This window comes from Polaromonas sp. P1_F4, from assembly GCF_056405675.1.
Genome location: NZ_JBFUBP010000008.1, coordinates 1 through 53263, shown reverse-complemented (window position 1 = coordinate 53263; position 53263 = coordinate 1). Strand labels below are relative to the sequence as shown.

Here is a 53263-nt window from a genome sequence, read left to right as displayed (position 1 = left end):
ACACCGCGCAGGCCGTTGTTGTTATTTCGTACCGGCGGCCTGTGCCATGCGTTCGCTCTTCCAGTACACGTCGTCACCGCCGTTCATGCGGTTGAGTACGCGCGACAAAACGAAGAGCAGATCGCTCAGGCGGTTAAGGTAGTGGCGCGGCGATTCCTTGACCGGTTCGGCCGCACCCAGCGCGACCACCGATCGTTCGGCACGGCGCGCCACCGTGCGGCACACATGCGCAAGCGACGCGGCACGCGAGCCCGCCGGCAAGATAAATTCCGCCAGGCGCGGCAGCTTTGCATTGTGTTCGGCCAGCGCTTCATCAAGCAGCGCTACGGCTTCGGGCTTGAGCAGCTCAAAGCCGGGAATGGAGAGTTCACCGCCCAGGTTGAAGAGCTGGTGCTGCACCTCCACCAGCAATTCGCGCACGCCCGGGGGCAGCTCTTCGCACAACAACACACCAATGTGCGAGTTCAATTCATCGACATCGCCCATGGCATGCACACGCAGGCTGTCCTTGGACACACGCGTGTTGTCGCCCAGGCCGGTGGTGCCGTTATCGCCGGTGCGCGTTGCGATCTGTGAGAGTCTATTGGCCATGGTGTGAAGGCGCGATGAAGCGCGGTGAAAGTGCATGAAGCCCGGCGTTACGCCGGGCAAGAAAATGTGTCGTCGTACACCATCATGTGAGTGAGGAAACACCCTGCAAAACTGCTGGCCGCAACGGGCAGGCTGGGTTGCAATGGCTGCTTGTCCACTCTTTGAAAGACTCTTCGCATGACCATGCACACGACAGCAACACAGCATCCAAAACATTCTATTCCCGGCTTCGAGTTGCGCAGCGTGCTTTTGGTGGCGGCACTTGCTATGGGCACTGCTGGCGCCGTGCGGGCCCAAACCGCTCCACCCTCACCTGCAAGCCCCACCAGCCCGCCTTCCCAGATGGCGCCTTCCGGCACACCGGGCGCCGTACCGCAAAACCGCACCACCGGCAAGGACGTCGAGGCGGCTTTCGGCCGTGCGGATACCAACAAGGACGGCAAGCTTGATCGCCAGGAAGCCGAGCACCTGCCGGCCGTGGCACAGCGTTTCGAGCAGATCGATACCAACCACGACACCTTTATCTCGCTGGCCGAGCTCACCAAGGCGGCCACCGGCTCCTGACAGTCCCTGATGGCCCCTTGAGGGGGCGGCCTGCTTTGTCTCCCCCGCTTCATGCGGGCGCTCCAGCGGTGATGGCTGGGCCTCCGGCCTCGTTGGCGCAAACGGCGCGCACGTCGTAAACTGTGCCACCGACCCGGAGACACCATGAACGCCCCCCTGCCCACGCACCTGCTTCCCGAAATCTGCCAGCGCGAAACCCCTGCCGCACTGATCGACGCGCTGAAAGCCCGCTTTGCCGAGCGTTGCTCCACCGCCCTGGTAGTGCGCGAGCAGCACGGCCGCGACGAATCCTCCTTCGCGGCGCCGCCGCCGTCGGCCGTGGTGTTTGCCGAAAGCACGCAGGACGTGGCAGATGCGGTGAAGCTGGCCGCCCGGCACAACGTACCGGTGATTCCTTTCGGCGTGGGCACATCGCTTGAAGGCCACCTGCTGGCCGTGCAGGGCGGCATCAGCATCGACGTGAGCCGCATGAACAAGGTGCTGTCCATCAATGCCGAAGATCTCACGGTCACGGTACAGGCCGGCGTCACGCGCAAGCAGCTCAATGAAGAGGTCAAGAGCACCGGCCTCTTCTTCCCCATCGACCCGGGCGCCGATGCGACCCTGGGCGGCATGAGCGCCACGCGCGCCAGCGGCACGAATGCGGTGCGCTACGGCACCATGCGCGAGAACGTGCTGGCACTGGAAGTCGTCACCGCAGACGGCAGCGTCATCCGCACCGGCACGCGCGCCAAGAAATCATCGGCGGGCTACGACCTCACGCGCCTGATGGTGGGCAGCGAAGGCACGCTGGGCGTGATCACCGAAGTCACCGTCAGGCTGTACCCCCTGCCTGAAGCCATCTCCGCTGCGGTGTGCTCCTTTCCGAGCATCGAAGCTGCCGTGCGCACCACCATCGAGATCATCCAGCTGGGGGTTCCGATTGCGCGCGTCGAGCTGATCGACCACAACACGGTGCGCATGGTCAATGCGCACTCCAAGCTCACGCTGCGCGAAGAGCCCATGCTGCTGATGGAGTTTCACGGCTCACCTGCCAGCGTGAAAGAGCAGGCCGAGCTGGTGCAGGAGCTCGCCAGCGGCCACGGCGGCAACGCGTTTGAATGGGCCAGCACGCCGGAAGAGCGCACGCGCCTCTGGACCGCCCGTCACAACGCCTACTTCGCGGCCATCCAGTCGCGGCCCGGCTGCCGCGCGATTTCCACCGATACCTGCGTGCCGATTTCCCGCCTGGCCGACTGCCTGCTGGAGTCCGTGGCCGAAGTCGATGCCAGCGGCATTCCCTACTTCCTCGTCGGCCATGTCGGCGACGGCAACTTCCACTTCGGCTATTTGATCGACCCGACGATTCCGAAGGAGCGCGAAGTGGCCGAAGCGCTGAACCACAAGCTGGTGACCCGCGCGCTGGCGCTCGAAGGCACCTGCACCGGCGAGCACGGCGTGGGCCTGCACAAGATGGACTTTCTGGTAACCGAAGCCGGTGACGGCGCAGTCAACATGATGCGCACCATCAAGCGCGCGCTCGACCCGAAGAACATCATGAACCCGGGCAAGATTTTCTCGATGTGAAGCGAACTCTACCGCGCGTTTGCAGTGCGATCTATAACCACCCCCGTCCGGGCTCACTTCGTGTAGCCCGTTCCCCCCTCGAGGGGGCGGTGCCTTGGGCCGGCGAAGCCGGTCCCTCGGCCCCCACTGGTGAATACCCCCACTGAATACGCCCTGAATCTTCGAGCCAGCATGAGCCGCGGAACCGGCTTTGCCGGGCCGCAGGCACCGTCCCCTGCAAGGGGAAAAGGGCTACACGCAGTGAGCCCGATAGGGGTGTGTCAGTTTTCGGCTTTGCCGGGCCGCAGGCGGGCGGCCCCCGAGGGGCTGGAGCCCGCGGCTCCAAGCCTGCCTGCGCAGGCTTGGACGGGCGACAGAGGCGAAGCGTCTCGCGAGCCGCGGCCTGCAAGGCCTCGGAAGCTACACGAAGTGAGCGACCGTGGGGGCTCAATTATTTCTGGATGTCGCTCATCTTGCAGCCCTTGGCGAGGAACATGCCGGTGAGATGTTCCTTGCGGCCCTGCGCCTGCTGGCTCTGCAGGGCAATGGCCTGTTGCTGCGCGGTTGCGGCCTGCTGCTGGGCGACGCCGTTATTGGCAGCCTGTTGGGCCGAATTGCCCGCCAGCTGCTGCACGATGCCGCCAAACATCCCGCCCAGGCCGCCGCCGAATCCGCCAAAGCCGCCGGCATTTTGCGCTGCCGCATTGGCCGCTGCGGTGGCCAGCGCAGTTTGCACCACCGCTCCGGCGACCTGACCACCTGCATCTGCGGGGGCCGCGGTGGCCGGCGCCGCGGTGTACTGGGCGGCGCGCGTGACCACGCTGTCCATCTGTCCGATCTCACCGTAAATCTGCTGGCACGTAAGGTCGTTGTCCGTCATCTTTACGCGCTCGATGGTTTGCGCAGATGCGGCGGCAGCCACCAGGGAAAGCGCCAGCGCGGCGGCAAGGGAGTGTTGTTTCATGACCGGTCCTGCAATGGGTAAGGTTGATGGAGGTTAGGGAAAAACGCGGGTTAAAAAAATTTCGAGGCTACTTCTGCATTTCCGAGAGCTTGCAGCCTCTGGACAGGAACAAACCAGTCAAGTGGTCTTTGCGCGCCCTGGCCTGGGCCCCCAGACCAGCACCAGCCGCCTGAACTGGCGCCGGTACGGTGGCGGGTGCGGCAGCTGCGGCACCGGTGCGCGCCAGCAAGGAGCCCAACATCCCTGTGCCCAGCGCACCGGCCAGGCCGCTGGGCTGCGCGGGCGATGGTGCAGCGGAATTGCGCCCGTTTTGCTGGGCCGCCGCCATGTTGTTGGCGATTTGTTGCTGGTACTGGGCCGAAAGCCCCTGCTGCGTGGCCAGCGCGGCGGTCGGCGCATGCATTTGCGCCAGCGTGAGCGCGCCACCGGGCACGACGGCAACGGGCGTGGCAGTGGCCGCGGGCGCTGCGCTGACAACCGGCAGGCCCGGGCCCGCCAGGGCCATGGTGGTGTCCATCTGCTGCGCCTCGGCGTACATCTGCTGGCAGCTGAGGTCGTTGTCCGTGAGCTTGACGCGCTCAATGGTTTGCTGCGCCTTTGCGGCCTGAGACGCCAGGGCCATCACCACGGCAAGGGTGGCACAGGCGCCAAGGCCGGCAAACCCTTCTCGCCAGCCTGGCTTGATCCAGTCCGTTGTGGCGGGGAAGGTGGAGACGCCGACCCCGGCAAGGTGAGCGCTGCGGAAAGAACGATTCGCCAAGTAATTCATACGCAAACACACAAATAATTACATGTAGTAACAATAAGCATGTGAGCGCCAGCCGTCACCCGCTTTCTGGAGAAAGCCGTGTAAGAGTCACAAAAGGCGTGAATTAGTTCACATTCCGACCGACATCCTCCGGTTCCCCGAAGAAAAATAACCTGAACGGACTACTTGTTGCCGCGCAAGCGCTCGATCAATCCGTTGAGCTCGTCCATCGAAGCGAACTGGATGGCCACCTCGCCCATGTCTTCGCGCCGGCCGTTGCGCTTGACCTGCTTTTTGATGCGCACTTCCACATTGGCCATCAGCAGGTCGGCGAGTTCTTCCTCCACACGGCGGGTGTCGCGGGACTTTTCCTTGGTGGCCTTTTGCGGCTTCAGTGAAAACTCGGCGCTGAGTTTTTTGACCAGGCTTTCGGCCTCGCGCACCGACATTTTTTTGGCCGAGATCTGGTTGGCCGCGGTGATCTGCGCGGCGCGGTCCAGGCCCAGCAAGGCACGCGCGTGGCCCATGTCCAGGTCGCCCGCCATCAGCATCGTTTGCACCGGATCGGCCAGGTTCAAAAGGCGCAACAGGTTGGACGCAGCGCTGCGCGAGCGGCCGACGGCCTGCGCGGCGAGCTCGTGCGTGAGGCCGAATTCCTTGACCAGGCGCTGCAGGCCGTGGGCCTCTTCGAGCGGGTTCAGGTCTTCGCGCTGAATGTTTTCGATCAGCGACATCGCGGCGGCCGACTCGTCGGGCACGTCGCGCACCAGCACCGGCACCTCGTCCAGTCCGGCCAGCCTGGCCGCGCGAAAGCGCCGCTCGCCGGCGATGATTTCGTACTTGCCGTCGTTGGCGCCGCTGGTCAGCCGGCGGACCAGGATGGGCTGCATGATGCCCTGCACCTTGATGGACTCGGCCAGCTCGTAGAGCGCGCCTTCGTCCATGCGGGTGCGCGGCTGGTACTGGCCGGCGACCATGTCACTGAGGCGCAGCGACGCGGGCAGGCCCGGGCTGTTGGCCGTGCTGCTGGCGTTCTCCGCATCGGTGGCGGTCTCGCTGACCTTGGGGCCGAGCAGTGCTTCGAGCCCGCGGCCGAGGCCCTTGGGTTTTTTGGTAACCATGGGTTTTATCTTTCTTTCAATTCGTCATTGCGAGCCGGGCGTGAGGTCCCCGCCCAGAGATTGCAGCACGCCGCGCCAGAGGGCGTCGCGCTCTTCGTAAGGTTGTGCATCCTGCTTGCCGCTGGCCTGTTCCCACACCGAGGTGAGCACCATCACAATGCCGGTGGACGGCTGCACATACACCGTCTGGCCATGGATGCCCTGCATGGCAAAAGTGCGTGCCCGCAGCGGCATGAGCCAGAACTGGTAGCCATAACCAAAGTAAGGCGTGGCCTTGCGCGGCTTGAACGCGGGCGGCTGGCGCGCCGGATCCGTGGCGTCCAGCAGGTAGTCCAGCGGCAAGACCTGCGATGCGCCGGGTTTGCCGGTGGCCTTGTCGATGGCGCGGCCGTCATTGGCCAGCAACTGGCCCAGCCGCGCCCAGTCGCGCAGGGTGGCGTTGAAGGCGCCGTAGGATTGCTCCTGCCCGTCGGCGGAGATGCGCCAGAAGGCATCATGTTCGGCGCCCATGGGCTTCCACAGCCACTCGGTGGTGAGCTCGGACATGTTCTTGCCGGTGGCGGCCACCACCACGCGGCCCAGCACGTCGGTCTCGGAGCCGGCATAAACGAATTTTTCACCTGCCGGCGAATGCCGGTCAGTGATGGACTTCAGCACATCCAGCGGCATGCCTGCGCCCGGCGCGCCGGCGGCGGCGCGCGACAGGCGCGCGATGTCGTCCTTGCCGTCATAGCGTTCGGTAAACGTCAAGCCCGAACTCATGCGCAACAACTGGCGGAGCGTGGTGGCGCCGTAAGGGGTGCCTGCAAGCGCTTTGACGTACTTGTCGGCAGGGTCGTCGAGCGAAGCGATCAGCCCCAGCGAGAGCGCCTTGCCGACCAGCAGCGAAGTCACGCTCTTGGCCATGGAGAAGGACAAAAAGCGCGCGTCGTCCTTGCGGCCGTAGCGGTAGTGCTCGGCGATGATCTCGCCGTTTTTCAGAATCAGCAGGCCGGTGGCGCGCTGGCGGTCCAGGTAGTCGGCCAGCGTGTAGCCCAGGTTCTTGTAGCGGTAGGCGACGGCCGCCGGGTTCGCCGCGCGCGGCAGCGGGCTGGCTTCGGCCGGGTGCGCCACCACACGGACCCGTACACCAGGCACCTTGTCCATGGCCGACCAGGAACCGACGCGATAAGGATTGCTGTACCAGGTGCTGGCGTTGCCCAGCGGGTAGGCCTGCGCCTTGCCGAGCAGCTCTTCATCGGGCTCGGCATGCAGAGAGGCACTCGCCCATGTCGCCAGCACTATCAGGGCGAGTTGCACGTAGCGCGCGCGCGGGCGTTGGTAAAAAAATAAGGTCATGGGCCAGGGATGATGCCGGGTGAAGGTTCAATGGCCGGTGAAGTCAGCTCCTTGAGCTGCAGCAGCCGCAGGTACGCTTCGGGCCAGCCGCCCAGGCCGCTCTCGGCATTCAGGTGCCCGCAAGATCCGGCGTCCACAAAGGTGGAGCCCCACGCGGCTGCGAATTGCCGCGCCCGCTGGATCGCGCAGAAAGGATCGTCACTGCTGGCAAACAGCGCGCTCTCAAACGGCAGTTTGTTCAGCGGCACTGGCGACCAGCTGGGCAGCAGCTCGCGCACGTCCTCGCGGTCGACGTCGGGCGGGGCCACCAGCAGTGCGGCTTTGACGCGGTGAATGTTCCTGGAGTGGCTGGCCCAGGCCGCCACCAGCATGCAGCCCAGGCTGTGCGCCACCAGCACCGCAGGTTCGTCGCAGGACAGCAGCACCTCTTCCAGGCGCGCCGTCCAGTCGCCGCGCAGTGGGTGCATCCAGCTGTGCTGCTCCACGCGGGTGTAGCCTTCGGCCTCCTCCCACAGCGTTTGCCAATGACCGGGGCCGCTGTTTTTCCAGCCGGGAAGAATGAGGACGTTGTCGGATTTCATGAAAAAGAAGAATCGGCTTGCTATAACTTTAATAGCGGCTTGCGCCCGTTCTTATTGGTTCGCAGGCATTTTTTGCTTATAGAACAGCACTTGCGCCGTTCACATCGCCTTGATGCGGTCCACCATTTCTTCGGCAAAGGTGACGAAAGCCTGCGCCCCCCTGGAGGCCGGGTCAAACACCACGCCCGGCAAGCCGTAGCTGGGCGCTTCGGCCAGGCGCACGTTGCGCGGGATCACGGTGTTGAACACCTTGTCGGCAAAGTGTTCCTTGAGCTGATCGCTCACCTGCTGCTGCAGCGTGATGCGCGGATCGAACATCACGCGCAAGAGGCCGATGATCTGCAGGTCTTTGTTAAGGTTGGCGTGCACCTGCTTGATGGTGTTGACCAGATCCGTCAGGCCCTCGAGCGCAAAGTACTCGCACTGCATCGGCACGATCACGCCGTGTGCGCAACACAGGCCGTTGAGCGTCAGCATGCTGAGCGACGGCGGGCAGTCGATCAGCACGAAGTCGTACTGGCTGTCGACCTCGGCCAGCGCCAGCTTGAGGCGCTTTTCGCGGCGTTCGACATCGACCAGCTCGACCTCTGCGCCCGCCAGCTCGCGATTCGCGCCCAGCACGTCGTAGCCGCACTTTTCACTGTGCACGCGTGCCTCGGCCACCGAAGCCGATTCCAGCAGCACGTCGTACACCGTCATTTCCAGCTTGCGTTTGTCGACGCCTGAACCCATGGTGGCATTGCCCTGTGGATCCAGGTCGATCATCAGCACACGCTGGCCGACTTTGGCCAGGCCTGCAGCCAGGTTCACCGTCGTTGTCGTCTTCCCTACCCCACCCTTTTGGTTGGCTACGCAGAATATTTTGGCCATGTGTACTTTTAGTTTTTGTTCGAGAGAGGATGCGAAATGCGACGGCGGCTTATTTGGAGACAGCGAGCTTGAGGCCGAAGCCGATCAGGAAAACGCCGGCCAGCTTGTTGAGGGCCGCCGTGATTTTCGGGTTGGCGCGTATGCGCTCAGCCAGGTGATAGGTGATCATCACCGAGGTCAGGCCATACAGGAAAGTCAGGCCCGCAATCGTGGCCGCCATCACGGCGAAAGTCTTCAGCCCCTGGTGCAGGGCCGGGTCGACAAACAGCGGGAAGAAAGCCATATAAAACACGATGGCCTTGGGGTTCAGCAAGGTGATCAGCGTGGCCTGCTGAAAGTAGTGGCGCGGCTTGATATTGAGCAAGGGCGCGTCACCGGGCTTCGCCATCAACATCTTGATCCCCAGCCAGGCCAGGTAAATGGCACCCGCCCACTGGACGATATGAAAAGCCGTCGGGTAGGCCGCCATGATGGCCGACACCCCGGCCACCGCCGCCCAGAGCAAAACCTGGTCGCCGGCGATCACGCCGAAAGTCGCACCCAGGCCGCCCGCGATACCGCCTTTGCTGGTCGAGGTGATCAGCGCCAGGTTGCCAGGACCGGGAATCAGCAAAAACACAATGATGGCAACGACAAAAGCGCCGTAGTCGGCCACACCAGTAGTAGCGACGAATGAGCCCAACATGGAGGTTCTCCAGAAAGTAGAGAGAAGTGAGGCTGTGAGTTTACGACAGGGGTGTGCCGCAGAAACGCCAAACCAGCCAGATCAAGGCTGATTTGGTGTCCGCAGAGGTTTCTTTTTGTGCCCGAACAACGGGCTCAGCGGGAATCAGACGGGAGCAGCGCCGGCTTTCGCCCGCATCCAGACAATACAGCGCTCGGCATCCAGTCCCGGAACCTGCAGTTGTTCCACGTGAAACACTTCAGCGCCGGCTGGCAGGGCGGCAATTTCGTCGGCCGGGTGTTTGCCCTTCATGGCCATCCAGGCACCTTGCGGCGCTAGCGCACCCACCGACCAATTGGTGAAATCGACCAGCGAAGCAAAGGCCCGGGAGCAAATCACGTCAAAAGAGGTGGTGATGGTTTCGACCCGGGCGTGCAGGCCGGAGAGGTTGGGTAGCTTCAGAGCCAGCGCCGCCTGCTTGATAAACGCGGCTTTTTTGGCCACCGTATCCACGCAGGTCACCGCCACATTGGGGCAACAGATCGCGATGACTACGCCGGGAAGACCGGCGCCTGAACCCACATCCAGCAATTTGGCGCCCTGCCCCAGCCCGGCTTTTTCCAGATGCTGCCGCAGCGGAAGGATGGCTGCCAGACTGTCCAGCAGATGGTGCGTCATCATTTCTGCCGGATCGCGCACGGCGGTCAGGTTGTACACCTTGGTCCATTTGCCGATCAGGTCCTGGTAATCCAGCAACTGGTCGATCTGTGCGTCGCCCAAATCCAGCTGCAGCGCCTTGAGGCCGGCGCGTAATTCCTGTTCACCGCCCCGCATCAGGCTTGGGCTTTTTCGGTGGAAGCCCCGGCCGCCTGGAGTGGCGTCGTGTTTTTCCAGAGGTTTTTCTTCAGGTGCACCAACAGCAAGGAGATGGTGGCAGGCGTGATGCCGGAGATCCGGGAGGCCAAGCCTAACGTTTCGGGGCGATGTTTGGCCAGAGTCTGGCGCGCCTCAAAGCTCAGCGCCGACACCTGCAGGTAATCCAGGTCGGCGGGCAGCTTGAGGTTTTCGTAGTGTGATGCCCGCTCGACTTCAGTCTTTTGCAGGTCGATATACCCGGCGTACTTGGCCGTGATCTCGATCTGTTCGATCACGCTTTTGGCCATGTCGTCGCTGGCTGCCGCTTCGGCTGCCAGTTCGGGGTTGGCGTACTTGCCCTCCTCCAGCGACATCAGTCCGGCATAGTTCACATCCGGGCGGCGCAGCAAGTCGAGCAGGTTGTACTCCCGCTCAATGGACTTGCCCAGAACCCGCTCGGCTTCGGCCACCGGCAAGTTGTTGGGATTGACCCAGATTGCCCGAAGCCGGGCTGTTTCACGTGAAACAGTGTCGCGCTTGCGGTTGAAGGCATCCCACCGAGCGTCGTCTACCAGACCCAGTTCGCGGCCCTTTTCGGTCAGGCGCATGTCGGCGTTGTCCTCGCGCAGCATCAGGCGGAACTCGGCCCGGCTGGTGAACATGCGGTAAGGCTCGGTCACGCCTTTGGTGATCAGGTCGTCAACCAGCACACCCAGGTAGGCTTCGTCGCGCCGCGGCAACCAGGCTTCTTTCTCCTGGCATTGCAGCGCAGCGTTGATACCAGCGAACATGCCCTGGGCCGCCGCCTCTTCGTAGCCGGTGGTGCCGTTGATCTGGCCGGCAAAGAACAGGCCGCCAATCGCCCGGGTTTCAAAGCTGGATTTCAGCGCCCGCGGATCAAAGTAGTCGTACTCGATGGCGTAGCCAGGCCGCAGGATATGGGCGTTTTCCATCCCCGCCATGGAGCGGACCAAGTCGTACTGGATGTCAAAAGGCAGGCTGGTCGAGATGCCGTTGGGGTATATCTCGTGGGTGGTCAGGCCTTCCGGCTCCAGGAAAATCTGGTGACTGTCTTTGTCGGCGAAGCGGTTGATCTTGTCTTCCACGCTCGGGCAATAGCGCGGACCGACGCCATCGATCTTGCCGGTGAACATGGGGCTGCGGTCAAAACCGGAGCGGATGATCTCGTGGGTGCGCTCGTTGGTGTGGGTGATCCAGCACGGCATCTGCCGCGGATGGGCAATCGCGCCGCCCATAAAACTGAACACCGGCACAGGGCCTTCCGTGCCGCCCGGCATGCCGTCGCCGGGTTGTTCGGTGCATTTGCTGAAGTCGATGGTGCGGCCGTCGATGCGCGGGGGCGTGCCGGTTTTGAGCCGGCCCTGCGGCAGCTTGAGTTCCTTGAGCCGGGCCGAAAGGGACACGGCCGGCGGGTCGCCCGCCCGCCCTGCCGAATAGTTATTGAGCCCAACATGGATCTTGCCGTCCAGGAAAGTGCCGGCCGTCAGCACCACGGTGCGCGAACGAAAGCGAATGCCGACCTGCGTCACCGCCCCGACAACCCGGTCGCCCTCGACCATCAGGTCGTCGACCGCCTGCTGGAACAGCCACAGGTTGGGCTGGTTTTCAAGCTTGCGGCGGATCGCCGCCTTGTACAGAATGCGGTCGGCTTGCGCGCGGGTGGCGCGCACGGCCGGGCCCTTGGAGCTGTTCAGGATGCGGAACTGGATACCGCCTTCGTCGGTGGCCAACGCCATCGCGCCGCCCATGGCGTCGACTTCCTTGACCAGGTGGCCCTTGCCGATCCCGCCGATCGACGGGTTGCAGCTCATCTGGCCCAGGGTCTCGATGTTGTGGGTCAGCAGCAAAGTCTTGCAGCCCATGCGTGCGGAAGCCAGCGCGGCCTCGGTGCCGGCATGGCCGCCACCGACCACGATCACGTCAAATTCTTGCGGGTAAACATAAGGCGAGTGCATCACGCCTCCTTCGGGTAAAGCGGCTTTCAGGCTGGGGCGCCTGCATGCCATGGAGCGGTCCGGTGTCGATGGTGGCCAGGCTTGCCGCAGCCGCACGGCGGCGCGGCAACACACACATGCGCCGTGCAGGTGCCCTGGCCCATCGGTCCCCACAGGACGAAGGCACGATTTTATCAGGCGAGGCCTTATTTGTGCGGCCTGTCCGGGGGCATGGCCTTGCGTGGCCCCGGGGATTTGCTATCAATTCAATAGCTGCTGGTGCCCGTCCTTATTAGGCTGGAGCTTCAAAGTCCGTGCAAGACGGCTGTTGTGCGCGGGAGTCACGCCAAAAGCCGGCCGCCAGCGGCCACAATAGCGGGCATGAAACTACTCGTCTTTGCTGGCAGCATTCGCCAAAACTCCTTCAACCGCAAACTCGCCCAGGTGAGCGCCACACTGGCGCGCGCCAGCGGCGCCGAAGTCACCCACATCGAGCTGGCCGACTTCGACATCCCCATGTACAACGCCGACCTCGAAGCCAAGGGCACGCCGCCCGACGTGATGAAACTCAAGCAGCTCATGTTTGAACACCCGGCGTGGATCATCTGCTCACCCGAGTACAACGGCAGCTACACCGCGCTGCTCAAGAACACCATCGACTGGGTCTCCAGCCCCGTCAAGAGCGACCCGGCCTGGCACGAAGGCTTCAAGTCTTTCACCGGCAAAGTCGTGGGCATTCTCAGCGCCTCGCCCGGCGCGCTGGGCGGCCTGCGTTCGCAAAGCCATCTGGTGCCGCTGCTGCTCAACGCGCAGTGCTGGGTCGCGCCCAAGGCTTTTGCCCTGGGCCGCGCCGGCAGCGCCTTCGACACCGAGGGCAACCTGCTCGATGAATCGCACCTCAAAAATGTGCAGGCGGTGATCGACCAGGTGCTGTTTGCCAGCGCCCGGCTGGCAACATAACTTAACGGGTTGAGGCCAAGGTGCGGGCGCGTTCCATCGCACCGGCCTTGGTCGCCGCCAGTTCTTCGGGCGGCACCAGCGTCGGCGCCGCTCTGATTTCCGCTGTCACCTCAATGTCCAGGAAACGCAGCCAGCGCCGCATATACGGTTTCTGGAAATCGGATTCATCTTCCTCGGGCCGCAGCAGATACGCGCCTGCGCTTGAATACACCAGCGTCGCACTCTTGCCTGGCAGCAGCGCCTTATAACCGGCCTCTCGCGACCAGCTCCAGTTCTGCCCCGGCAGGGTCACCACATCGATGAAATGCTTGAGCCGATAAGGAATGCCGAAATTCCACATCGGCAGGCTGAAGAGAAATTGATCCGCCGCATTGAAGCGCTGCGACACCGCGACCGCACGCGCCCACAACGCCTGCTGCTGCGCCGTCGCATTCTGCGCGCGCAGCACGGCAAACTTTGCGGCGATCATGTCGGCGTCAAAAGGCGGCAGGTCGATGTCCCAGACATTGATCGTGTCCACGGTGCTCTCTGGATGCGCCCGGCGATAGGCGTCCAGCCAGGCGGTGGCGACGGAAGTTGAAGTGGATGCCGCCTGCATCGGCGAGGCTTCGATATAAACCAGATGGGTCATGCGTTTTTCCTTGGGATGGGTTGATCAAACAGCGCCGTCCAGCAAGCGCAGGCCCACCATGCCGGCCACGACCAGCGCCACGCAGGTCAGGCGCAGTGCCGAGGCGCTTTCGCCCATCCAGAGAATGCCGATCAGCGTCACGCCGACCGAACCTATGCCCGTCCAGATCGCGTAGGCCGTGCCCACCGGCAAGGTCTTGACGGCATGCGTCAAAAAGAAAATGCTGGCGCCGGCCGCGGCCACCCCCAGCACGCTGGGCCACAGGCGCGTCCAGCCTTCGGAAGATTTCAGGAACAAGGCCATTGCGATTTCGACAATGCTTGCGGCGAGTAAATAGAGCCAGGCCATCGGGAGTCTTTCTTTGGAATAACAGGGTTAAAGGGTAAGAACCTATTCATGGTCTAAACGGGGCCGCGTTGGGGTGCAATCGGGATGAGTGGGCCGCCCGGGCACGCCGCATGGGCTCATGCCCATGCAAGTGACCGGGTGGCTCAATCGCCCGATTTCACCCCAACCCGGAGGGCAAGTGCCTTCTCGGGCGGTCTGCGGCGTTGCGATGCTTGCCCATAGCCGGGCTATGGGCGGCGCACCGCGCCTTGCATCCCATCCCGAGAAGGCGCTTGCGCGGCCCCGTTTAGACCATGAATAGGTTCTAGGATTGATGAGCCACCAGCTTAGGTTTACGATTACCCATAGGCAAGTACGCACCTTCTGGTAACCATGACAATTCCCGGCGACCCACCCACCGACGCTTCAAATGTGTTTAGCCAGGCCTGCCCCTCGCGGCAGGCGCTGGAGCTGGTGGCCAGCAAGTGGGCCTTGCTGGTCATCCCGGCGCTGGCCGATGGCCCGGTGCGCAACAACGAGCTGATGCGCAAGATCGAAGGCATCTCGCAAAAGATGCTGACGCAAACGCTCAAGGAGCTGGTGCGCAATGGTCTGGTGCTGCGCCTTGACCACCAGACCGTGCCGCCGCATGTGGAATACCAGCTCAGCGCGCTGGGCCAGTCCCTCAGCGAAACCTTGATCCCGCTGGACAACTGGGCCGAGCGCAACCACCAGAACCTGAAGGCCGCGCGCGAACGTTTCGACGCATCCTTCATCTAGCGCATGGGGGTTAGCCTCATTAGCGGAATCACGTAGCGCCGCACCTCACGTACGGTCCTATATTGGACCGACACGCTGGCGATGAAAACGACGGCGGCAACAACATGGAGACACATCAGATGAAACACCTCAACACGCGCCGCGGCGCATTGCAGTTCGGCCTCAAGGCCGGCGGCGCCGCAGCCGCTGTATCCGCCTTCCCCGGCCTTCTTCTTGGCAGCGCGCATGCACAAAGCACCTGGCCCAACAAGCCGATACGCCTGCTGGTGCCCTTCGCGCCCGGCGGCAGCTCGGAAATCGTCGCACGCTCGGCCGCCAACGAACTCACCAAGAGCCTGGGCCAAACCGTGTTTGTGGAAAACAAGCCCGGCGCCAGCGGCAACATCGCGATGCAGGAATGCGCAGCCTCCACCGACGGCCACACCATCATCCTGGGCCACATCGGCACCATGGCGGTCAACCCCTTTATCTTTGACAAGCTGCCCTTCGACACCAACAAGGACTTCAAGCCGATCTCGCTGCTGGCCAAAGTGCCCAGCCTGTATGTGGTCAATTCCAGCGTGCCTGCCAACAACCTGAAGGAATTCATCGCACTGGCCAAGGCCAAGCCCGGCCAACTCAACTACGGCTCGGCCGGCAACGGCAGTGCCGGCCACCTGGCGTTTGAATACCTGAAGATGGCCACCGGCATTTTTGTGCTGCACGTGCCCTACCGCGGCACCGGCCCGCAGCTGACCGACCTGCTGGCCGGACGGCTCGAAGCAGCAAGCGTGGGCGCGCCGGCCATCCTGGCGCACATCAAGTCGGGCAAGCTGCGCTGCATTGCCACCGGCACCAAGGAGCGCCTGCCCCAGCTGCCCGACGTCCCCACTGTGGCGGAAAGCGGCTACCCCGGTTTTGAAATGACGCAGTGGTACGGCCTCAATGCGCCGGCCAACATGCCGCAGGCCAACATCGACCGCATCGCCGAGGCCTGCAACAAAGCCATGCGCAACCCGCAGGCCACCGAACGCCTGCGCGGCGACACCGCCCAGCCGATCGGCGACACCCCGGCCCAGTACGGCGCGTTCATCAAGACCGAGCAGGTGCGCTGGAAGGAAGTGGCGGCACGGGCAAAGATCAAACCCGACTGATTTTTGCCCCACAAACGGCCCCACAGGCCTTTTTTGAGCATCAAATACGGCTTCAGCCCAATAGGAATCTGCGCGAGCAGCTATATTTTTCATAGCAAATCACCAGCCATGAACTGCCGTCCCGGCTGCGGCGCCTGTTGCACCGCACCCTCCATCAGCTCCGCCATTCCCGGCATGCCCCAGGGCAAGCCGGCGGGTGTGCGCTGCGTGCAGCTGGACGATCAGCAGCGCTGCCTCATTTTTGGCCGGCCCGGCAGGCCGGCCGTGTGCGGGCAACTCATGCCTTCAGCCGATATGTGCGGCGCCAGCGCAGGCGCGGCCATGGTGTGGCTCACGCAGCTGGAAAACGCCACGCGGCCCGGCGCCTGAACACCGGCCATTCGCATCAAGGCGATACGTTGCCGAGCGCCTCCAGCCGCGCGGGCGAAACGATTTCAATGCAGCGGTAACCGAGCGCGATGGCGCCACGTTGCACCATCACCTTGAGTTCCACCGACAAGGTTTGCCGGCTGATGCCCAGCATCATGGCCAGCGCCTCCTGCGAAACCCGCACCACCGGCCGCGCCTTCAATGCCATCGTGGCATCGCCCCGCGCCAGCAACAGCAGGCGGCGCGCCACACGGGCGCGGGTCGAACGCAAGGCGGCATCTTCCACCATGCCGTAGAGCGAACGCACGCGCGCCGCCAGCAAGCCGGCAATGGCCCGCGCAAACGGCGCGCCCTGCATCAGCACCGCAAAGGCGGCCTGCGGCACCACCAGCACCTCCACGGCCGACAGGGCCGTGGCATCGTGCGTGCGCGGCTCGCCATCCATCAACGAAATCTCGCCGATCCAGTTGCCCGCTTCCAGCACCACCAGAATCGCCTCACGCCCGTCCTCACGCAGCGAGGAGATCTTCAGCAGGCCACCGAGCAAGCCATAAAAGCCGCCAGGCGCATCGCCCTGGCGAAACAGCATTTCGCCGGGCCGCAGGCGCAGCACCTCGGACGACGCCAGCAGCGCCTGGCGGTCCGCCGCCGGCAGAGCACCGAACCACGGGTTGGCCGACATGCGGGCAAGCAAGGATGGCGGTGAGAGCGGTGAAAGGGGCGAAGGTGTCTTCGGAACGACAGGCATACGACCAATTGTCAAATTTTTGACAGTTCCCCGTCAAGCACCCACGTATCGTGGGCAGTTCGTGCCGCAGAGCACCTTTATTCATACCAACCACGGAGACAAACCCCATGCATATCCCCTCCCTCAAGGAAGTCGTCAGCGCTGAAGAGTGGCAACTGCGCTGCGACCTCGCCGCCTGCTACCGCCTCGTCGCCCTCTACGGCTGGAGCGACCTCGTCTTCACCCACATCAGCGCCAAGCTGCCTGAGACCATTTCCGGCGCCGGCAACCACCATTTCCTGATCAACCCCTACGGCCTGATGTTCGACGAGATCACGGCGTCCAGCCTGGTCAAGGTCGACGGCCAGTGCAACAAGGTGATTGATACGCCCTTCCCGGTGAACCCGGCCGGCTTTGTGATTCACAGCGCCGTGCATGAAGCGCGCGCCGATGCCGGTTGCGTGCTGCACACCCACACGCGCGCCGGCGTGGCCGTGAGCGCGCAGAAGTGCGGCGTGCTGCCCATCAGCCAACAGTCCACCTTCGTGCTGGCGTCGCTGGCGTACCACGCGTACGAAGGCGTGGCCTTCCGCGACGATGAAAAGCCGCGTCTGCAGGCCGACCTGGGCAACGCCAACTTCCTGATGCTGCGCAACCACGGCCTGCTTGTAGTGGGCAAGACGATTGCCGACGCTTTCCTCAGCATGTACACCTTCGAGAACACCTGCCGCATCCAGCTCGACGCGCAGGCCGGTGGCGAACTCACCGAAGTCAACCCGTTGATCGTCAAGGGTGTGGCCGAGGCCATGCGCGTGCAGACCGGTGGCCTGGGTGGTGCTTTTGTCTGGCCCTCGCTGATTCGCAAGCTCGACAAACTTGACGAAAGCTACAAGTCATGAGCGGCGGCTCACCTGTCGTCGCGCAGCTGCTGATCGCGGCACTCGCGCTGGTCATGCTCGGCCTGGGCATGACCCTGAAGGTCGAGGACTTCATCCGCCTGCTCAAATACCCCAAGGCCGTGGCGGTGGCACTGGTGCTGCAGGTCATTGTGCTGCCCGTTGCCTGCTACGCCATCATCGTGCTGCTGAATGTGCCGCCGCTCTTTGCGGTGGGGCTGATGCTGCTGGCCGCCTCGCCCGGCGGTATTTCGGCCAACCTGTTCAGCCACCTCTTCGGCGGCAACGTGGCCATGAACATCTCGCTGACAGCGATCAACACGCTGCTGTCCATCGTCACCATGCCGGTGATCGCGAACTGGGCGATCGACACCTTCGCCAAAACAGGCCAGGTCGTGCCGCTGCAGTTCGGCAAGGTGGTGGAAGTGATCATCATCGTGCTGGTGCCGGTGGCCATTGGCATGTGGCTGCGCACGCGCAAACCCGCCTGGGCCGCCCGCAGCGAAAACCCGACCAAGATTTTCAGCATCATCGTGCTGGCCGTGGTGGCCATAGGCGCAGTCGTCAAGGAGTGGCAGTCACTTACCGCCACCTTCGCAGCGATCGGCCCGGCAGTATTGGCTTTCAACCTCGTGAGCCTGCTGGCCGGCTATTACGTCTCGCGGGCCACGGGCCTGGACAAACCCATCTCGACCGCCATCAGCTATGAGATCGGCATTCACAACGCAACGCTGGCCATCTTCATTGCGCTGGCCGTGCTGAACAACTTCCAGCTGGCCCTGCCGGCGGCGATTTACTCCTTCAGCATGTACATCACGGCCACGCTGTTCGGGCTGCTGGTGCTGAAGCGCCGCAACGCGGCAGCCATAGCGGCGCCTGCGGGCTAAACCGTGACCACGGTCAGCGCGGGCGAATGCACCCCCGTTGAAACGCCGGGCAGGATGTCCCCCTCGGTGATCGAAAGTTCCTTGCGCAGCATCTGCACACCGCCAAAAATGGTGGCAAAAGCCACGTCCTTGGCGTCGCGGCCTGTGCCCACGCGCACCAGGCGGTCGATAGGCGCCATGCGGGTCGGGTCGAAGATCACCCATCGCCCTTCCAGCCAGGCTTCAAACACGGCATGGAAATCTTCCGGCGGCTCGTCAAAGTGCACATACCCCACCACCAGCCGCGCGGGAATGTTCAAGGCCCGGCACAGCGTGATGCCCAGGTGTGCAAAGTCGCGGCAGACACCCGCGCGCTGCACAAACACCTCCTGCGCGGTCGTCGTGGAATTGCTGAAACCCGGCAGGTAGCCAATCGAGTCGTGAATCCAGGCCTCGATGGCACGCACCCTGCCAATGCCCGGCGGCAAGTGGCCAAACAGCTGCTGCGCGGCCCGGCTCATGACGTCGGATTCGCAATAGCGGCTGGGCATCAGGTAGCGCAGCACTTCGTCCGGCACCGCCGTCACGGGGGTTTCGTCCAGGTGCAGCGGCACCGGGGCCGGGTGCAGCTCCACGCGCGCATGGTAGTTCACCGAAAGTACGCCCTTGGGAGCATCCAGGCGGATAAAGCGGTTGCCGCTGCGCTCATCCGAAAAGTTCCGCACCTTCATGCTGGGCGTGATGGTCAGCCGCTCTTCCACAACATGGTGGCCTTCGTGAAAAGCCGCCTCGATGTGAAACAGGAAATGGGCGGGGTGAATGACCTCGTATTCCAGCAACAGATCAATAAGGGTAGTGTGCATAAGCCTGAACCGGTGAAAAGAAACCTTGTGGATGCTTGAGTCGCAGCGGCGGCACGGCTGCAGGGGTGTGCGTCAGGCGGCCGCGCAGTCAGAGACGTGTGCGGTGGCTGACTTCCCGGTTCTCGGCCGGTGCAAACCAGTTTTTGCAGGTCACAAACACAATGCGGGCCGCGCGCTCCAGCACATCGGCAGACGGTGCAGCCGGCCGGCGCGCACGCAGGCGGTTGATCAGCAGAAACTCGGCAATGCTGGCCTGGAAACCCAGCGGCCGTTTGGGCGCCACACCGGCAGAAGGCGCAGGCAGGCGTGCAGCCTCATTGCCCGGCTGCCGCCACGGGTGGAACAGCCGCTGCCGGAACCGCGCGGCCATGGTGCCGGCCGGCATGTCGGTGCTCGCAGCCATCTACTTCAGTGCTTTCTTTGCAGCGCCTACACCCAGCGCAGCCAGCACGATGAAGATAACCGCGAGGATCAGGAACAGGCCGAACAGAATCTTGGCAATACCGGCAGCACCTGCTGCCACACCACCGAAACCGAGGGCAGCGGCAACCAATGAAATCAGCGCAAAAATAATCGCGTACTTGAGCATGATGGCCTCCAGAAAGTAGCCTCTTGCGCGAATGCGCAGGATGAGGCGTTACGGCGTTACGCACGTCATGGGCATCAAAGTGTGAAGTCAAGGTGAGTCAACGCAGCCCATGACCCATAAGCCGATGCTAAAAGCAGGCGGCGATTTTCCGAATCAGCAGCGCCCGCATGGACCTGTAGGACAAGGGCGCAGCTCAGCGCAACTTCAGAACAGCCAAGGCTTTAGGAGCAAGTAAGCGCTCATTGACGCACCAACCGGGAAGGCGTCAGCTTATTTGCCAAAGATGCCGCGCAGGCTTTTACCGACCTTTTCGCCCACACCAGCGCCGGCCCCGGTACCCACGCCAGGCAACAGCACGGTGCCGATGGCGGCCCCCAGCAGCGCCGCACGCGACAGCGTGACTTCCGGGTTGTCCAGCGTACCGCCCACCACCAGCGGCACACCCACAGCGCCACCAATGGCACTGCCGATCTTGCTGTCGCCGGCCAGGGTCACACTGACCTGCCCGCTCAGGGCCTTGGCGGACGAGACCGCCACATTGCCGGTGGCGCTCAAGGCACCGGAGCTCGCCACCAGGTTGGTCAATTGCGCTGACCGCCCCAGGGTGCTGACCTGCCCGGCCAATGTATCCAGCCGGGTCTGGCCACCACGGCTCAGCCCCACCGTTTTGACCGCCTTGGCCAGGTCCAGGCCGTTCACCACCGCATCGCGCACCGTGAAGGTGGTGTGGCTCTGCAGCGCATCCACCAGCGCAGCCGTGGTGGCGGCGCGCGCATTGAGCGTGGTCGTGGCGTCAAGCTGGCCGGTCAGGGCCTTGGCGGGCGCCGTCAGCGCGGACACCTCGACACCGCTGGTTTTCAACTGGCCCTGCAGCACCAGTTCTTCCGCCGAACGCGCCACCGGCGGCGCCTTCGCGCCCGGCTTGGCAGCTGCCGTTGCTGCTGCGGCCGCCACAAAACCGCGCTGCAGGCCCAGGCGGCCTTCCAGCTTGCCGCCGCCCACCTTCACAAGCAAGTCCCACTGGGCGGCACCGCCGGCCTCGCCGGCTTGTGCTTCCACGCGTTGCAGCGTTGCTTCCAGGCCCTGAAGGTTGCCTTCTGTCAATTTGAGCGACGCGTTCTCCGGCAGGCCGTCGGCGCCCAGGCTGGCCTCGCCCTTGACCGTGGTGCGTGCGCCGGTGGTGTTCACCCAGGTGACGTCGTCCAGCACCGTGCGGCGCGGCAACCAGTCAAGCCGGCTCATTTCCGGGCCCGTGTTGGCTGCAGCCGCCGGCGCGCCCGCTTTGACAGGCACCGCCTGCTTCTTCTTTTGCAGCAACAGGAGCAGCGCATCAATGCCCTGCTGCGGTAACACCGCCCGGCGCACCAGCAAGGTCGCCACTTCCAGGCGCCCCTGCAACAGCGGGCGCCATTCGGGCCGCACTTCCACGCGCTCCAGCGTCAGCGGCGGCTTGCTTTGCACGGAAATACCGCTCAGCGCCACAGCGGGCAAAGGCCAGATGTCCACCGCCACCCGGTCCAGGGTCAGGGGAACGCCCAGCGCGGCCGACGCCTCCCGCTCAACGCGCTGGCGGAAGTCGTCCGTACTGACCCAGCGGTGCAAGGTGTAGGCCACCACGGCCAGAAGCACCATCAAGCCGAGGGCCAGGAACACCAGCCATTTGAAAAGTTTTGCCATGCGGCTATTGTGGCGCGCCGGCCAGCAATAATCCGCTGTTCCGGCTAGCATGAGGGGCTGTGCGACATTCCCGCCACACTTCGCTACCCCACAAAGGACAAGACACCATGAAACTTTACTACTCCCCCGGCGCCTGCTCCCTGTCACCCCACATCACGCTGCACGAGTCGGGCCTGAAGTTCGAGCATGTGCTGGCGCCCACCAAAACCCACCAGCTGGAAGACGGCACCGACTACTACACCATCAACCCGCTGGGTTATGTTCCCCTGCTGGAGCTGGACGACGGCACACGCATCGCCGAAGGCCCGGCCATCGTGCAGTACATCGCCGACCTGGTGCCCGCGAAAAAGCTGGCCCCGGCCAACGGCACGCTGGAGCGCTACAAGCTGCAGTCCTGGCTGACTTTTGTCGGCACCGAACTGCACAAGGGCTTCAGCCCGCTGTTCAATGCCGCCACACCGGCCGACTACAAGACCATCGTCATCGACAAGCTGCTGTCGCGCCTCAAGTGGGTGGACAGCCAGCTCGCCGGCAAGCAGTACCTGATGGGCGATGCCTTCAGCGTGGCTGATCCCTACCTCTTCACTGTGACCAACTGGGCACCGCGGGTCGGGGTGGATATTTCGGGGTTTGCGAACCTTGCTGCGTTTCGGGAGCGTGTGGCGGCTCGGCCTGCGGTGCAGGCTGCCATGAAACACGAAGGACTGCTTAAGTAAGTGGCAGTTCGAACGCTGGTTGTGGGTTGTGGTCGGGGGCCGGGGGTTGCCCGGCATGCAAGTAACTTTCTTTTGCTTCGCCAAAAGAAAGTCACCAAAGAAAAGGCGACCCTGGTTCCTGCGTCCCTTCGCTTCGCTACGGGCAACCTGTGGTGCTCGGTCCAGCCGGGGTCAAAAACAACTCGCTTCGCTCAAACAAGTTTTTGCCCTGATCCGTCTGGCCCTGCGCTCCTCGGCGCATACACAAGGGGCAATCGGGAACAAGCGCGGGAGCGGGAGCGGAGAATGGCATGTTTTGCGGGCCGTTCAATAGCACGAAATTAGCAACCCGTGTTGGGCGGGCCAATCCAAACAGGGCCAAACTGGCCCTGTTTTCATTCAAGCCCCATTCAGGATCTCTTCATGCCCACCCTATTCGACTCCAACAAAGCCGGTGACCTGGCCCTTGCCAACCGCATCGTGATGGCGCCGCTCACGCGCAACCGATCACCCAACGCCATCCCGACCGACATCGCACAGATTTATTACGGCCAGCGCGCCAGCGCCGGGCTGCTGATCACCGAGGCCACCGCCGTCAGCCATCAGGGCCAGGGCTATGCCGACGTCCCAGGGCTGTACGGCAGCGAGCAGCTTGACGCCTGGAAGGAAGTGACCCGTGCAGTACATGCCAAGGGGGGCAAGATCGTTGTGCAGCTCTGGCATGTGGGCCGCGTCTCGCATACCAAGCTGCAGCCTGAGGGCGGCAAGCCGGTCGCGCCGTCAGCCATCACGGCCAAGACCAAGACGGTGCTGATCGAGGACGGCGTGCCGACCTTTGTTGAAACCTCTGAACCGCGCGCGCTCACGGCAGCAGAAATCCCTGGCATCGTGCACACCTTTGCAGCAGCGGCGCGCAATGCTGTCGAGACGGCCGGTTTTGACGGCGTCGAGATCCACGGTGCCAACGGCTACCTGCTCGACCAGTTCCTCAAAGACGGCAGCAACAAGCGTACCGACGACTACGGCGGCAGCATCGAAAACCGCGCCCGCCTGCTGCTGGAAATCACGCGAGCTGTCACGGACGCGGTAGGCGGCGGCAAAACCGGCATTCGCCTGTCGCCCGTCACGCCCGCCAACGACGTGCATGACAGCAACCCGCAGCCGCTGTTTGACTACGTGGTCAAGCAGCTTGCCACACTCAATCTCGCCTACATCCACATCATCGAAGGCGCCACCGGCGGCCCGCGCGAAATCGACGACCGTCCGTTCGACTACAAGGCACTCAAGGCCGCCTACCGTCAGGCCGGTGGCAAGGGCGCCTGGATGGTCAACAACGGCTACGACCAGGTGCTGGCTGAAAAAGCTGTCGCCAACGGCGCCGACCTGGTCGCCTTCGGCAAGCCCTACATCGCCAACCCGGACCTGGTGGAGCGCCTGCGCGCTGGCGCACCGCTCAACACGCCGGACAAAGCCACGTTCTACGGTGGCCGCGAAAAGGGCTACACAGACTATCCAACGCTATCAAATTAATAGCTGCTTGCGCCCGTTCAGATTGCCTGAACGGGCCTTTTCATCCATGAAACCGATCTAGGCCCGGTTCGGTGCCGCCAGGCGCAAGCCGTGCAGCGCGGCTTCCTGCGGGTCGGCGGCCAGCGTCACGGCGCTCACCACAGCCACGCCGCCCACGCCACACGCCATCACGCCGGCGATGCGGTCCAGCGAGATGCCGCCTATCGCCACCACCGGGTAGGGCGACGCCCGCAAGGCCCAGTCGCGCAGCTGCTCCAGCCCCACCGGCTCATAAGGCATGACCTTGAGCGTGGTCGGATAAACCGGGCCAATGGCCAGGTAAGAGGGCTGCACCGCATGCGCGCGCGCCAGTTCAGCCGGCGTGTGGGTGCTCAGGCCCAGCCGCACACCGCCCTTGCGTAGCGCATCCAGGTTGGCCGTGTCCAGGTCTTCCTGGCCCAGGTGCACCCCATAGGCGCCGAAATCCAGCGCCAGCTTCCAGTGGTCGTTGATGAAAACCTGCGCGCCCTTGACGCGGCGCCCGGCGGTAATCGCCGCCTGCACTTCGGCGGAAATTTCCCCCGGCGTGTGATCCGTCGCCTTGATGCGCAGCTGGATCGTGCGCACGCCCCAGCCCAGCAGGCGTTTGACCCAGGCTGCGTCGGGCACCACGGGGTAAAAACCAATCGGGCCGGTCAATGGGGCAAAGGCAGGGGTTTTCATCGGAAGTCCAGTCAGGGTGCGTGCCAGAAGGGTACGCCAACCGTCGGCGTGGAAGCCTGCGCGGCCGCGCGCTCCGGCATGGGGGTTGACTCATAAGCGGCGCGGCCGGCGGCCACGCCGTCGGCAAACGCGCGCGCCATGCGCACCGGGTCGCCGGCCTGCGCCACCGCGGTGTTCAGCAGCACCGCATCAAAGCCCAGCTCCATCACCGCCGCCGCATGCGAAGGCCGGCCGATGCCGGCATCGACCACCAGCACCGCATCGGGCAGGCGGCGGCGCATGGTTTCCAGCGCATAAGGGTTCAGCGGCCCGCGGCCCGTGCCGATGGGCGCGGCCCAGGGCATCACGGCCGCGCAGCCCGCGTCGCGCAAACGCTGGGCTATCACCAGGTCATCCGTCGTGTAGGCAAACACGGCAAAACCCTCTTTGGCCAGCACCGTCGCGGCGTGCAGGGTGGCGTGCGTGTCGGGCTGCAAGGTGTAGTCGTCGCCGATCACCTCCAGCTTGATCCAGGTCGTGCCAAAAATCTCGCGCGCCATCTGCGCCAGCGTGATCGCCTCTTCCGCGCTGTGGCAGCCCGCCGTATTGGGCAGGATGTGGCAGCCCAGCGCCTGGATGCGTTGCCAGAAACTGTTGCCGCCGCCGCTTTCGGGCTGCAGGCGGCGCAAGCCCACCGTCAGCACTTCGCACCCGCTGGCACGCACCGCATCGCTCATCACCTGCGGCGAGGGGTAATGCGAGGTGCCAAGGAAGAAGCGGCTGGACAAAGTCTTGCCACCGACCGTCAGGGGCTGGCCATGGGCAATCGAAGAGGCCTCGGGCATAGTCATATCAATTGCTCCAACGATGCGGTACGTGCCAGCAGACGCCGCGGAACTGGCTTTGCCAGGCCGCCAGCGTCGCCCCCTGCAAGGGGGGGAGGGTGCTACACGAAGTGAGCATACGGCGGGGGTGCGCCATTTCTAGCCTCCGGTGATAGGCGTGACAACGTCGATGCGGTCGCCGTCTTGCAATGCGCGCTCAGGCCACTGGGGCCGCGGCACAAACCCATTGTTGATGGCGCAGGCAAAGGCGCTCTTGAAGTCGTAGCCCCGCGCCTGCAGCAATGCCTGCAGTGTCGGCGCATCGGTTTCCATGCGTTCACCGTTCAACGATATTTCCAATGTTGTCGTCGTCATGTCATTCATTCTCCGTACCCAGGAGTTTATGGACAAGCCCGTCCACCAGCGCGGGCGCGCACAGATACCCATGACGGTACAGGCCATTGATATGCCAGACACCGCTGCGCAGCGCAATCGCCGGCCGGTGGTCGTCCAGCGCAGGCCGCAGCGCAGCCGCCAGGCGCAGCACCCTGGCCTCGCCAAACGCCGGGTGCAGGCTGTGCAGCGCGCTGGCGAGCTCGAGCGTGGAGCGCAAGGTCACCGGCCCGCTGTCTTCCGATTCCAGCTCGGTCGCGCCCACCACAAAACGGTGGCCGGGCCGCGGCGCCACATACAGCTGGTAGCGCGGATGCATCAGGCGCACCGGGCGCTGCAACGTCACGCCGGCGCATTCCACCGTCAGCACCTCGCCGCGCACGCCGCGCAGCTGTGGCCAGCCTTCCTTCGCACCCACACCGCGTGCGTCCACCGCAACATCCACGCCATGGCTTTGCCCGGCGCAGACAATGCGGCCCTCTTCCGCAGCGTTGACTGCCTGGCCTTCGAGCCAGGTGCCGCCCAGCCTGTCGATCTCCACCGCCAGCGCGGCCATCCACTGGTCATTGGCCAGCTGGCCTTCGCCCTCCAGCAACAGGCCGCCGCCAAAGCGCCCGGCAAGCGCGGGCTCGGCCCGGCCCAGCGCAGCGGCATCAAGCGCCTGCACCTGCGCACGTGACGCATCAGGCAGCTTGTGCATCAGCAGGCGGGTGAAATGTTCCAGCGAACTCTGGTCGGGCGCATGGGCCACCACCAGCGTACCTTCGCGCCGGAAATACACCGGCAAGCCTGCAACCTCCAGCTCGGCAATCCACTCCGGCCACAGTTGCATGGAGCGCTGGCCCAGGGCAAACACGGCCTCGTCCGCCACCGCCAGTTCCGCCAGCGGCGACAGCATGGCCGCCGCCGTCATCGAGGCTGTGGCCAGGTCATCACGCGCCCGCGCATCGAACAGGCTGACGCGGCAGCCGGCACGCAGCAGTCGCCAGGCCAGCGTGCGTCCGGCCAGGCCCGCGCCCGCAATACCGATGTGCAAAGTGCTCATCTCAGGGTCGGCTCCGAAACAACTCAGGAATAAATCTCGCTCCCGCCTTCGCGGAACTCCTTGGCCTTTTCCTCAAAGCCGGTGGCGATCTGCTTGATGGGAATTGTCGTGGTGGCCGACGCCAGCGTGGTGGTGGCCGGGTTGAGCCGCGCAAACTCGCGCACCTCCTGCGAGATTTTCATCGAACAGAACTTGGGCCCGCACATCGAACAGAAATGCGCCACCTTGGCGTTCTCTTTGGGCAGCGTTTCGTCGTGATACGCCATCGCTGTGTCGGGGTCGATCGCCAGGCGGAACTGGTCTTCCCAACGGAACTCGAAGCGCGCTTTCGACACCGCGTTGTCCCACATCTGCGCGCCAGGGTAGCCCTTGGCCAGGTCGCCCGCATGCGCGGCGATCTTGTAGGCGATCAGGCCCTGCTTCACATCGTCGCGGTTGGGCAGGCCCAGATGTTCCTTCGGCGTCACGTAGCAGAGCATGGCCGTGCCGTACCAGCCGATGTTGGCCGCGCCCATGGCCGAAGAGATGTGGTCATAGCCTGGCGAAATGTCGGTGATCAGCGGGCCCAGCGTATAGAAAGGCGCTTCAAAGCAGGCTTCGAGCTGCTTGTCGACGTTTTCCTTCACCAGCTGCAGCGGCACGTGGCCGGGGCCTTCGATCATCACCTGCACATCATGCTTCCAGGCGATCTGCGTGAGCTCGCCCAGCGTGTGCAGCTCGGCAAACTGCGCTTCGTCGTTCGCGTCGGCGATCGAACCCGGGCGCAGTCCGTCGCCCAGCGAGAAGCAGACGTCATACGCCTTCATGATCTCGCAGATCTCGTCAAAGCGTTCGTACAAAAAACTTTCCTTGTGATGCGAGAGGCACCACTTGGCCATGATGGAGCCGCCGCGCGAAACGATACCCGTCAGGCGGTTGGCCGTGAGCGGCACATAGGCCAGGCGCACACCGGCGTGGATGGTGAAGTAATCAACCCCCTGCTCCGCCTGCTCGATCAGCGTGTCGCGGAAGATTTCCCAGGTCAGGTCTTCGGCCTTGCCGTTGACTTTTTCCAGCGCCTGGTAAATCGGCACCGTGCCGATGGGCACCGGCGAGTTGCGCAAGATCCATTCGCGTGTTTCATGGATGTTCTCGCCCGTCGAGAGATCCATCACGGTGTCTGCGCCCCATCGGATCGACCAGACCAGCTTGTCGACTTCTTCTTCGATGCTCGAGGTGACCGCCGAGTTGCCGATGTTGGCATTCACCTTGATCAGGAAGTTGCGGCCGATGATCATCGGCTCGCTCTCAGGGTGGTTGATGTTGTTCGGGATGACGGCGCGGCCGCGCGCCACTTCGTCGCGCACAAACTCGGCCGTGATCTGCTCCGGGATCGCGGCGTTGAAGGAGTGCCCTTTTTTCGGCATGCGCTCAGTGGCCAGGCGCTCGGCCAGCTGCGCGCGCACCAGGTTTTCGCGCACCGCGATGTATTCCATCTCGGGGGTGATGATGCCTTTGCGCGCGTAATGCATCTGCGACACATTGGCGCCGGCCTTGGCGCGACGCGGCACCGGCGCATGCGCCATGCGCAGCGCGGCCAGGGCCGGGTCGTTCAGGCGCTCACGGCCGTAGGCGCTGCTGATGCCGGGCAGGGCTTCGGTGTCCTGGCGCTCGTTGATCCACGCGCCGCGCAGCGGCGGCAGGCCGCGCGTGATGTCGATGGGCGAGGCCGGGTCGGTGTAGACACCCGAGGCGTCATACAAACGCAGCGGCGGGTTGGCCTCGCGGCGCGGCTCACCGGCGCCTTCATGCACCAGCGTGTCGGTCAGCGTGACTTCACGGAACGGAACACGGATATCGGGGCGCGAGCCTTCAATATAGATTTTTGCGGAGCCCGGAAAAGGCGCGCGCGTGATGCGACTGGTGAGGTCTTGGGTGTCAACGGTGAGACGGGTTTTGGCCATGGCTTTGTTCTCCTGAATTCCAGAGGTGGGGTGCCTGCTGGGGAGCCGGGGGTCCATCGGTGGCACCTGGTGTGCCGCTGCGGAGTTCCGGAGCCAATTGCGTTGTTCCCTACGCGGGGATAATCCCGATCAGGTTCAGCGGGTCTCGCATACTGCGATCTCAGCCTCGAAAGCCTCCTTACGGAAACATCCTTGGCACCCCGACAAGCTGGCGCTATTGTAGGCAGGCCGGACGGTAATGGCAATTGACCGTGGTCAATAGCACCTTAACCGGCGGGGAGACAAAAACCAGGGGCCAGTTACCCAAAGCGGCTCGCCTGCCCAACCAGTTTTTTGGCCAATTCGTCCATCAGGCCCGGCGTAACCTGTGCCGCGGGGTATGTCGTGTTTTCCATACCAAAGCCGCCCACATTGCTGATCCGGAAGGCAATTTCGCCACGGTCGTGGTCCGGCGTGACCGTGATAAAACCCCGTGTCTGCGTTTCATACTCGAACACATAGGCCAACAGTTTGTTGGTTTCCGGATGGCGCTGCTCCTTGCGCTCATGCGGTACCTTGCCGATAGACAGGCGGCTCGTCACCCGTTCAAGATCCGGCGGGAAGTTCACTGTCACGCTATGGACGGCCACACTTCCCTTGGCCGGAAGCAGATCCCATCCCATGCCGATGTAGTCAATCGCTTCTGCGTTTCTCAGCATCTTGGTACGGGCGTCGCACCGAAGGTTTGCCAGCGCAAGCGGCGGGAACAGCTGTTTCCCATTCAAGCTGTAGTCGCCGGGAGCCGGCGGTCTGATCACATTGAGCTGCGCGCACAATTCCTGCAGGTATTTGCGCGCCATCTTGCATGCGAATTCGCAGTTTTGCGTGTTGGTGCCCAGGTCTTGCTGCACACCGAGTTGCCGGCTTTGCAGTTCCGTGGCGTGCTTCTTCAGTTCAGACAAAAAACTCATTTGATCGGCGGGCGGGTAAGACGTTGAGGCACACAGCATACCCGCAAGCCCTGGCCGTGAGGCACGGCCGTCCGCAAAACGGCCTCCGGCAATATTTACGTCCTTGCCCCGTAACCACCACCAGGCTTTCACCAAACTTTACATACCGTCATCGCCCGGCAACGGCAGGGAAACAGACGGCCCGCACACTTGCTTTCAACCTGATGCCAGAAGCCGTATGTCACGACTCGATGGAAACTCAGGCATCTTCTCCTGAAAGGAAGTTCCCCATGAAATTCGCATTCAACCGCACTGCTTCCCTGAACAGCCTCGTGCTGGCCGGCCTGCTGGCCACCGTAGGCGCCGGCGCCATGGCGCAAGCACCTGCGACCGCTCCTGCTGCCGCTGGCAAGCCTGCCGGCCCCCACGAAGGCCGCATGGGCCACCGCGACCCCGCCAAGATGCAGGCCATGATCGCCAAGCACCAGGCCGAGCTCAAAGCCAAACTCAAGCTCACGCCCGCCCAGGAAGGCGCATGGACCGCTTACACCGCTTCCATGCAACCGCCCGCACACGGTGCACGCCCCACGCCGGAGCAACGCGCCGAGTTCGACAAGCTGACCACGCCCCAGCGCATCGACAAGATGAAGGAAATGCGCACCCAGCGCATGGCCGAGATGAACACGGCGATGGACAAGCGCGGCGAAGCCACCAAGACCTTCTACGCGGCGCTCACACCCGAGCAGCAAAAAACCTTTGATGCCGAGCACAAAAAGCACGGCATGCGCCATGGCGGTCCTCGCGGCCAGGGCCCCGCCCCGCAAAAGGGTTGAGCCCTGACGGCGACACGCTGAACTGAAGCGGCGTCAGGCCCGCACGGCAGCCTCAACGGCTGCGTGCGGGCTTTTTTTGGCCAATCCGCACCCCGCATACGCTACTAATTTAATAGCTGCTTGCGCCCGTCATCTATGCCTCAACCGCCAATCTCATCAAAATTTCCACGCGCCGGACGGTACCGAAAGCCTGCGTAGGACGGCGTCGAAACCGCCCGTTCAGGCCATGCAGCGTCACTAGACTCGGCAGATGACCACGGTACGCAAAGGCCAGGCACCGGCCGCCCTCTCACGCGACGCGTTCCACGAACGCTTCATGCAATCTTTTGTCGACCCGGCATTCCGGCAGGAAGACGAAGCCCTGGCCCGGATCGAAAGCGTGGCCTGGGACGCCTACCAGGAAGGCCGCAAGGCACCCCACACGCGCAAGGCCGGCGAGGAGTTCTCCGACCCCGGCTACGACCTGTCCGTCGAATGGCTGGAAACCCGCGAACGCCTGGCCAAAGCGCAGGCGGCCTGGAAAGACCCGGCCACACCCTCACGCGTGTTGCTGGTGTGCGGCTCCGCCCGCAACGACGGCACCTGCCCCGGTGAAATCTCCAAGACCTGGCGCCTGCTCAATACCGCGAAGACCACGCTCCAGGAGGCAGGCATGCATCCCGATGTGCTGGACCTCAGCCTGCTCACTTCCAGCTACCACCTCAATATCCACCCCTGCAAAGGCTGCGTCTCTACCGCCATGCCGCTGTGCCACTGGCCCTGCAGCTGCTACCCCAACCATTCATTGGGGCAAACCAGCGACTGGATGGCCGAGATCTACGAGCGCTGGACGGCTGCGCACGCCGTCATCATCCTCACGCCCGTCTACTGGTACCAGTCACCCAGCCCGCTCAAGCTCATGATCGACCGCCTGGTGTGTGCCGACGGCGGCAACCCCGACCCCACCACCACCCACGGCAAAAAACCCGAGGAAGCCAAGGCGCTGGAGATGAAAGGCTGGGACTATCCCAAGCACCTGGCAGGCCGTGCGTATGGCGTCGTGGTGCACGGCGACGTGGCCGGGATCGAAGGCGCGCGCCGCAGCCTGTGCGACTGGCTCGACTGGATGGGCCTGATCGATGCCGGCAGCCAGGCCCGGCTGGACCGCTACATCGGCTACTACGAGCCCTATGCCACCAGCCACGACACGCTGGACGTGGAAAAGGCCTTGTTGGAAGAAGTGCGCAACGTGGCCAGCGCGGTTGCCACCGCCGTCACGGAACTCCGGGCCGGCAGGCTGTCCCAGCCCGATAAAGGATTGCGCAAACCCCGGCCCAAATAACGCAGGCGTGAAAAAAGCCGGGGCAGGTAGAAACCTGTGCCCGGCTTTGCAAGGTGCAATCGTCAGGCGATTACACCCGTGCCTTACTTGCCTTACTTCGAAGTGCCACCAACGGCCGCATCACCCTGAACACTGCCCTGGACACGGGCACTGCCCGCCGCGTTATCCAGCTTGTTGTAGGTGCGCTTGGCGCCGCTCTTCACGGCGTTGCCGGTGCGGGCTACAGCCCGTCCGGTGCTGCGGGCGGTGTTGTCCACCGCAGCGGAGGCCCTGCTGCCTGCGGAGGTATCACCCTGGGCCGAGCCGGAGACATTGGCGCCGGCACCGAGCCTGCCGCTGGAAGATCCCGAGGAGGGCCCGCTGGAGTCCGAGCTAGTGCCTGCCGCGGCATTCGCGCGAACACCGGCGTCGATATTGGTGTTCTGGCCGGCCGAGACGCCGACCCCTACACCGGTGCCGACGCCCACACCGAGGCCCTGTGCAAAGGCGCCGGCAGAGCCGAACAACGCGGCTGCGGTCAACGCAGCGGCCGCAGGAATGGAACGCATAAAGTACTTGGACATATCAAACTCCTTCAAAAAGGGGTGGCGGCAACGCGTCAGCGCACCTGCACCCCGAAACTGTCATGGCGCCAAGGCAGCGCCTGGCCTTACTTGCTGGTACCGCCCGAATCCGTGGGGGCAGCGCCTGCAGTGGCAGCTTTGCTCTTGCGTGCAGCGCGTTTGGCGGCCTTGGCCTGCTTCTTGTCGGACTTCGCCGCCTGTTTTTCGGATTTGGCGGCGTCGCGCTGCTCAGGCGTTTTGGCGGTTGCACCGGTGGAAACCGCGCCCGAGCTGTCGCTCGGTTTGCCCGCAGGATCGGTCTGCGCGTGTGCGGCTGCGCCGAACATCATTGCGGCCGTCATGGCAGCGGCCAGGGAGAGCGTCTTCATGGAAGAGGGGGTTTTGAACATGGGAGTAATTCCTTGGGTTGAGCTCGTAGGCTGGGTTGAAAAAAACACGCCTGCCACTTCATCGGGCTAACGTTGAATTCAATCTAGCGGGCCCGGCCCGCCTGCCTTATCGGAGAGGCCCCCCGTGCCATGTAGGACACTGCGCCCGCGGGCTGTGGCCAAAGGCGCGTCCCAAGGCTTGCATGCGCAGCGCCCTGCCGCAAATAAGTTACTGTCCTACAGTCACACCCCGGGCGCAGAATAACAATGGGTGCCAAGGCCTGTCCTGCGCCCTTTCCGCCTGCCTGTCTGGGCCTACTCGCTTATCTTTCCTATGCCGACTTCCACACCCGAATCCCCTTCGCCATCGCCTTCTTCAGCTTCGCGCCGCGGTCCCGACGCCCTGTCTGTCGCCGTGCCCACCCGCTCTCCTGAAGCCGTCACGCCGATCGACATGGAAGCGGTCGAGGCCGACACGCAGACAGCGCTTGCAGCAGTCAGCGCCGAATCGTCGTTCTCGTTCAAGGTGCTCACGGTCAACATCCACAAGGGCTTCACTTTTTTCAACCGCAAATTCATCCTGCCCGAGCTGCGCGAAGCCGTTCGCGGCGTCGGGGCGGACGTGGTGTTTTTGCAGGAAGTGACGGGCAACCACGTCAAGCACCAGGACAAGTTCGACAACTACCCTGAAACCCCGCACTACGAATTCCTAGCCGACACCATCTGGCCGCAGTTCGCCTACGGCCGCAACGCGGTCTACACCAACGGGCACCACGGCAATGCCGTGCTGTCCAAGTTCCCCATCGTGCGTTTTGAAAACCTCGACGTCTCCATCAGCGGGCCTGAGCGCCGCGGGCTGCTGCATTGCGAATTGCAGATACCCGGCCGCAGCGTGAACGTGCACGCCGTCTGCGTGCACCTGGGCCTCATGGAAGCGCACCGCGAGCAGCAGATGGACATGCTGTGCGAGCTCGTGCGCAACAACATTCCGGCGCACGCGCCCGTCGTGGTGGCCGGGGACTTCAACGACTGGCGGCACCGCGCCCATGCCCGGCTGGAAAAAGGCGCCGAGCTGCATGAAGTGTTTGTGCAGGCCAACGGCAAGGCGGCGCGCACCTTTCCCGCACGCCTGCCCTTGCTGCGGCTGGACCGCATCTATGTGCGCAACGCTATCGGCCACGCACCGGTGGTGCTGCCTCTGCGGCCCTGGTCACACCTGTCAGATCACGCGCCCCTTGCGGCAGAAATCGAGCTCTAGAAACATGGCCCCCACGCTCGTCACTTCGTGTACTTCGCTGCCCCCCGAGGGGGCCGCTGCGCCTGCGGCCCGGCAAAGCCGGTTCCGCGGCCCCTGCTGGCCTGGAATCCGCAAAGCACCTTCTTCTGCGGCCAAGGAGAATTTATGTCGAGGTGGGTAAGCGGCAACCAGTTTCAGCTGCTTGAAAACGGCGAGGAGTTTTTCCCGCGCGTCTTTGAGTGCATTGCCGCGGCCAAACGCGAGGTGGTGGTGGAAACCTTCATCCTGTTTGAAGACAAGGTCGGTGAAGAGCTGCACGCGGCCCTGCACCAGGCGGCGCGGCGCGGCGTGCAGATCGACCTGACGATTGACGGCTACGGCTCTCCGGACCTGTCACCTGAATTCATTTCCACCCTGACGCGGGCCGGCGTGCGCGTGCATGTGTTTGACCCGGGGCCCAGGCTGTGGGGCTGGCGCACCAACCTGTTTCGCCGCATGCACCGCAAGATCGTGGTTGTCGACGGAGAGCGTGCTTTCGTCGGCGGCATCAACTATTCGGCGGACCACCTGGCCGACTTCGGCCCGCAGGCCAAGCAGGACTATGCCGTCGAGATCGAAGGCCCTCTCGTGGCCGACATCCACAGCTTTGTGCGCAGGGCCCTGGCGGCGGGCCAGCGCAATGCCGGCGCCAGCGGCGAAGCGCCTGCCGGCTTGCGTGAACGTTTTTCCGAACGCGCCCGTTCCGTGGCCGGCACATGGCGCAGGGACGACGTGCCCGCGCCGGCGGGCGACGCCGCAGCGCTTTTTGTCACGCGCGACAACCGCAAACACACCAACGACATCGAGCGCCACTACCGCGCCGCCATCCGCACGGCGCGCCAGCGTGTCGTGATCGCCAACGCGTATTTCTTTCCCGGTTACCGGCTGCTCAGGGAGATGCGCCACGCAGCGCGCCGCGGTGTGGACGTGCACCTCATCCTGCAGGGCGAGCCCGACATGGCGATCGTCAAGACCGCCGCCAGCATGCTCTACCACCACCTGCTGGACGCGGGTGTGCGCATTTACGAATACTGCGACCGGCCCCTGCATGGCAAAGTGGCCGTGATCGACGACGAATGGGCCACCGTGGGCTCCAGCAACCTGGACCCGCTCAGCCTGGCGCTCAACCTCGAGGCCAACGTCATGATCCGCGACCGCACCTTCAACAACGACCTGGGTTCGCGGCTGGACCACCTGATGCAGCACAGCTGCAAACAGATAGGCCGCCAGGACCTGGTGAAACCCACCTGGTGGCGCACGCTGCGCAGCTACTTTGTCTTTCACCTGCTGCGCCGCTACCCCGCCTGGGCCGGCTGGCTACCGGCGCACGCACCGCGCATCACGCCCGCCGAAGTGGCCATGCCCGAAGCGCGCGAGCCCCAACAGCGCCAGGCCAAACCCATTTGAGCGCGTGATGGCCGAAACCCGCACCTTGCCCACACCCCATCCTCCCCGTCCGCCCGAGCGGCACGGCAAGGCCCAGCCCGCCGCGCCGAAAAAAAAGGCCTGGTGGCCATGGCTCAGGCACGGCGCCACCGCCGCGTTCTTTCTGCTCATCGCCAGCCTGCTGTTCTCGCAGGCCCGCAAGATTGAATGGTCCCAGGTCCTTACCGCGCTGGAGGACTACCCCCTCACCGCCGCCTGGGGCGCCGTGCTTTTAGCCGTGGCCAGCTTCACGCTCTACAGCACCTTCGACCTGCTGGGCCGCCACTACACCCGCCACCCGTTGCGCGCCCCCACCGTGATGGCAGTGACCTTCGTCAGCTACGCCTTCAACCTCAACCTCGGCTCCCTTGTGGGCGGCGTGGCTTTTCGCTACCGCCTCTATTCACGCCTGGGCTTGGGCAACGGCGCCATCACCCGCATCATGTCGCTGAGCATGCTGACCAACTGGATGGGTTACCTGCTGCTCGCCGGCGCGGTGTTTGCCTTGCAGCCGCCCACCTTGCCCCTGGACTGGCCTGTCACCACCAACGCCCTGCGCCTGATCGGTGCGGTGCTGCTGGCCGTTGTCGCGGGCTACCTCGGCATTTGCGCGTTTTCCCGCCGGCGCATGCTGCGGCTGCGCGGCCATGAGGTGGTGTTGCCCTCCGTGCGGCTGGCCGGCCTGCAGCTGCTGATGGGCGCCGGCAACTGGCTCATCATGTCGGGCATTATTTTCATCCTGCTGCAGCACCGCATCGAGTTTTCCGCCGTCGTCAGCGTGCTGCTGCTGGCGGCCATTGCCGGCGTGATCACCCATGTGCCGGCCGGCCTCGGCGTGCTGGAGGCAGTGTTCGTCGCCCTGCTGTCGCACGAGATGCCGCAGTACGAACTGCTGGCCGCGCTGGTGGCTTACCGCGTGATCTATTACCTGGTGCCGCTGACCGTGGCTGTTGTGGCCTATCTCGCCATGGAAACCCACGCCAAAAAGCTGCGGCGGGCCCACAAAAAGCGCTGACAGGCGACCCGCACGGGTCAAAACCACACCTTGGCAGGTTTGGCGCTGTTGCCGTCAAGCAGGCCTTTTTGGGCTGGTTTCAGCCTGATTTAGGCGACAAAGCCACAAAGGGCTGGGGATTTACACCCCGCTTTCACACCTGAATCACCAAAACACTGTATATTAATACAGTGAATTCGGGCTTTCTGTCCTGGCAATGCGCCGCCCGCACCCAGGAAGACGGCTCTTTTGCCTACACCCGCCGCGGTGGTCGCCGCCGCACCATGGGTGCTTGAACCGTGAAGAAAGGATGTGTCCATGGGCGTGATGAATGACCTGCTGACGAACGACCTCTTTCCACAAGCCATGCTGCCTGTCACGCTGCAGGGGCAGACGGACCTCGAGGGCTTTCGCCGTGCCGCACGCGGCCTGCTGGCACAGAACATCCTGCCCGGGCAAGTCATCTGGCATTGCAGCACCACGCCCGCTGAAGGCGTGCCGCCCACCGGCACAGCGCAGAGCCCCGCACTCAGCGACGCACCCACCGTCGCCGTCCCGCCCGAATTTCTCACCCTGTGCCAGGCCGTCATCCTGCACAACAACCCGCAGCGCTTCAGCCTGCTCTACCGCCTGCTGTGGCGCCTGGTGCATGAGCCCGAACTGCGGCATAACCAGCTCGACACCGACATGGCGCTGGCCCGGCAGATGGCCGAAGAGGTGCGTCACGACATGCAGAAAATGAAAGCCCAGCTGCGCTTTCACTCGGTGCAGGACGACACCTTTAAAACCCGTCCGCAAGGCGGCCCGCTGCACGTGGCCTGGTTCGAGCCGGAACACCACATCGTTGAAGCCGTGGCGCCGCTGTTTGCCCGCCGCTTCGCCCACATGCGCTGGGCCATCCTCACGCCCCAATGCAGCGTCGAGTCCGACTACCTGGGCCCGCAGGCTTCCGGCCACGGCCGGCACGCTGCGCCGGTGTTGCCCCCGGAAGAAGTACGGCCAGGCCACAAGCCGGCCGACACCCCGGCGTCCCTGCGCTTCGGCCCCGCCGCCGACAGGCAGACAGCCCCCTCACCCGACGCCAGCGAACAGCGCTGGCTCACGCAGTACGAACAGGTCTTTCACCCCGCGCGCCTGCGCCGCCGGATGATGCAGAAGGATTCGCCGCAGCGTTACTACCGCAAAAGCCGCAGCCAGGCCGGCGCCCGCAAGGCGCGCACGCCCAAGGCCGCCAACGGTCAGTCACTATCAATTTAATAGCTGCTCGCGCCCGTCCCTGCTGGGTTTTGGCGGCATTTGGCATTCATCCTTGATGCCACACCGTACCGCTCACAGGCTATAAACAGAAAGCAAATCCACCTCAGGGCTTGGCAAGAGGCGGCCGCGTTGGCTCATCTGGCTGGGGCAATACCGCGTCACGGCCGTCGTTGCCGGGTGGCATCACCGGGCGGGTGGTCGAGTCACGCGGATCCGGCGGCGGGGGAGGCGCTTCAGGTTCAGACGCACGGCGTGCCGGGTTGCGGTTCAGCGGATTCCGCAGGGGCACCGTCGGCGTCGCGGCATCGGGTGCCGCAGCCGGCTGTGTGGTTTGCGATGTCTGCGCTACCGCCTGCGGCCCTGCGAAAAGCGTCAGGGCGAGTGCCAGCACAGCGCCCGGCAGGGCGACGGAAGCGACGGAAAAGGGTGGTTGTTTCAACATGAACATGCCTCCTTGAAGGTGGTGCATTAACACCACTCTACGCCTGTCTTTCATGCCCGCCATTGGCCATCACGCCAGGCAACTGTCAGGGCGGGCCTACAGACGCGGCCCCTGCTTTCAAGACCAGGGCGTTGCCGGCTTCGCCACCAGTTCCTTGAACCCGGTCCGGGTGTCATGCTCACGCGCAAACACCCAGCCCTGCAGCGACACCAGCACAATTTCAGCGGTCGTCCGCACAATGCAACCCGGCATCACATGGCCGCCACACATTTCTCCCCGCGCGTTGGCCACACTGGCATGCAGGTGCGCGCCGTCAGGGCTCAACGTGCCCGACAGCGTGATCAACTCCAGCGGCTCCACCAGCACCGTCCCCTGCGGCTCGGCCGCATAGCGCAACACGGCGCGGGACAAGCTTCCCACCGCAGAGATGACGCAAGCCGCGCGGGTGTTCTGCTCGGCCTGCAGCTGGGCGAATGCTGCGTCCAGGGCTGTTCGCAGGTCGTCGCCTGGGTTCAGGCGGAGGGTTAGGGTTTGGGGCATGGGTGGAGGGTAGACGAAGTTGCTGTTGTTGTTCAAGCGGGGCGGACTTTGCTGAGTGTTGCTGGCCGGGGGTTGCCCGGCATGCAAGTAACTTTCTTTTGCTTCGCCAAAAGAAAGTCACCAAAGAAAAGGCGACCCTGCTGTCTGCGACCCTACGCTTCGCTTCGGGCAACCTGCGGTGCTCGGTTCAGGCGGGGTCTCGCTCGAACTCGCTACGTTGCACTTCGCTCAGACAATCGCGATCCCTGATCCGCCTGAACCTGTGCTCCTCGGCGCATACAGAAGGGGTAATCGGGAGCGGGGACCAAAGATAAATACCCAACTCCAATACCAACAAGGACACGCCATGGCGTGTCCTTGTTTCTTCAGGTATTCGTATTCCTTCCCCACCCCCTTGTGGATGCGCCGAGGAGCGCAGGGCCAGACGGATCAGGGCAAAAACTTGTTTGAGCGAAGCGAGTTGTTTTTGACCCCGGCTGGACCGAGCACCACAGGTTGCCCCGGAGCGAAGCGCAGGGGACGCAGGAACCAGGGGCGCCTTTTCTTTGCTTACTTTCTTTTGGCGAAGCAAAAGAAAGTGAGTTGCATGCCGGGCAACCCCCGGCCAGCCGCCCTCAGCAAAGTACGCACCCATCAAATCAACACAACCTCACCCCACCACCAACCTCAAAAAAGTAATCTCCGAAGGCGCCCCAAACCGTTTGGGCGGCCCCCAGTACCCCGTCCCGCGGCTCGTATAAACCCACAGGTTCTGCAACTTGTGCAAGCCCGCGGTAAACGGCTGCTGAAACCGCACAAACAGATTCCACGGATAAAACTGCCCGCCATGCGTATGGCCCGACAGCTGCAGGTCAAAGCCGGCTTTGGCCGCAGCGGCCGCACTGCGCGGCTGGTGCGCCAGCAACACGCGCACCGCTTCCACCGGCGCACCACGCAGAGCCGCCTCCGGGTCACTGCGATGGGCTGGGTCAAAATGCCCGCCGCTGTAGTCCGTCACCCCCGCCAGCACCAGCGGCGTGGCGTCCTGGCCCGCAGCAAGAAGTGGCGGGCGAATCACCACGTGCTGGTTCAGCAGCACCGTCAGGCCCAGCCGGCGCAGCTCGTCGATCCAGGCATGCGCGCCCGAGTAGTACTCGTGGTTGCCCGTCACAAAATACGTGCCGTGGCGCGACTGCAGCTCCGCCAGCGGCGCCACGTGCGAGGCCAGCTCGCTCACCTTGCCGTCCACCAGGTCGCCGGTGATGGCCACCACATCGGCATCCAGCGCATTGACCTTGTCGACAATGCGGCGCAAATACGCCTGCTTGATGGTCGGCCCCACATGGATGTCGCTGATCTGCGCCACGGTAAACCCCTGCAGTGCGGCGGGCAGGCCCTTGATGGGCACATCCACCTTCACCACGGCGGCTGTGCGGCGCGCATTCAGAAAACCCAGCACGGTGATCAGCCCGCCCAGCAGCGGCACCGCCTCGGCCGACACCGTGCGCAGCCACGCCAGCGGCAGGTGGCCGGGCGCCACGGCATCGGCCAGCCACAGCACCAGCAGTGCCGCATCACGCGCCACCGTCAACACCAGCAGCGACGAAAACAGGCCCATGAAAAGCAGGCCCGCCCAGGTCAGCACATCAGCCAGAGGCTGTTTGGCCACACGGCCGGCCATCAGCCCCAGCGGCATGACAAAGGCCGACACCACAAGGACCGCGGCAAACAGCCATTGCCCCGCGGGATACGCCCCCAACCCGGGTAGAAGGCGTGCACCAATGTAAACATGGAGCAGCGCGGTTACAAGCGCCAGCGGCAGAAAGTTCATGAAATGTCCAGGGTAATGACGAGCTGATGAGCCCTGCACATGGGTACGGGACGCGCGCATTCAATGCCGGCGCCGCTTTAAAGCGGGGCTGCCGCGCTGCGCAAACACCACCACCAGCGTGCCACAAGCCACGGGCCAGCGTTTCATACGCTCACAAGTGCGACAAAGCGTGCGTGCGAATCCGCCCCTTCGCACGCTACCCTCGGCCATCTTTCTTCGCCCTCATTTTCCGCACCGGTCGCCCGTTGTCCTTCTGCCCATGACTTTCCACCCATGACTGTTGCCATACAGGCCACCACCCCCGCCACCTTCGAAATCAAAAGTGCCAACCTGCCCCTGGTGGCTTTGCTGCTCAAGTCCACCGACCTTGTCGCGCTCGCGCAAGAGTTGCAGGCCCGCTTTGGCGACATTCCCGACTTTTTCGACCAGGACGCGCTGATGATCGACCTCTCGCCCCTGCAGTCCGCCGCCGCGCGCAGCGGACGGGCGGTGGGCGACATCGACTTCCCCGCCCTCATCACCCTGCTGGGCAGCTACCAGCTGGTGCCGCTTTCCGTGAAGGGCGGCAACCCCGCGCAAATGGCGGCAGCGCTGCAGGCCGGGCTGCTGCCCGTGCCCGACGCCCACCTGCTGCCTGACCGCCCCGCTACGGCAGCCCCGGCGCAACAGCCAGCACCGCCCGTGGTGGTGGCCGCGCCCGCCGCCGCCCCGCTGGGTGCCCTGGTGGTCGACAAACCCCTGCGCTCGGGCCAGCAGGTGTATGCACGCGGCCGCGACCTGGTGGTGCTGGCCATGGTCAACGCCGGCGCCGAAGTCATTGCCGACGGCCACATCCATGTGTATGCGCCGCTGCGCGGCAAGGCCATGGCCGGCGCGCGCGGCAACACCGAGGCACGCATTTTTTCGCTGGCGCTGGAAGCCGAGCTGATTTCGATTGCCGGCGTGTACCGCACCGCAGAGCACCCGCTGCCCGAAGGCCTGGCAGGCCAGCCCACGCAAGTGCGGCTCGTTCCCGCAGAAGAAGGCCAGGAAGGCGACCGGCTCGTCATGAATGTGCTGGCAGCCTAGCAATATGGCCCCCACGCTTTTCACTTCGCCTTCGGCTCCGTGTAATGCGCTGCCCCCCGAGGGGGCGCTGCGCCTGCGGCCCGGCAAAGCCGGTTCCGCGGCCCCGGCTGAAATATCTATCGCTTTCAAAAGGACTTTTATCTGATGGCAAAAATCATTGTGGTCACCTCCGGCAAGGGCGGCGTGGGCAAAACCACCACCAGTGCCAGCTTTGCAACCGGCCTCGCCTTGCGCGGGCACAAAACCGCGGTCATCGACTTCGACGTGGGCCTGCGCAACCTCGACCTCATCATGGGCTGCGAGCGCCGCGTGGTGTACGACCTCATCAACGTCATACAGGGTGAAGCCACGCTCAACCAGGCGCTCATCAAAGACAAGCAGTGCCACAACCTCTTTGTGCTGGCCGCCTCGCAAACGCGCGACAAAGACGCGCTGACAAAAGCCGGCGTGGAAAAAGTGCTGAAAGACCTGGGCGAGATGGACTTCGAGTACATCGTCTGCGACTCCCCCGCCGGCATTGAAACCGGCGCGCTCATGGCCATGCACTTTGCCGACGAAGCCCTCATCGTCACCAACCCCGAGGTTTCCTCGGTGCGCGACTCCGACCGCATCCTCGGCATGCTGTCGAGCAAAACCAAACGCGCCATCGATGGCGGTGACGCCATCAAGGAACACCTGCTCATCACCCGCTACAACCCCGGCCGCGTCGACCAGGGGCAGATGCTCTCGCTCGAAGACATCCAGGACATCCTGCGCATCAAGCTCATCGGCGTCATCCCCGAATCCGAGTCCGTGCTGCAGGCCTCCAACCAGGGCGTGCCGGCGGTGCACATGAACGGCAGCGATGTGTCCGAAGCCTACAAGGACGTGGTCGACCGCTTCCTCGGCGACAAGGACAAGCCCATGCGTTTCATCGACGCGCAAAAACCCGGCCTCTTCAAGCGCTGGTTCGGGGGGAAGTAAAACGATGGCGTCCTTCCTGTCCTTTTTTCTCGGCGAAAAGAAAAAAACTGCCAACGTCGCCAAGGAGCGGCTGCAGATCATCCTGGCGCACGAGCGCACAGGGCGCGGCCATGAGCCCGACTACCTGCCCGCGCTGCAGCGCGACCTCATCGCCGTGATCGCCAAATACATCCGCATCGACCCACACGACATCAAGCTGCACCTGGAGCGGCAGGACAACCTGGATGTGCTGGAAGTGAAGATCGAGCTGCCCGACAAGAAAGAAAAAACCGGCGCCTCCGCCGCAGCAGCCCGCAAATAGCACCCGCCAGAAAACCCGCCGCACTTGCCCCGCAATTGACAAAAGGCAAGCCCGGCAACACAACTCAGGGCTATCATCATTCGATGTTGATCGAGACCTTCGGTGCCGCGCGCGACATGGCACGCCTGGCGGAAATCGCCGGTGTGCTGATTCGCCACGGCTTTGGCGACAGCGTGCGGCGGCTCGGCCTGGCCGACAAGCTCGAGCGTGCCGGCCATGCGCTGCACTGGGGCCATGTGGCAGACCTTGCCCGCATCAGCCCGCCCGAGCAGGTGCGCCTGGCGCTTGAAGAGCTCGGCCCCACTTTCGTCAAGCTCGGGCAGGTGCTTGCCGGCCGCGCCGACCTGTTCGGCCCCGAATGGATCACCGAGTTCGAAAAACTCCACAGCCATGTTCCGCCCGTGCCGCTGGCGCTGTTGCTGCCGCAGCTGCGCGAAGACCTGGGTGGCGAGCCTGAGGCTGTCTTTGCCCGCTTTGACACCACGCCGCTGGCCGCCGCCTCGATTGCGCAGGTGCACCGTGCGCAGCTGCATGACGGCACTGAAGTCATCGTCAAGATCCGCCGCCCCGGCATCACTGAAGTCATCGACGCCGACCTGCGCCTGATGGACCGGCTGGCCTCGCTGGCCGAAGCCGAGCTGTCCGCGCTCAAGCCCTACCACCCGCGGCAGCTGGTGCGCGAGCTCGCCAAGTCGCTGCGCCGCGAGCTCGATTTAGCCGCCGAATGCCGCCATGCCGAGCGCATCGCCCTCAACATGGCGCCGCTGCCCTACATCGTGATCCCGCGCGTGCACTGGGCCCACACCGGCCTGCGCATCAACGTGCAGGACCTGGTCGACGGCGTGCCCGGCAGTGCGCTGGACCAGCTCACGCCCGAAGCCGGCTTTGACCGCAGCGAACTTGCCCGCCGCGGCGCCCACGCCGTGCTGAAGATGATTGTGGAAGACGGCCTTTTCCACGCAGACCCGCACCCCGGCAACGTGTTTTACCTGCCCGGCAACGGCATCGCCTTTATCGACTTCGGCATGATCGGCCACCTGACCGAGCGGCGGCGCGAAGAGCTGCTGCAACTGCTGCTGGGCCTGGTCGAACGCCAGCCGCAGGCCGTGGCCGACGTGCTGCTCGACTGGACGAGTGACGAGCACGGCACCAACCTCTCCCAGCTGGAGGGCGAGATTGAAGCCTTTGTCGACCAGTACCACAGCACCCCGCTGGCCCAGCTCAGCCTGGGGCAAATGCTGTCCGACGTCACCGCCATCCTGCGCGACCACCACCTGGGCCTGCCGCCCGACCTGGCGCTGCTGATCAAGGCCTTCATCTCACTCGAAGGCATGGGTCGCGGTCTGGACCCGGGCTTTCACATGGCCACCGAAGCCACACCGCTGCTGCAGCAAATGGTGCGCGCGCGTTACGAACCCGCGGCACTTGCCAGCCGCGGCTGGCAAACACTGAGCCGCGCGATGGCGCTGGCCGGCCAGCTGCCGCACGACTTGACGCGCCTGCTGCGCAACGCGCGCCGCGGCCGCGTGCAGGTAGGCATTGAGCTGGCCCACCTCAAGCGCGTGGGCGACCAGCTCGACCGCGCCGCCAACCGGCTGGCCATGGCCCTGGTGATTTCGGCGCTCATCATCGGCTCGTCCATCGTCATGACCGTCAAGGGCGGCCCCACGCTGTTTGGTTTACCGGTGTTCGGGTTTGTCGGTTTTATGGGCGCCATGGCCGGCGGCCTGTGGCTGGTGCGGGCCATCTGGCGCAGCAGCCGCGGCCGCAACAGCGACGACACGGACTGACAGGCGCTATCTTTTCAGGAGCTGCTTGCGCCCGTTCCTAAAGGCTTACAGGCCTTTTTTCCTCAAGAAAACGTACCGGGCCGCTCCGGAGGGGGCTACAGCTTGAGCTGCGCCGGCAGGTACTTCGCCATCAAATCGTCGTAATACGGTTTGAGCTCGGCCAGCACCGGCGGCCTGTCGTTCTTGGAATAGAGATCGTAGGGGTTGAACTTCTGCACCCATTCCATATGCGCCGCATCCTGCGCATCCGTCAGGTGGCCGTACTGACCCTCGCGGTGCCAGGCGTAGAACGAGTGGTAGCGGATCATGTACAGCGCCGGCATCGGCAAATGCGACTTCAGCAGCTGGTACAGGTATTCGTCATGGCCCCAGGACATATGCACCGCGTCCAGCCCGCAGTTGGGGGCATACACACCGTACTCGCTGTTGTAGCGCGCATCCGTGCTGTCGGGGTTCAGGTCAAAGTATTCGGGGTAGACGATGCGGTCGGAAAATTTGCAGCCCACCGGAAAGGTGTCGCCCACCACGGCCCACTGCGGCTCGCCGAACAGGCACAGCACCTTGCCCAGGTCGTGGATAAAACCCGTCAGCACAAACCAGTCGGGGTGGCCGTCGGCGCGAATCGCTTCGGCGGTTTGCAGCAGGTGGCTGATTTGCGGCAGCTCGATGTCCGGGTCCGACTCATCCACCAGTGTGTTGAGAAACTCCAGCGCGGCCCAAGGCGTCATCTCGCGCTGCGAAAACGCCAGCCACTCGGCTTTCTTGCGCTGCACAAAATCGTAGGTCTGGTTCTGGTGGTTGTTGCGGTAGAAAGTGCGCACCCGGTCCAGGCCGGGCTGCGCGTAGTCGCGGTATGCCGCACGGTCAGGTTCACTGGCCAGCAAGGGCGTTGCCGGGGCGTTGGGGGTGGTTTGCGGCATGACGGCGTTCATCGTGCCATTGTAGGAAGCCCGGCCCCTGCGTGCAAACCCGGCTGTCGCAACGGTTTGCCGCGGGTATATTGGGCCCGACCTCGATCCAACCCGCCCCACCCGTCGCCGCCCGAAAGGCTTTATGCACCGCAGACCGTTCCACCGCCTGATGGCCATCGGCCTTCTTTTTGCGTCAGCCCTGCTGGCCGGCGCCGTCCACGCACAAGACGGCAACCCCAAAATCGGCGTGCTGATGCTGCACGGCAAAAACCCCGGCAGCAACAACGACCCCAACATGAGCCGCATCAAGCCCGTGCTGGAAGGCGCGGGCATGCTGGTGCTTTACCCCGACATGCCCTGGTCGCGCAGCCGCTATCTGGACGGCAACTGGGACAAGGCCATGGCCGAAATGGCCGGCCACGTCAAAACCCTGCGCAGCCAGGGCGCAACGAAGATCGTGATTGCCGGCCACAGCATTGGCGTGCCCGCCGCCATGAGCTTTGCCGCGCGTGGCGGCGACGTGCAGGCCCTGGTGCTGCTGGCGCCCGGCCACGTGCCCGTGAGCTACTACCGCGTCCTGCAAAACACCACAGTGCGCGAAAGCGTCGACGAAGCCCGCAAGCTGGTGGCCGACGGCAAGGGCGATTCGCGCGAACGCTTTACCGACATCAACCAGGGCAAGCAGCTGCCCGTGGCGGCCACCGCCAAAGACTATTTGAGCTACTTCGACCCCGCCTCTGACGCCGAAATGGGCGTGACCGCGCCCCGCATCCCGCCCGGCACGCCCGTGCTCACGGTAGTGGGCGACGAAGACTGGATCAGCAAATTCGCCAAGACCTACTTTGCCGACAAGCTGCCCGCCAATCCCAAAAGCCAGTACCTCGAAGTCAAGGCCAACCACCTCACCACACCCATCGTGGCCAGCGAAGCCGTGGTGCAGTGGATCAAAGCCGCGACAGCACCATGAAGCACCGGCGCGCCAGCAGCGCTCACCATTCATGCTGTGGGTTTGATAGCTGCTCGCGCACGACCTGATTGGGTTGCAGCCCTATTTTCTTTAGATAGATCCCAGAGCGCCTTCACACAAACCCAACCATGACACCGCATTCACCCGCACGGTATCTGTGGCTGCGCCAGGCACTGCCCGCTCTCCTGCTGGTGTGCATGGCCGTGGCGGGGAACGCGCAGGCGCAAAGCACTCCGCGCGTGGTCGACATTCCCACCCGTCCCGGCGTCACCCAGCGCTTTGTCTACATCGCAGCGGCCGCATCCCCCAGCCCGACCAACCCGAACAGCGCGCCCAAAGCCTCCGTCATCCTCTTTGCCGGCGGCCATGGCGGTTTGCAAATCAACGACAGCGGTGGGTTCGGACGGGGCGGCAACTTCCTGGTGCGCACGCGCCAGCAGTTTGCAGACGCCGGCTTTGCGGTGGCGGTCATTGATGCGCCGTCAGACAAACAGGCGCCGCCGTTTCTGTCGGGCAACCGGCAAACGCCCGAACACACCGCCGACGTGCTGGCCGTCATCGCCTGGCTCAGGCAGCAGGCGCCCGTGCCCGTGTGGCTAGTGGGCACCAGCCGCGGCACGCAGTCAGCCGCCTACGTCGCCACGGAGGTTGCACCGGCGCAAGGCGGCCCCGACGGCCTCGTGCTCACGTCCACCATGCTGACCGACAACAGCGGCCGCGCCGTGCCCAAAATGCCGCTGGAGAAACTGACGATTCCCGTGCTGGTCGTGCACCACGAACAAGACGGCTGCAAGCTCTGCGCCTTCAGCGACATGCCGCAACTGATGAACAAGCTCGCCAAAACACCCAAGGCCGAGCTGCTGACCTTCACCGGCGGCCAAAGCCGGGGCGACCCCTGCGAGGCCATGGCGTACCACGGCTATAACGGCATCGAGGCCGAGGTGGTCGGCAAGATCAGCCGCTGGATAGCCGCGGCCAAGCCCTAGCGCGCTACGACCGTCCGGGGGCCGCGCTCAAGCCTGTTCGGGCTTGTCCAGCAGCTTGTCGTTCGGGCTGTTGCCCGCGGCGGTGTGGTTGAGTGACAAGCTCACGCCCGCCCGCTTCTGCACCGTGTCTACCGCATCCGGGTCCGGCGCCACGCTCCAGGCCATGGCGGTGGTCAGCACCACCAGCGAAGGAATGGCCCGCAAATAACGCGGGTGAAACAGGAAGTCGGCAATCTTTTTCATGGCGGCCTTTCTTGGCGATGTCTGCAGGTGGTTGCCCCGCAGAAAAAAACAAGCGTTCATCCTGCGCCGCCAAACTTAGAGCCATGCGTCTGCCACGTTGCGGTTTGTAAGGAAATGCCTCAACGGCAGGTAAAGACGCGAACAGCGCCAGCGCACAAAGCAGTAAACGCTATGGTATTGATAGCTGCTCGTGCACGTTCCGCCTGGGCTACAGCCACTTTTTGTGATGAAAATGGCCGTTACTTCATTCCAGAAACCGGTTCACGCACGCCATCACCCCTTCGGCCTGGTCCTTGTGCGCCTCATGGCCGGCAAACGGAATGTTCAGCAGCTTCGCGCCGGGCACCTGCTCCGCCAGCTCAAACACACTGGCGCGCGAAACCAGGTGGTCTTCATCGCCGCGAATCGCCAGCAAGGGGCAACGGATCTGCTTGACGCACTCGCCCGGGTAACCGCTGGGGCCGTCGTCCAGCCACATCGGCACGACGGCATCAATCAGCGCCGCAAAGTCGGGCTGCGGGTTGACCGCGTTGTACAGCGCCACCGACTCGGGGAATTTTTTCGTCCAGCTTTGCGCCGTAACCCCGCCCAGCAGCTTGCGCACCGGGTCGTCGGCCTTGAGCATTTTGTCGGTGCCAATGGCAACCAGTTTGTCGACGGGCGACCCGCCTTGCGCAGCCATGCGCAACGCCGTTATGCCGCCGTCGCTGAAACCCACCACACTGCAGCGGTCAATGCCCAGGTGCTGCAGCACAGCGGCAGCGTCAAGCGCCAGCCGCTGGTAAGTCACGCCCGCCGTTCCCAGGGTTGACTTGCCGTGGCCCCGGCTGTCGATGCCGATCACGCGGAAGCGTTTCTGCAGCAGCGGCAAGACACCGTTGAAGTCCTTCATCGTGCCCAGCCCGCCGTGCAGAAACAGCAGCGGCGGGTCGGCGTCATCACCGTGAACCTCAAAGTAAATCTTCGCGCTGTCCAGCGTCAGGTGGTCGCCACTGTGGTGATCAAACTGGCCGGCCTTTACCCCCGCCGCGCGGCTGAACGTGTCCGCAGCCATGTCAGCGCCCCGTCGTGCCGCGGCGCGACTGCAGCTGGTTGCTGCCGCCCACATGCGACTCCCGGTCGCTGCGGCTGTTGGCCGTGCGCTGGGGCTCGTTGCGCTGGGTTGGCTTTTGCTCACCGGCCTGGTTGAAGTCGTTCTCGACTTTGCCGCCGTGGCCCGAAGGCTTGCCGTTCTCGTCCACCTGGTCGTCGAGGTTGGGGGCGTTGCGGGTGTTGTGTTTGCTGGACATAAAGCGTCTCCTTGCGAAGGGTTGAATAAAACCGGCAGCGCTGATGAGCACCTGGGAAAGTACAAAAGGCAAAGCCGGCGTGTTCAATCCATTCTGGAGAAACGGTGCACCGCGTTTGTCAGACAGCGCCGCCTGTCCGGGTGTGACTGGCGGACGTGTGGACCCGCCGCAGCAGGCGCGCGCAGCGCGCAATCCACTATCAAATCAATAGCTGCTTGCGCCCGTCCTTATTGGCTTGCAGGCCTTTTTGATGCATGAAAATGACTCGGAAAGCCTCTAATCGCCACAAAAACCGGGACTGACGCCATCTGGCAAATCCAGCCGCCCTCGGCACTTCCCTCAGCTCGCTTGCCGGCCCGCCAGCGCCTTGTCCAGCGCGCTATCCAGCGCATCACGCAGCAGCCGCAGTTCGTCGACTGAAAACGTGCCCGAGAACCTCACCTGATGCTCCGGCCGCCGCGCGGCAGGCACAAAGCGGCTCAGCATCAGGTGATGCCCGTGCGGCGTCGGCGTGACTTTGGCGTCCAGCTGCCAGCCGGTGGAAGTTTGAAAGGTTTGCATGTGCTGTTCCTCGCTCCTGATAGCCCCGCAGACGATGGAACGTCTGCTGCGTGCGGGGGAGGAGTCGCGGCTCAACGTTTTAGCAGTGTTTAGCGCCCCTGCAATAGTCATAACTCGGGCGGCCACCTGGTTGCGGTGGTGTGCAGATTGTATCGGACGGCCCTGCCCCGCTAGGCACCCTGGTCAAAGGCCGCACACACCTCGGCGACGCGCCCACGCAGCCAGCGCTGCGCCGGGTGCGCGTCGTTGCGGCGGTGCCAGTGCAGCACAAAGGGCACCGGCGCCAATTCAATCGGCAGCGGCAGCACTACCAGCCCGTCGGCCCAGCCGCTGGCGCGCAGGATGCCCCCCATGAACACCCCCACCAGATCGCTGCCCGCCACCAGCGCCGGCGCCGCATACATCTGCGGCAGGGTGAGGGCTACCGTGCGCTGCCGGCCCAGCCTGGCCAGTTGCACATCGACCAGGCCCACGCCGTCCCCATCGGGCGACACCAGCAGGTGGCTAAACGACAAAAACGCATCCAGGCTCATCGGCATGGCCGCCAGCGGATGGCCCCGACGCACCACGCAGACAAAGCGCTCCTCGAACAACGGCTGGGTCGGTATGCGCGGCGTGCTGGCGGCCGGCACGCCGATGGCAATGTCGGCCTCGCCCCCGTCCAGCAGGGCCAGCGCGCCCTCGCGCGCCGTGAAGCCGCGAATGCGCAAAGTCACGCCGGGCGCATGGGTGGCCAGGTCGCGCAGCAGCGGCGGCAGCACCGTGAAAGCGGGGTGGTCAGACAGCCCCACCGAAAAGCGAACGGTGGACCGCGCAGGGTCAAACGACTGGGTGAAATCAAGCGTCGCCTGGATGCTGGCCAGCGCCTCGCCCAGCGGCCCGGCCAGCTCGACTGCACGGGGCGTGGGCTGCAGGCCGGAGGCGGTGCGCACAAACAGCTCGTCGCGCAGCAGCAAACGCAGGCGCGCCAGTGCTGCGCTCATGGCCGGCTGCGTGCGGCCGATGCGCACGCCGGCACGCGTGACGTTGCGCTCGGCCATCAGCGCGTCAAACGCCACCAGCAGGTTCAGGTCGATGCCATGTAAATCCATTTGGTGGATAGTACTGGATATCAATTATCGATTGGACTTGTAGTGGGGGTCGCCGCAAAGTACGGGTACTGAACTACTTAATGGAACAAGCCATGACAACGACCTCCCTGCAAGCCAACGGCCTCACCGCCGCCGAACAGCTCGCCATTGAAACCCTGTACCGCGCCTTCAACGAACAAAACCCCGCCCTGCTCGACCAGGCCCTCACACCCGACTGGGACGACATCCCCCTCGGCCCGCACCAGCAGCCCGGCCGCGACGGCATGAAGCCCGTCGTTGCCATGTTCATCGCCGCCTTCCCCGACGTGAAGATCACCATCCAGGACATCTTTGGCCTGGGCGGCCGCGCCGCGGTGCGCGCCCAGATCACCGGCACCCATCAGGGCGAGTTCTTCGGCATACCGGCCACCGGCAAACCCATGGCGATTGCCATCCACGAGTTTCATGAGCTGAAGGACGGCCGCATTGCACGCACCTGGCACCTGGAGGACTGGTTCGGCATGCTCAACCAGGTCGGCGCCTGGCCCCCTGCTGCCCCCAATCCACAGGCAGCCGCCAAACGCGTTGCCGAAGGAGCCGCAGCATGAGCAGCGTCGCCATCGTTTATTTCAGCGGCTACGGCCACACCGCCAAACAGGCTGAAGCCGTGCAGCGCGGCGCCGCTGGCACAGCAGGTGCATCCGGCGTAGAAGCCACGCTCTACCGCATCGACGCAGACGGCAACCTGCCCGAAGGCACACTGGAGCAGATCAGCGCCGCCGGCGCCATCATCTACGGCAGCCCCACCTACATGGGCGCCCCGGCCTGGCAGTTCAAAAAGTTTGCCGACTTCTCGTCCAAAGCGTGGTTTGGCCAGGCCTGGAAGAACAAGGTCGCTGCCGGCTTCACCAACTCGGCGTCACCGGCCGGCGACAAATACGCCACCCTGCAGTACTTCTGGACGTTGTCGCAACAGCACGGCCAGATCTGGCTGGGCGGCGGCCTGATGCCTGCCAGCAAAAAAGCCAACACCCGCGCCGACCTCAACTGGACAGGCGTCTTTGCCGGCGCCGTGGCCACCTCGCCAGAAGACGCCACGGCAGATGAAGCGCCCACCGCGCCCGATCTGGAAGTCGCCCGCCTGCTGGGCCAGCGCGTGGCAGAGCTGGTGCTGAAGCTGGCTTAGGCCACAGGCAGCGCGGTGTGCGCAGCCCGCTATTAAATCAATAGCTGGTCGCGCCCGTTCTGCTTGGTCAAGCGCCCTGTTTTCCTTAAATCCGAAGCCAGATCAACCCGCAGACATGTCCGAGAACTGCGCTTCAATCTTGTGCCCATCCAGGTCCCGCACAAAGCAACCGTAATACTGCGGCCCATACATGGGCCGCGGGCCCGGCGCACCATCCCCTTGCCCACCCAGCTCCAGCGCCTTGGCATAAAACGCATCCACCTGTGCTTTCGACACAGCCAGAAAGCCAAAGTGCGAGCCATTGCCCACATGCGCCTTGCCGCCATCGTGCGGCACCCCCACCCAGAATTCCGGATAAGCCCGCCCGAACGCAATCGCCCCGGGGTGCTCCATGATCACCTTGATCTCCATCGCACCCAGCACTGCCGTATAGAAGGCCTTGGCACGCGGGAAGTCGTTGGTGCCGATGGACACGTGAGACATGATGCTTTCGGGGAGGGAGGGGGTATTGGGCATGGGTGTTGTCCTTGTTGGTTAAGAGGGAAAAGCTTAGCCGGCACTCAAAACTCCTTGGCGCGGCACGTCATTTATGCAAGTCACTTAAAGCCCTTGCGAAATCAACACTCATTACTTAGATTGAAGGGAGCTCCCAAATTCCGCGAGGGGAAAGATGCGCTTCTTTTATTAGTCCCTGCTCGCGCAATTGACTGGCGGCCCACCGTGCGTCGTATTGCCAGGTATAAAAAAGATCACCCGATCGAATGAGCTCTTTCTCGTGGCCTTTCCAAATCTCCTTTGCAACATCGACCAAACTGGCCCGTCCGCCCTTGAGTGCCAGCGCATCTAGAACCCATTGCTGTAGGTCTCGTTTCTTTGCCATATTCGTAGCCCTCTTTCATTAGGTCTCTAGGTCGCAAATAAAGTCGAGCGCGACGCCCAGATCACATGCGCGCCGTCCGACCGAACGCTCTCTATCCTGGCCATCGAAAATCACAACTGTCAATCGTCAGTCTCGGCTTTTTTTGGTGAATTTGACCAATTTCTTGCCGTCAACTCCCGGGGAAAGGCCTGTAGTAAGGGCGCCGATTAATGCTTACGATCTCCTCATCATGGGGAGAGCGAGCGAAATGTCTAGCTTTAACATCAATCGTTTTAAAAAGTCGCCACCGAAAAATTCGCGGTACGCACGCTATCTGTTGAATTCCGTCGAAATCTGATCCACTTAGCGCAGTAATTTCCATCCAAAACTGACCCACGTAGGCACTACTCTGCTTGTTTTAAAAGCAGGGGGAAATTAGGAGTGATAGACGTGGCGACATTGAATGTCRTCAGACGTTGGGCATTGCGGGATCAGATGTCCATCCGCGAGATCTCAAGGCGTACAGGCCTGGCTCGCAACACCGTGAAGAAGCACCTGCGATCAGAGGAGAGCGAGCCTAAGTAGT

60 protein-coding genes and 1 riboswitch are annotated in these 53263 nt (G+C 63.8%); of the genes, 24 read left to right on the top strand and 36 right to left on the bottom strand.

Annotated elements, in window-relative coordinates; translation table 11 throughout:
- Nucleotides 1-21: 21 nt before the first annotated feature.
- The gene (locus AC1DYQ_RS16355; protein WP_477687650.1) at nt 22-591 is read right to left on the bottom strand and encodes a cob(I)yrinic acid a,c-diamide adenosyltransferase; all 570 of its coding nucleotides are present in this window, start codon (nt 589-591) and stop codon (nt 22-24) included.
- Nucleotides 592-768: 177 nt separating this feature from the next.
- On the opposite strand from AC1DYQ_RS16355, the gene AC1DYQ_RS16350 reads away from it, so the two are divergent.
- A complete protein-coding gene (locus tag AC1DYQ_RS16350) occupies nt 769-1155 on the top strand; it encodes an EF-hand domain-containing protein (protein ID WP_477687649.1) in 387 nt (128 codons plus the stop codon).
- A 144-nt stretch (nt 1156-1299) separates the two neighbouring features.
- Entirely contained in the window at nt 1300-2721 is a 1422-nt protein-coding gene (locus tag AC1DYQ_RS16345; protein ID WP_477687648.1) for an FAD-binding oxidoreductase, read from the top strand.
- Between the two features lie 430 nt (nt 2722-3151).
- Here AC1DYQ_RS16345 and AC1DYQ_RS16340 read toward each other — a convergent pair whose 3' ends face one another.
- The 9 genes from AC1DYQ_RS16340 to mnmG form a co-directional block, all read right to left on the bottom strand.
- Nucleotides 3152-3664, bottom strand: a complete 513-nt coding sequence (locus AC1DYQ_RS16340; RefSeq protein WP_477687647.1) for a hypothetical protein — start codon at nt 3662-3664, stop codon at nt 3152-3154.
- Between the two features lie 67 nt (nt 3665-3731).
- On the bottom strand, nt 3732-4424 hold the full coding sequence (locus AC1DYQ_RS16335) for a hypothetical protein (RefSeq protein ID WP_477687646.1): 693 nt from the start codon (nt 4422-4424) through the stop codon (nt 3732-3734).
- A 170-nt stretch (nt 4425-4594) separates the two neighbouring features.
- A complete protein-coding gene (locus AC1DYQ_RS16330; protein WP_477687645.1) occupies nt 4595-5533 on the bottom strand; it encodes a ParB/RepB/Spo0J family partition protein in 939 nt (312 codons plus the stop codon).
- A gap of 24 nt (nt 5534-5557) precedes the next feature.
- On the bottom strand, nt 5558-6871 hold the full coding sequence (locus AC1DYQ_RS16325; protein WP_477687644.1) for a serine hydrolase domain-containing protein: 1314 nt from the start codon (nt 6869-6871) through the stop codon (nt 5558-5560).
- Nucleotides 6868-7452 carry an RBBP9/YdeN family alpha/beta hydrolase gene (locus AC1DYQ_RS16320; protein WP_477687643.1) on the bottom strand — a complete coding sequence of 195 codons (585 nt, stop codon included), beginning with the start codon at nt 7450-7452 and terminating at the stop codon, nt 6868-6870. Before AC1DYQ_RS16320 ends, AC1DYQ_RS16325 begins: the two co-directional genes overlap by 4 nt.
- 99 nt (nt 7453-7551) lie before the next feature.
- A complete protein-coding gene (locus AC1DYQ_RS16315) occupies nt 7552-8322 on the bottom strand; it encodes a ParA family protein (RefSeq protein WP_477675625.1) in 771 nt (256 codons plus the stop codon).
- 49 nt (nt 8323-8371) lie between these two features.
- On the bottom strand, nt 8372-9007 hold the full coding sequence (locus AC1DYQ_RS16310) for a LysE family transporter (RefSeq protein WP_477687642.1): 636 nt from the start codon (nt 9005-9007) through the stop codon (nt 8372-8374).
- A gap of 144 nt (nt 9008-9151) precedes the next feature.
- Complete coding sequence (gene rsmG / locus AC1DYQ_RS16305) at nt 9152-9820, bottom strand: 16S rRNA (guanine(527)-N(7))-methyltransferase RsmG (RefSeq protein WP_477687641.1); 669 nt, start codon at nt 9818-9820, stop codon at nt 9152-9154.
- Nucleotides 9820-11817, bottom strand: coding sequence for a tRNA uridine-5-carboxymethylaminomethyl(34) synthesis enzyme MnmG (mnmG, locus tag AC1DYQ_RS16300; protein WP_477687640.1), 1998 nt, complete (start codon nt 11815-11817; stop codon nt 9820-9822). Before mnmG ends, rsmG begins: the two co-directional genes overlap by 1 nt.
- 360 nt (nt 11818-12177) lie before the next feature.
- On the opposite strand from mnmG, the gene AC1DYQ_RS16295 reads away from it, so the two are divergent.
- Nucleotides 12178-12756 carry an NADPH-dependent FMN reductase gene (locus tag AC1DYQ_RS16295; protein ID WP_477687639.1) on the top strand — a complete coding sequence of 193 codons (579 nt, stop codon included), beginning with the start codon at nt 12178-12180 and terminating at the stop codon, nt 12754-12756.
- Between the two features lies 1 nt (nt 12757).
- On the opposite strand, the gene AC1DYQ_RS16290 is transcribed toward AC1DYQ_RS16295, so the two are convergent.
- Together AC1DYQ_RS16290 and AC1DYQ_RS16285 are read right to left on the bottom strand one after the other, a co-directional pair.
- Entirely contained in the window at nt 12758-13387 is a 630-nt protein-coding gene (locus AC1DYQ_RS16290) for an FMN-dependent NADH-azoreductase (protein ID WP_477687638.1), read from the bottom strand.
- A gap of 24 nt (nt 13388-13411) precedes the next feature.
- Nucleotides 13412-13735: a DMT family transporter gene (locus AC1DYQ_RS16285; protein WP_477687637.1), complete on the bottom strand. Its 324-nt coding sequence runs from the start codon at nt 13733-13735 to the stop codon at nt 13412-13414.
- 372 nt (nt 13736-14107) lie between these two features.
- Between AC1DYQ_RS16285 and AC1DYQ_RS16280 the strand changes: the two genes are divergently transcribed.
- The 3 genes from AC1DYQ_RS16280 (at nt 14108) to AC1DYQ_RS16270 (ending at nt 15996) form a co-directional block, all read left to right on the top strand.
- The gene (locus AC1DYQ_RS16280) at nt 14108-14494 is read left to right on the top strand and encodes a winged helix-turn-helix transcriptional regulator (protein ID WP_477687636.1); all 387 of its coding nucleotides are present in this window, start codon (nt 14108-14110) and stop codon (nt 14492-14494) included.
- 119 nt (nt 14495-14613) lie between these two features.
- The gene (locus tag AC1DYQ_RS16275; RefSeq protein WP_477687635.1) at nt 14614-15627 is read left to right on the top strand and encodes a Bug family tripartite tricarboxylate transporter substrate binding protein; all 1014 of its coding nucleotides are present in this window, start codon (nt 14614-14616) and stop codon (nt 15625-15627) included.
- Between the two features lie 108 nt (nt 15628-15735).
- Nucleotides 15736-15996, top strand: coding sequence for a YkgJ family cysteine cluster protein (locus tag AC1DYQ_RS16270; RefSeq protein WP_477687634.1), 261 nt, complete (start codon nt 15736-15738; stop codon nt 15994-15996).
- Nucleotides 15997-16012: 16 nt separating this feature from the next.
- Here the strand turns inward: AC1DYQ_RS16270 and AC1DYQ_RS16265 are convergent, their stop codons facing one another.
- Nucleotides 16013-16678 (bottom strand): Crp/Fnr family transcriptional regulator, encoded by a 666-nt coding sequence (locus AC1DYQ_RS16265; protein WP_477687794.1) that lies wholly within the window; start codon nt 16676-16678, stop codon nt 16013-16015.
- A 173-nt stretch (nt 16679-16851) separates the two neighbouring features.
- On the opposite strand from AC1DYQ_RS16265, the gene AC1DYQ_RS16260 reads away from it, so the two are divergent.
- Together AC1DYQ_RS16260 and AC1DYQ_RS16255 are read left to right on the top strand one after the other, a co-directional pair.
- Complete coding sequence (locus AC1DYQ_RS16260; protein ID WP_477687633.1) at nt 16852-17622, top strand: class II aldolase/adducin family protein; 771 nt, start codon at nt 16852-16854, stop codon at nt 17620-17622.
- Nucleotides 17619-18506 (top strand): bile acid:sodium symporter family protein, encoded by an 888-nt coding sequence (locus AC1DYQ_RS16255; protein WP_477687632.1) that lies wholly within the window; start codon nt 17619-17621, stop codon nt 18504-18506. Before AC1DYQ_RS16260 ends, AC1DYQ_RS16255 begins: the two co-directional genes overlap by 4 nt.
- Here the strand turns inward: AC1DYQ_RS16255 and AC1DYQ_RS16250 are convergent.
- From AC1DYQ_RS16250 to AC1DYQ_RS16235, 4 genes are all read right to left on the bottom strand, one after another.
- A complete protein-coding gene (locus tag AC1DYQ_RS16250; RefSeq protein WP_477670397.1) occupies nt 18503-19348 on the bottom strand; it encodes a transglutaminase-like domain-containing protein in 846 nt (281 codons plus the stop codon). The genes AC1DYQ_RS16255 and AC1DYQ_RS16250 overlap by 4 nt on opposite strands.
- Before the next feature lie 88 nt (nt 19349-19436).
- Entirely contained in the window at nt 19437-19751 is a 315-nt protein-coding gene (locus tag AC1DYQ_RS16245) for a hypothetical protein (RefSeq protein WP_477670398.1), read from the bottom strand.
- The gene (locus AC1DYQ_RS16240) at nt 19752-19937 is read right to left on the bottom strand and encodes a DUF1328 family protein (RefSeq protein WP_457281859.1); all 186 of its coding nucleotides are present in this window, start codon (nt 19935-19937) and stop codon (nt 19752-19754) included.
- 270 nt (nt 19938-20207) lie between these two features.
- Nucleotides 20208-21614, bottom strand: a complete 1407-nt coding sequence (locus tag AC1DYQ_RS16235) for an AsmA family protein (RefSeq protein ID WP_477687631.1) — start codon at nt 21612-21614, stop codon at nt 20208-20210.
- Nucleotides 21615-21721: 107 nt separating this feature from the next.
- On the opposite strand from AC1DYQ_RS16235, the gene gstA reads away from it, so the two are divergent.
- Together gstA and AC1DYQ_RS16225 are read left to right on the top strand one after the other, a co-directional pair.
- On the top strand, nt 21722-22330 hold the full coding sequence (gene gstA / locus AC1DYQ_RS16230) for a glutathione transferase GstA (RefSeq protein WP_477687630.1): 609 nt from the start codon (nt 21722-21724) through the stop codon (nt 22328-22330).
- 402 nt (nt 22331-22732) lie between these two features.
- Nucleotides 22733-23839, top strand: coding sequence for an alkene reductase (locus AC1DYQ_RS16225; protein ID WP_477687629.1), 1107 nt, complete (start codon nt 22733-22735; stop codon nt 23837-23839).
- Between the two features lie 57 nt (nt 23840-23896).
- Here the strand turns inward: AC1DYQ_RS16225 and thiE are convergent, their stop codons facing one another.
- From thiE to AC1DYQ_RS16195, 6 genes are all read right to left on the bottom strand, one after another.
- Entirely contained in the window at nt 23897-24541 is a 645-nt protein-coding gene (gene thiE, locus AC1DYQ_RS16220) for a thiamine phosphate synthase (RefSeq protein WP_477687628.1), read from the bottom strand.
- Nucleotides 24542-24552: 11 nt separating this feature from the next.
- Nucleotides 24553-25371: a thiazole synthase gene (locus tag AC1DYQ_RS16215; RefSeq protein ID WP_477687627.1), complete on the bottom strand. Its 819-nt coding sequence runs from the start codon at nt 25369-25371 to the stop codon at nt 24553-24555.
- Between the two features lie 132 nt (nt 25372-25503).
- On the bottom strand, nt 25504-25719 hold the full coding sequence (gene thiS, locus AC1DYQ_RS16210; RefSeq protein WP_457281865.1) for a sulfur carrier protein ThiS: 216 nt from the start codon (nt 25717-25719) through the stop codon (nt 25504-25506).
- Between the two features lies 1 nt (nt 25720).
- On the bottom strand, nt 25721-26782 hold the full coding sequence (gene thiO, locus AC1DYQ_RS16205; protein ID WP_477687626.1) for a glycine oxidase ThiO: 1062 nt from the start codon (nt 26780-26782) through the stop codon (nt 25721-25723).
- A gap of 23 nt (nt 26783-26805) precedes the next feature.
- On the bottom strand, nt 26806-28725 hold the full coding sequence (thiC, locus tag AC1DYQ_RS16200) for a phosphomethylpyrimidine synthase ThiC (RefSeq protein ID WP_457281867.1): 1920 nt from the start codon (nt 28723-28725) through the stop codon (nt 26806-26808).
- Nucleotides 28726-28814: 89 nt separating this feature from the next.
- A riboswitch (TPP riboswitch) is annotated at nt 28815-28938 on the bottom strand.
- An 86-nt stretch (nt 28939-29024) separates the two neighbouring features.
- Nucleotides 29025-29666, bottom strand: coding sequence for a hypothetical protein (locus AC1DYQ_RS16195; RefSeq protein WP_477687625.1), 642 nt, complete (start codon nt 29664-29666; stop codon nt 29025-29027).
- Nucleotides 29667-29944: 278 nt separating this feature from the next.
- Here AC1DYQ_RS16195 and AC1DYQ_RS16190 point away from each other — a divergent pair, with 278 nt between their 5' ends.
- Together AC1DYQ_RS16190 and AC1DYQ_RS16185 are read left to right on the top strand one after the other, a co-directional pair.
- Entirely contained in the window at nt 29945-30487 is a 543-nt protein-coding gene (locus AC1DYQ_RS16190; RefSeq protein ID WP_477687624.1) for a Spy/CpxP family protein refolding chaperone, read from the top strand.
- Between the two features lie 250 nt (nt 30488-30737).
- On the top strand, nt 30738-31808 hold the full coding sequence (locus AC1DYQ_RS16185; RefSeq protein ID WP_477687623.1) for a flavodoxin family protein: 1071 nt from the start codon (nt 30738-30740) through the stop codon (nt 31806-31808).
- 92 nt (nt 31809-31900) lie between these two features.
- On the opposite strand, the gene AC1DYQ_RS16180 is transcribed toward AC1DYQ_RS16185, so the two are convergent.
- Together AC1DYQ_RS16180 and AC1DYQ_RS16175 are read right to left on the bottom strand one after the other, a co-directional pair.
- Nucleotides 31901-32371, bottom strand: a complete 471-nt coding sequence (locus AC1DYQ_RS16180; RefSeq protein WP_477687622.1) for a hypothetical protein — start codon at nt 32369-32371, stop codon at nt 31901-31903.
- Between the two features lie 86 nt (nt 32372-32457).
- Nucleotides 32458-32760, bottom strand: coding sequence for a hypothetical protein (locus tag AC1DYQ_RS16175; RefSeq protein ID WP_477687621.1), 303 nt, complete (start codon nt 32758-32760; stop codon nt 32458-32460).
- Between the two features lie 433 nt (nt 32761-33193).
- On the opposite strand from AC1DYQ_RS16175, the gene AC1DYQ_RS16170 reads away from it, so the two are divergent.
- The 4 genes from AC1DYQ_RS16170 (at nt 33194) to AC1DYQ_RS16155 (ending at nt 37691) form a co-directional block, all read left to right on the top strand.
- Complete coding sequence (locus AC1DYQ_RS16170; RefSeq protein WP_477687793.1) at nt 33194-33997, top strand: endonuclease/exonuclease/phosphatase family protein; 804 nt, start codon at nt 33194-33196, stop codon at nt 33995-33997.
- Between the two features lie 144 nt (nt 33998-34141).
- The gene (clsB, locus tag AC1DYQ_RS16165; protein WP_477687620.1) at nt 34142-35422 is read left to right on the top strand and encodes a cardiolipin synthase ClsB; all 1281 of its coding nucleotides are present in this window, start codon (nt 34142-34144) and stop codon (nt 35420-35422) included.
- A gap of 7 nt (nt 35423-35429) precedes the next feature.
- On the top strand, nt 35430-36455 hold the full coding sequence (locus tag AC1DYQ_RS16160) for a lysylphosphatidylglycerol synthase domain-containing protein (RefSeq protein WP_477687619.1): 1026 nt from the start codon (nt 35430-35432) through the stop codon (nt 36453-36455).
- A 297-nt stretch (nt 36456-36752) separates the two neighbouring features.
- Nucleotides 36753-37691 (top strand): TIGR03915 family putative DNA repair protein, encoded by a 939-nt coding sequence (locus tag AC1DYQ_RS16155; protein WP_477687618.1) that lies wholly within the window; start codon nt 36753-36755, stop codon nt 37689-37691.
- A gap of 103 nt (nt 37692-37794) precedes the next feature.
- Here AC1DYQ_RS16155 and AC1DYQ_RS16150 read toward each other — a convergent pair whose 3' ends face one another.
- From AC1DYQ_RS16150 to AC1DYQ_RS16140, 3 genes are all read right to left on the bottom strand, one after another.
- Nucleotides 37795-38133, bottom strand: a complete 339-nt coding sequence (locus tag AC1DYQ_RS16150) for a hypothetical protein (protein ID WP_477687617.1) — start codon at nt 38131-38133, stop codon at nt 37795-37797.
- A 117-nt stretch (nt 38134-38250) separates the two neighbouring features.
- On the bottom strand, nt 38251-38673 hold the full coding sequence (locus AC1DYQ_RS16145) for a PPC domain-containing DNA-binding protein (protein ID WP_477671811.1): 423 nt from the start codon (nt 38671-38673) through the stop codon (nt 38251-38253).
- Between the two features lie 649 nt (nt 38674-39322).
- Complete coding sequence (locus AC1DYQ_RS16140; protein WP_477687616.1) at nt 39323-40483, bottom strand: metallophosphoesterase; 1161 nt, start codon at nt 40481-40483, stop codon at nt 39323-39325.
- Between the two features lie 273 nt (nt 40484-40756).
- Between AC1DYQ_RS16140 and minC the strand changes: the two genes are divergently transcribed.
- The 4 genes from minC (at nt 40757) to AC1DYQ_RS16120 (ending at nt 44605) form a co-directional block, all read left to right on the top strand.
- The gene (minC, locus tag AC1DYQ_RS16135) at nt 40757-41551 is read left to right on the top strand and encodes a septum site-determining protein MinC (protein ID WP_457281878.1); all 795 of its coding nucleotides are present in this window, start codon (nt 40757-40759) and stop codon (nt 41549-41551) included.
- Nucleotides 41552-41695: 144 nt separating this feature from the next.
- Entirely contained in the window at nt 41696-42514 is an 819-nt protein-coding gene (gene minD / locus AC1DYQ_RS16130; RefSeq protein WP_348046637.1) for a septum site-determining protein MinD, read from the top strand.
- A 4-nt stretch (nt 42515-42518) separates the two neighbouring features.
- The gene (minE, locus tag AC1DYQ_RS16125; RefSeq protein WP_457281879.1) at nt 42519-42815 is read left to right on the top strand and encodes a cell division topological specificity factor MinE; all 297 of its coding nucleotides are present in this window, start codon (nt 42519-42521) and stop codon (nt 42813-42815) included.
- 83 nt (nt 42816-42898) lie between these two features.
- The gene (locus AC1DYQ_RS16120) at nt 42899-44605 is read left to right on the top strand and encodes an ABC1 kinase family protein (protein WP_477687615.1); all 1707 of its coding nucleotides are present in this window, start codon (nt 42899-42901) and stop codon (nt 44603-44605) included.
- A 95-nt stretch (nt 44606-44700) separates the two neighbouring features.
- On the opposite strand, the gene AC1DYQ_RS16115 is transcribed toward AC1DYQ_RS16120, so the two are convergent.
- On the bottom strand, nt 44701-45537 hold the full coding sequence (locus AC1DYQ_RS16115; protein WP_477687614.1) for an inositol oxygenase family protein: 837 nt from the start codon (nt 45535-45537) through the stop codon (nt 44701-44703).
- 121 nt (nt 45538-45658) lie between these two features.
- Between AC1DYQ_RS16115 and AC1DYQ_RS16110 the strand changes: the two genes are divergently transcribed.
- On the top strand, nt 45659-46483 hold the full coding sequence (locus AC1DYQ_RS16110; protein ID WP_477687613.1) for an alpha/beta hydrolase: 825 nt from the start codon (nt 45659-45661) through the stop codon (nt 46481-46483).
- 128 nt (nt 46484-46611) lie between these two features.
- Nucleotides 46612-47469: an alpha/beta hydrolase gene (locus tag AC1DYQ_RS16105; RefSeq protein WP_477687612.1), complete on the top strand. Its 858-nt coding sequence runs from the start codon at nt 46612-46614 to the stop codon at nt 47467-47469.
- 27 nt (nt 47470-47496) lie between these two features.
- On the opposite strand, the gene AC1DYQ_RS16100 is transcribed toward AC1DYQ_RS16105, so the two are convergent.
- The 5 genes from AC1DYQ_RS16100 to AC1DYQ_RS16080 all read right to left on the bottom strand — a co-directional run bounded on the left by AC1DYQ_RS16100 (nt 47497) and on the right by AC1DYQ_RS16080 (nt 50653).
- Complete coding sequence (locus AC1DYQ_RS16100) at nt 47497-47712, bottom strand: hypothetical protein (protein ID WP_477648569.1); 216 nt, start codon at nt 47710-47712, stop codon at nt 47497-47499.
- A gap of 244 nt (nt 47713-47956) precedes the next feature.
- Nucleotides 47957-48766 (bottom strand): alpha/beta fold hydrolase, encoded by an 810-nt coding sequence (locus AC1DYQ_RS16095; RefSeq protein ID WP_477687611.1) that lies wholly within the window; start codon nt 48764-48766, stop codon nt 47957-47959.
- 1 nt (nt 48767) lies between these two features.
- Complete coding sequence (locus tag AC1DYQ_RS16090; protein WP_477687610.1) at nt 48768-49001, bottom strand: hypothetical protein; 234 nt, start codon at nt 48999-49001, stop codon at nt 48768-48770.
- Between the two features lie 339 nt (nt 49002-49340).
- Nucleotides 49341-49562 (bottom strand): hypothetical protein, encoded by a 222-nt coding sequence (locus AC1DYQ_RS16085; protein ID WP_477687609.1) that lies wholly within the window; start codon nt 49560-49562, stop codon nt 49341-49343.
- A 170-nt stretch (nt 49563-49732) separates the two neighbouring features.
- Entirely contained in the window at nt 49733-50653 is a 921-nt protein-coding gene (locus tag AC1DYQ_RS16080; protein WP_477687608.1) for a LysR family transcriptional regulator, read from the bottom strand.
- 92 nt (nt 50654-50745) lie between these two features.
- Here AC1DYQ_RS16080 and AC1DYQ_RS16075 point away from each other — a divergent pair, with 92 nt between their 5' ends.
- Entirely contained in the window at nt 50746-51240 is a 495-nt protein-coding gene (locus tag AC1DYQ_RS16075; protein ID WP_477687607.1) for an ester cyclase, read from the top strand.
- Nucleotides 51237-51818: a flavodoxin family protein gene (locus AC1DYQ_RS16070; RefSeq protein ID WP_477687606.1), complete on the top strand. Its 582-nt coding sequence runs from the start codon at nt 51237-51239 to the stop codon at nt 51816-51818. Before AC1DYQ_RS16075 ends, AC1DYQ_RS16070 begins: the two co-directional genes overlap by 4 nt.
- Before the next feature lie 102 nt (nt 51819-51920).
- Here AC1DYQ_RS16070 and AC1DYQ_RS16065 read toward each other — a convergent pair whose 3' ends face one another.
- Complete coding sequence (locus AC1DYQ_RS16065; RefSeq protein ID WP_477687605.1) at nt 51921-52334, bottom strand: VOC family protein; 414 nt, start codon at nt 52332-52334, stop codon at nt 51921-51923.
- 115 nt (nt 52335-52449) lie between these two features.
- Entirely contained in the window at nt 52450-52698 is a 249-nt protein-coding gene (locus AC1DYQ_RS16060; protein ID WP_477687604.1) for a hypothetical protein, read from the bottom strand.
- Nucleotides 52699-53263: the final 565 nt, after the last annotated feature.

Bases quoted from the DNA above. Each gene is read 5' to 3' on its own strand.
- AC1DYQ_RS16355 (WP_477687650.1), bottom strand. From the start codon at position 591: ATGGCCAATAGACTCTCACAGATCGCAACGCGCACCGGCGATAACGGC.
- AC1DYQ_RS16350 (WP_477687649.1), top strand. From the start codon at position 769: ATGACCATGCACACGACAGCAACACAGCATCCAAAACATTCTATTCCC.
- AC1DYQ_RS16345 (WP_477687648.1), top strand. From the start codon at position 1,300: ATGAACGCCCCCCTGCCCACGCACCTGCTTCCCGAAATCTGCCAGCGC.
- AC1DYQ_RS16340 (WP_477687647.1), bottom strand. From the start codon at position 3,664: ATGAAACAACACTCCCTTGCCGCCGCGCTGGCGCTTTCCCTGGTGGCT.
- AC1DYQ_RS16330 (WP_477687645.1), bottom strand. From the start codon at position 5,533: ATGGTTACCAAAAAACCCAAGGGCCTCGGCCGCGGGCTCGAAGCACTG.
- AC1DYQ_RS16325 (WP_477687644.1), bottom strand. From the start codon at position 6,871: ATGACCTTATTTTTTTACCAACGCCCGCGCGCGCGCTACGTGCAACTC.
- AC1DYQ_RS16320 (WP_477687643.1), bottom strand. From the start codon at position 7,452: ATGAAATCCGACAACGTCCTCATTCTTCCCGGCTGGAAAAACAGCGGC.
- AC1DYQ_RS16315 (WP_477675625.1), bottom strand. From the start codon at position 8,322: ATGGCCAAAATATTCTGCGTAGCCAACCAAAAGGGTGGGGTAGGGAAG.
- AC1DYQ_RS16310 (WP_477687642.1), bottom strand. From the start codon at position 9,007: ATGTTGGGCTCATTCGTCGCTACTACTGGTGTGGCCGACTACGGCGCT.
- rsmG (WP_477687641.1), bottom strand. From the start codon at position 9,820: ATGCGGGGCGGTGAACAGGAATTACGCGCCGGCCTCAAGGCGCTGCAG.
- mnmG (WP_477687640.1), bottom strand. From the start codon at position 11,817: ATGCACTCGCCTTATGTTTACCCGCAAGAATTTGACGTGATCGTGGTC.
- AC1DYQ_RS16295 (WP_477687639.1), top strand. From the start codon at position 12,178: ATGAAACTACTCGTCTTTGCTGGCAGCATTCGCCAAAACTCCTTCAAC.
- AC1DYQ_RS16290 (WP_477687638.1), bottom strand. From the start codon at position 13,387: ATGACCCATCTGGTTTATATCGAAGCCTCGCCGATGCAGGCGGCATCC.
- AC1DYQ_RS16285 (WP_477687637.1), bottom strand. From the start codon at position 13,735: ATGGCCTGGCTCTATTTACTCGCCGCAAGCATTGTCGAAATCGCAATG.
- AC1DYQ_RS16280 (WP_477687636.1), top strand. From the start codon at position 14,108: ATGACAATTCCCGGCGACCCACCCACCGACGCTTCAAATGTGTTTAGC.
- AC1DYQ_RS16275 (WP_477687635.1), top strand. From the start codon at position 14,614: ATGAAACACCTCAACACGCGCCGCGGCGCATTGCAGTTCGGCCTCAAG.
- AC1DYQ_RS16270 (WP_477687634.1), top strand. From the start codon at position 15,736: ATGAACTGCCGTCCCGGCTGCGGCGCCTGTTGCACCGCACCCTCCATC.
- AC1DYQ_RS16265 (WP_477687794.1), bottom strand. From the start codon at position 16,678: ATGTCGGCCAACCCGTGGTTCGGTGCTCTGCCGGCGGCGGACCGCCAG.
- AC1DYQ_RS16260 (WP_477687633.1), top strand. From the start codon at position 16,852: ATGCATATCCCCTCCCTCAAGGAAGTCGTCAGCGCTGAAGAGTGGCAA.
- AC1DYQ_RS16255 (WP_477687632.1), top strand. From the start codon at position 17,619: ATGAGCGGCGGCTCACCTGTCGTCGCGCAGCTGCTGATCGCGGCACTC.
- AC1DYQ_RS16250 (WP_477670397.1), bottom strand. From the start codon at position 19,348: ATGCACACTACCCTTATTGATCTGTTGCTGGAATACGAGGTCATTCAC.
- AC1DYQ_RS16245 (WP_477670398.1), bottom strand. From the start codon at position 19,751: ATGGCTGCGAGCACCGACATGCCGGCCGGCACCATGGCCGCGCGGTTC.
- AC1DYQ_RS16240 (WP_457281859.1), bottom strand. From the start codon at position 19,937: ATGCTCAAGTACGCGATTATTTTTGCGCTGATTTCATTGGTTGCCGCT.
- AC1DYQ_RS16235 (WP_477687631.1), bottom strand. From the start codon at position 21,614: ATGGCAAAACTTTTCAAATGGCTGGTGTTCCTGGCCCTCGGCTTGATG.
- gstA (WP_477687630.1), top strand. From the start codon at position 21,722: ATGAAACTTTACTACTCCCCCGGCGCCTGCTCCCTGTCACCCCACATC.
- AC1DYQ_RS16225 (WP_477687629.1), top strand. From the start codon at position 22,733: ATGCCCACCCTATTCGACTCCAACAAAGCCGGTGACCTGGCCCTTGCC.
- thiE (WP_477687628.1), bottom strand. From the start codon at position 24,541: ATGAAAACCCCTGCCTTTGCCCCATTGACCGGCCCGATTGGTTTTTAC.
- AC1DYQ_RS16215 (WP_477687627.1), bottom strand. From the start codon at position 25,371: ATGACTATGCCCGAGGCCTCTTCGATTGCCCATGGCCAGCCCCTGACG.
- thiS (WP_457281865.1), bottom strand. From the start codon at position 25,719: ATGACGACGACAACATTGGAAATATCGTTGAACGGTGAACGCATGGAA.
- thiO (WP_477687626.1), bottom strand. From the start codon at position 26,782: ATGAGCACTTTGCACATCGGTATTGCGGGCGCGGGCCTGGCCGGACGC.
- thiC (WP_457281867.1), bottom strand. From the start codon at position 28,725: ATGGCCAAAACCCGTCTCACCGTTGACACCCAAGACCTCACCAGTCGC.
- AC1DYQ_RS16190 (WP_477687624.1), top strand. From the start codon at position 29,945: ATGAAATTCGCATTCAACCGCACTGCTTCCCTGAACAGCCTCGTGCTG.
- AC1DYQ_RS16185 (WP_477687623.1), top strand. From the start codon at position 30,738: ATGACCACGGTACGCAAAGGCCAGGCACCGGCCGCCCTCTCACGCGAC.
- AC1DYQ_RS16180 (WP_477687622.1), bottom strand. From the start codon at position 32,371: ATGTCCAAGTACTTTATGCGTTCCATTCCTGCGGCCGCTGCGTTGACC.
- AC1DYQ_RS16175 (WP_477687621.1), bottom strand. From the start codon at position 32,760: ATGTTCAAAACCCCCTCTTCCATGAAGACGCTCTCCCTGGCCGCTGCC.
- AC1DYQ_RS16170 (WP_477687793.1), top strand. From the start codon at position 33,194: ATGGAAGCGGTCGAGGCCGACACGCAGACAGCGCTTGCAGCAGTCAGC.
- clsB (WP_477687620.1), top strand. From the start codon at position 34,142: ATGTCGAGGTGGGTAAGCGGCAACCAGTTTCAGCTGCTTGAAAACGGC.
- AC1DYQ_RS16160 (WP_477687619.1), top strand. From the start codon at position 35,430: ATGGCCGAAACCCGCACCTTGCCCACACCCCATCCTCCCCGTCCGCCC.
- AC1DYQ_RS16155 (WP_477687618.1), top strand. From the start codon at position 36,753: ATGGGCGTGATGAATGACCTGCTGACGAACGACCTCTTTCCACAAGCC.
- AC1DYQ_RS16150 (WP_477687617.1), bottom strand. From the start codon at position 38,133: ATGTTGAAACAACCACCCTTTTCCGTCGCTTCCGTCGCCCTGCCGGGC.
- AC1DYQ_RS16145 (WP_477671811.1), bottom strand. From the start codon at position 38,673: ATGCCCCAAACCCTAACCCTCCGCCTGAACCCAGGCGACGACCTGCGA.
- AC1DYQ_RS16140 (WP_477687616.1), bottom strand. From the start codon at position 40,483: ATGAACTTTCTGCCGCTGGCGCTTGTAACCGCGCTGCTCCATGTTTAC.
- minC (WP_457281878.1), top strand. From the start codon at position 40,757: ATGACTGTTGCCATACAGGCCACCACCCCCGCCACCTTCGAAATCAAA.
- minD (WP_348046637.1), top strand. From the start codon at position 41,696: ATGGCAAAAATCATTGTGGTCACCTCCGGCAAGGGCGGCGTGGGCAAA.
- minE (WP_457281879.1), top strand. From the start codon at position 42,519: ATGGCGTCCTTCCTGTCCTTTTTTCTCGGCGAAAAGAAAAAAACTGCC.
- AC1DYQ_RS16120 (WP_477687615.1), top strand. From the start codon at position 42,899: ATGTTGATCGAGACCTTCGGTGCCGCGCGCGACATGGCACGCCTGGCG.
- AC1DYQ_RS16115 (WP_477687614.1), bottom strand. From the start codon at position 45,537: ATGAACGCCGTCATGCCGCAAACCACCCCCAACGCCCCGGCAACGCCC.
- AC1DYQ_RS16110 (WP_477687613.1), top strand. From the start codon at position 45,659: ATGCACCGCAGACCGTTCCACCGCCTGATGGCCATCGGCCTTCTTTTT.
- AC1DYQ_RS16105 (WP_477687612.1), top strand. From the start codon at position 46,612: ATGACACCGCATTCACCCGCACGGTATCTGTGGCTGCGCCAGGCACTG.
- AC1DYQ_RS16100 (WP_477648569.1), bottom strand. From the start codon at position 47,712: ATGAAAAAGATTGCCGACTTCCTGTTTCACCCGCGTTATTTGCGGGCC.
- AC1DYQ_RS16095 (WP_477687611.1), bottom strand. From the start codon at position 48,766: ATGGCTGCGGACACGTTCAGCCGCGCGGCGGGGGTAAAGGCCGGCCAG.
- AC1DYQ_RS16090 (WP_477687610.1), bottom strand. From the start codon at position 49,001: ATGTCCAGCAAACACAACACCCGCAACGCCCCCAACCTCGACGACCAG.
- AC1DYQ_RS16085 (WP_477687609.1), bottom strand. From the start codon at position 49,562: ATGCAAACCTTTCAAACTTCCACCGGCTGGCAGCTGGACGCCAAAGTC.
- AC1DYQ_RS16080 (WP_477687608.1), bottom strand. From the start codon at position 50,653: ATGGATTTACATGGCATCGACCTGAACCTGCTGGTGGCGTTTGACGCG.
- AC1DYQ_RS16075 (WP_477687607.1), top strand. From the start codon at position 50,746: ATGACAACGACCTCCCTGCAAGCCAACGGCCTCACCGCCGCCGAACAG.
- AC1DYQ_RS16070 (WP_477687606.1), top strand. From the start codon at position 51,237: ATGAGCAGCGTCGCCATCGTTTATTTCAGCGGCTACGGCCACACCGCC.
- AC1DYQ_RS16065 (WP_477687605.1), bottom strand. From the start codon at position 52,334: ATGCCCAATACCCCCTCCCTCCCCGAAAGCATCATGTCTCACGTGTCC.
- AC1DYQ_RS16060 (WP_477687604.1), bottom strand. From the start codon at position 52,698: ATGGCAAAGAAACGAGACCTACAGCAATGGGTTCTAGATGCGCTGGCA.